A 56,613-nucleotide genomic window follows, 5' to 3' on the forward strand; every position below is an offset into this window, starting at 1 on the left:
GGCCGTTGCCTAGCAACACAGGCCAAAGCCCCAGGACGGAAACCAGGGCGGACGTTGCCATGATTACGGTGCCGGAAACGAGGAGGATCCTCAAGGCAGTCAGCAGGGACCGACGAACGTGCTCGTCGCTCCTGGGATTCTTGGCCTCGGCGATCGAATTTATGACGACGGCGGCAATGCCTAAGTCCGCAAAGGGAAGAAGGCTCGGCAGAGAGGCAAGCAGGCCGTATTGCGCATAGGCTTCCGTACCGAAGTGAGAAAGTATCATTCGGCTGGTCACGATGGCGCACAGGCCTGAAAGACCTAGGACAATCATTTTTGTGCCCGCGGTTTTCCCCAGCTTGGACCACATGCTTGACCGATACGCTTCTGTGCCTACAGCCTGGGGATTCCTGCGAAGCGTCACCGTGCCACGTCCGGTGAGGCCTCGAACAGCCACTCGTCGGCGGCCAACCGTCCGTCAGAGTCAGGAAGACTTGCCGTCACGTCGTTGCCGAAGGGACCCGAGGCTATGGCCTTGCAGATGACATCCGCAAGCTCCTGCGCTGTTGCGTGCGGCGACACCACCGCATGGCCGTTGTCGGCAAGCCAGTCGCTCAGGCCCGTTTCGGTGGTAGTGACGATGGAACAGCCGTGTGCGAGCCCTTCTACAATCGGAAGCCCGACCTGTTCCCGCCATGTAGCTGTGGACTGCGACGGCAGAACCAGCACCTGGGCCTGCCGTAAGACCCGATGGATCTCATCGCGGCTTGGATCGATGTGGACCTCAACACTGCTGTTTGAGGTCCCAGCGCTTTCTGCTTCTGCCACCATGGCGCCCTTGCCCAGGATGACAAGTGCCGCTCCCGGATCTTGCTGAACAACGCGGGACCAGGCCGCCAGTACCAACGGGAATCCCTTCCGTCGGGACAGATCACCAAGGTATACGACGCGTGCTGGGACCTTCGGATAGTTCGGATTGCACTCGCACGGGGCCGGCAAGGCGGGAACTAGACATTCTTCCTGTCCCTCCTGCAGGCGCGGGAGCACGTCGCGGTAAACCTCCTGCGCGGCCAGCGTTCCGAAGGCAACCCGGTCCACATGACGCCAGACGTAGAGGGCGAGGCGCCGTTCCACCATTTTCCGCGTCCGGGACTTCCAGCCCTGACCGCCAGGTCCTGCAAAGGGATCGGCGTTGCCGATCGCATACGTCACGATCCGGGTGCGGTGACCTCGTACCGCCCCCGCCAGGCGGACTGCAACAAGAGCCAAGAACGTCGCGGGGAGACTGGAGAGCATGAGGGGTTCATTAATCTCCAGCTGACGGACCCGGGAGCGGCCGAGGAGAAAGGCTGCTTTCAGCCGGTTGGCATGGACCAGGTGCAGTCCCTGCGTCAGCTGTTCATCAAAGTCGTACCTTTTCTGGCGGTAGAGGATAACAGCCGGCTCCAGTTGCCGGGCACGTTCGAGGTGTGCCGTCCTTAATGATTCATAGAGCCGGGCACGGGTGGAGTTCAGTTTAGGCAAAAACACTCAGTCTCTCTCCTTCGAACAGTGACACATGCCCGGCTCGCGTGCTTCTCAGATCGGTCAGGGAGGCCCCGCCAAAGGAAATCGGATCACGGCACGCGGCAGATTAACGTACCGGTTCCCGGTCCGGTCCTGCCTCGTATTTGCTGGACCTCTTCAATGCGGCAGTCTCCTTAATCTCGCGGTTAACGCGGCTTCGATAGGCAGATGGACGATGCCGCTCTTCGGCTACCACGGAGTCCTCAATTGCCCGACGGCGGTAGTCCGGCCAGTCCCGGTGTAGTAGCTCAATGGCATCCGCTATGGCGTCGGGGTCATCGGCTGGTACGAATAGGGGCACGGCATAGTTTCCTGCAGCCTCCCGAAGGCCCGACGTATCGCTGACAATCAGCAACCGTGCGGCGAGAAGCGCCTCTACCGCCGTGTTTCCAAAGGGCTCGTCAAGCCTTGACGGAACAATGGCGACATCAGCGCGCGCCAGGTTGGGCCAAACATCGGTGCAAAAACCAAGAAAACGGACGTGCCCTTCCAAGCGCAGGCTGGTCACCAGGCTTCGCAGTTCCGCCTCGTACCATTCGTAGCCTGGGTACACCGCGCCGACGAGCTCCAAGCTCACGTCAATCCCGCGCCGGCGAGCCCCGGCCACCCCGGCGACGGCAACGTCGACGCCTTTACGTGGAGACAGCCGGCCCACATAGACCATGCGCAGGGGCCCTACGACGGCTTCCCTGGGGGCGGTCACGGCATCCGGGCCGACCACTCCGTTGTACACAACCCGCACCCTCTTCGCGAGTGCCGGAAGAGTGTCAGTGAGGGTTTCTGCACTGTATCGACTGTTGGCGATAATTCGATCCGCCAGAATCAAAGGGGCAACAATCCCCAAGCGGACTGGCCACTTGGCCGACTTCTCCGCTTCATGGACGTGCGTCAGGACGGGGAGCCGGTTTAGCCGGGCCAACAAAAGCCACAGAGGAATGGTCAGAGTACTCACGTAAATCACGTCAGGGCCAGTCCTCCGGATGAGCCTCAGCCCGTGGATTGAGGCTTTTGCTGCCTCGACTGCCAGCTTGAGCAAACCGAGCGGATTGGCTGAGCTTTTGCGCAATACCGGCGACGGACACAAGCTGACGGTGGCGCCGCGCGCCTCAAGTTCTGCCACAAGCGGTCCCGTTTGAGGTACCGTCACAACGACCCTTGAGCCCTGTTCAACCAGTCCCTCTACTGTTTCGAGCATCACCCGGTCGGCGCCGTAGAGTTCAGAACTCGGGTGGGCCATTAGCACCGCTGGTGACGTGACGCATGCATGCATAGGGTCCTCTACTCCAGTCCAATCTGGGCGGCAACCTCCGCTTTTCGCTGTCAGACACCGCGCCGCCGTCTGGGTCTGACGACGGTACTTTCTGGACAGTAAGCTATATGGTGCTCACATGGCAATGAATCCGAAGCGCAAATTGGCGATTATCGTCGTGAACTACGGCTCGCATGAATTGTTGGAAACGAATATTGCGCCCGTGGCCGGCCACACACCGGATGTTTCTGTAGTAGTGGTCGACAACTACACGAATAGAACAGAACGGGACGCCGTTGCGAGCCTCGTTGCCCGGCGAGGCTGGACCTTGGTGGCGCCGGAGACCAACTTGGGATTCGGGGCCGGGATGAACCTAGGCGTCGAAGCTGCTGCCCAAGCCGGCGCACGAGCATTCCTGCTGATCAACCCCGATGCGACACTGGGCATGTCCAGCCTTCAGTTGCTGAGGGACGCCGTCGAACACAACCCGATGGCCGTCGTGGCTCCCCGTATCGTCCGGTCGGACGGAAGTATCTGGTTCACCGGGGCCACAGTTCGTATGGAGGACGGAGAAACCAGGGGGAGACGCCATGCATCCGCTGCGCTGCCGCCCGGTGAGCGCCGTTGGCTAACAGGAGCATGCCTACTGATAAGCCTCGAAATGTGGCAAGCCGCAGGCGGTTTCGATGACCGGTACTTCTTGTACTGGGAGGATGTGGACTTCTCCTTCCGCGTTGAGGCAGCCGGTGGAGCCCTAGAGGTGGTGGAGGAGGCCACTGCCACTCATGATGAAGGTGGCACCCAGGGCAGCGGACCGGGTTCCAGGGCCAAATCGCCCGTCTATTACTACTACAACATCCGCAACCGGCTGCTCTTCGCAGCGATCCACCTAAATCCGGATGACAGACGGCGATGGAAGGGCTCGGCCATTCCGGCCGCTTGGCGCATCCTGCTTCGCGGCGGACGCCGGCAGTTCCTGCGGCCCGTCAGGCCAGTATGGGCCGCCGTCCGCGGAACCTGGGACGGTCTCACCCTTCTTCGGCGTTGGTCATAAGGTTCATCAATAGCCGCCTAAGGCACTGAGGCCGAGATGTATCTTCCCCACGGCTTGGCGCACCTGATTCAGGGCCGCTTTATGGTGCAGTGGGCCCTGAAGGTGCCCATCCGCAATATCCAGGCGCCGCTGGGCGCTTGGACCGCCCCGACTGAGCAGCGCCGGCAGCGCCATCGGCGAGCCTTCCGGGATAGCGACGGTACCGCGAAGACAGTTCATCGCTTCCACGATCTGGAACAGGGAGGCATCGCCGACCGGCACCCCGCCTGCGTGCCTCCCCCGAGATGCCAGTTCACCGAGGTAGGCAGCGGCTTCCCTGAGGGTGAACGTTCGGCGTCGTGCAGCTGCGTCCAGATAAGCAATTTCAGAGCGATGCTCGAGCGATGCGACTAGAATTAGTTCCGCGCGGCGCACGAGACCAAGTTCCAGTTTCCTTGAGCGGTGCTCCTTTGAGGCACCACTTTCAACGCCACCCTTGCGCAAAAGGGCGGAGGCGCCGCGACAGAGGCTCTGACCGTTCGCCGCATGCGTCCCGGCGCTCTGGATCTTAACGCCGGACCGGCCGGCTCGCGCTGCGTAGTCGGTCAGTAACGCTTCCGCGTACGGCGACCGGCAGACGTTAGCGGTGCAGACTACCAGGATCGATGCCAAGACTGTGTCCTCATGTCCGCCATCCCATGACCGCAGTGTAGCCCGTCATCTGTAAAACGGGTGATAATTTCGGACCATATTCCGGTCAGCAGGCGGTAGGGTTGGCCGAAACGCTGTAAGGGGGATCTTGGATGGAGCTTGCCGAATACCTAGGGACGCTGCGCCGTCGGTGGCTGTTCATAACCGCACTGGCACTTTTGGGTGCGGGTATCGGCTTCGTCCTGGGGCTCAACTCACCAAAAATGTACAAGGCTTCAAGCAGCGTGTTCGTGTCGACTCAGCGCGGGAGTACAACCACGGAGCTCGTGCAGGGGTCAACGTTCACGCAGAACTTGATCCAGTCGTATGCGAAGCTTGCAAAAATGCCGTCTGTCCTCGATCCGGTCATCACGAAGCTGAATCTGCAAACCACGCCGGAGCGGTTGGCCGATGCGGTTTCCGCGGATACTCCGCTGAATACGGTCTTGATCGAGATCGCGGTGACCGATGAATCGCCCACCCAGGCTGCCCGCATTGCAAATGCGGTGTCCTCTTCGCTAGCAACCACTGCGCAGGCACTGTCTCCTAAAGCTGACAATGGAACTCCTGCTATCACGATGCAGCAGGTCGAGCAGGCCCAGGCGCCCAACAACCCGTTTGCCCCTGATAAGCGATTCATGGCTTTAACCGGTTTTGCCCTGGGCCTGGCCGTGGCATCGGCTTATGCCCTGGGCCGACAGGTTATCGACACGCGGCTACGAACAGAGCAGGACGTTCAGCGGGCTACTGAGATTCCGGTCCTGGGGACCATTCCCGGTCTGCGCAGAAAGGGCGGGGCCGAGGTGGCCGACTTCCGGACGCAAAAGACCGGTGTGACCGCCGAGTCGTTCCGGAAACTCGCCGCTAATTTAGAGTTTCTTGATCCAGATGCGCGTGTCCGGTCCGTGGTTGTCACGTCAGCAGTTGCCGGGGAGGGAAAAAGTTCTACGGCAATCAACCTGGCGTTAGCCCTGGCAGAACGATCTGACCGGGTAATCCTGGTCGATGCGGATTTGCGCCGGCCCCGGATAGCGGAGTACTGCGGCATCGATGGAACGCTCGGACTCACCACCGTTCTTACCGGCAGGGCCAAACTAGGGGACGTCATCGAACCTTGGGGTCCCATCCGGGTCCTCCCGTCCGGTGCGGTACCCCCGAATCCGAACCAGCTTGTAACTTCAGCCATGATGGCGGCCACGGTGGAAGCCCTGGTCCAGCAATTTGACATTGTCATTTTTGATTCCGCACCACTCTTGCCCGTGGCCGACTCGCTCGCCCTATCCCGGCTGACCGACGGGGCGCTTCTCGTGGCGCGGGCCAATTCCACCCGCCGGGGCCAGTTGAAGGCGGCCGCGGACGCGGTCGAAAACGTCAAGGGTCGGGTCCTCGGCGTCATCCTGAACCGGATCAAACTCGGGCGGGACATCCCGAAGAGCTACGGCGACGCTGCCCTGCCGGCGGCAAAACATGCCATGGCGCCCGAGCACGAGTGGGAGCTGGGCGGAAAAGCCGATGACCTCTCCATCGATGGCGACGCCCTGAGGAAACTTGTGTGAGCCAGAGTGCGTTGCGACGGCCGGATCGACCACTAGCTAGCATTGACGCCGCACGGTGGCAGCACGCGACTGTCGGGGTGGCGTTCATCGTCCTGGTCCTTCTGGGCGCCCGCCTGCAATTGAGCCACACAATCACCGTAGGTTATGTGGCTGCGCTGGTCATCGCGCCCCTTTGGCTGGGGGCTCTCGGAAAGTTCCGAGGAGCGGCCAGCCTTTTTGTGCTGGGAATAGCCTGTTGCCTATCCGGTTTCTGGCTGTTGGCACTCAATGCCCCTGATCACCAGGTGGATTCGAGCACTGCCATAAATAACGTGACACTGCTCGTGGGTCTTCTGCTCACCGTTGGCACGGTCCTATGGGCAAAGCAAGTAATGCCCGAATGGTTGATCGGGTTAAGTTACGGGCTCGGTATGCTCTTGGGCGTATCGCGGTCGGGAGCCGCAGCGGAGAACGCCTGGAAATTCGGATACTCCGTTCCCGTCATTGTCATCAGCTTATCCATTGCGTATGGCGTTGGCCGCTGGGGCAGGCGCCGGCAAGGATTAGTGGAGGCCCTCACACTGACGTTGTTGGCTGTCCTGTGCCAGCTAAACGACTCGCGATCTATGTTTGGAATGCTGGGAATGGTCATGATTCTCGTACTCTGGCAGCTGGTGCCTCGAGGCAAGAGCGGGCGAAGGTCAGTGATGAAGACCATGCTCGCGCTCGCGTGCATGGCGGTGGCAGTGTACGACGTCCTTACAAGTCTGCTCGTGGAGGGTTACCTCGGCGCTGCTGCACAAGACCGCTCCGTGACACAAATCAACATGACAGGATCCCTCATCCTGGGAGGCCGGCCGGAAATGGCCGCAACGCTGGGACTGTTCGCCCAAAACCCGCTGGGATTTGGCCTCGGTATCATTCCCTCGCCGACGGACGTCACCGTAGCGAAAACGGGCATGGCCTCCATCAACTATGAACCCAACAACGGTTACGTAGAAAAATACATGTTCGGGTCACAATTCGAGGTCCACTCCGTGGTGGGGGACCTGTGGGCACTGTTTGGCATTCCTGCACTCGCGCTAGCGTCGGTTATAGCCGTTTGGGCGCTTCGCGCCATAGTCGTTGGAATCACGCACGGACGGGGAAGCGCGTTGCCTCTTTTCCTGGCTGTCATCACGCTGTGGAATATCTTTTTCAGTCCCCTGCTGACTTCCGTCGCCACGATGGGACTGGGCCTGGGACTAATGCTGCCAAAGAAGAACCAACAGCGCGAGACGAGTGCTGCTGGGTCACTACAAGATGCCAATTAAAGGACGACCGAGACGGATGGCTATGAATGTAATTCACCAACTATTCCTCAACTCCCTGACGGCAAGTTCCAACTACGTTGCACGGCAGCCGTCTGACCCAGTCCGTAAGGTCCGGTCCCATGGGTAGGACTGGCAGACAATCACCAGAACATGTATCGAGGAGGACCTTCCTCATCGCATCGTCGTCCGGCCTGGTGCTCGCATCCTGTTCAGCGAATGATGCCGTGCCCGAGCGAGCGCCGATCCATACGGTGGACAGCCTTACCGGAACGACACCGTTCTATATCGCCCACAGGGGCTCCGGAGACAACTGGACCGAACACACGAAAGTCGCCTACGACTCCTCTAGGGCCGCGGGGGCGCGGGCTATAGAGGTCTCGGTCCACTCAACGTCCGACGGCGTCCTGGTCTGTCATCATGACGCTAATCTTTCGCGCCTAACAGGCGTCGACAAGGACATCGAGAACATGACGTACGCGGAACTCGCAGAGTTCCGCGTCGACGCGCGGCAATGGCTGGGGCCGTCAGCGGCCCCCCAGCCGATACCCAAATTGTCGGACGTCCTGGACGCTTGCGCCGCCACACACGTTGTCTTCCTGGAGGACAAGCAGGGCACCAACACCAAAGTGCTCCTGGACCTCATGGATACCTATCCGGACTCGACCGGCCATTTCGTCTGGAAGCAGGACGCGGGCGTCAAAACGTTCGAAGACGCACAGGCCCGCGGCTATAAAACCTGGGGCTACTTTGTGGACGGAGCGGACAAGAAATTTGAAAAGTACGCCGCCCGTCATGACTTCGTAGGCATTTATCATCTGGCGGCTGACGCGGATATACAGCGGCTCGTCGGTTTCGGACGGCCCACGATCTGTTGGGAGGTTCATACACGTTCGAGAAGGGACAGCCTTCTTGGGCTGGGAGTCCGGGGCATGATGTGTCCCAACATTCCCTACGTGATGACCGACGTTCCGGCGGCCACCGCTGACACTTTCGCCACGGGGCTCCGCGCCGCAGGGGACCTTCCGTCGACCCTCGGTTGGGCCTTCCAGCCCCTTATTTCACCCCGGGAAGCAACCGTCACACTTGCCGACGACGTGGACCAAAGCTATTCACTTGGTTCCATGTGCCCCATCGCCGGCGATGAATATTCCATCGAATTCCAGATGTGCTGGCCCACGAGGGTGCCTTCTTCGGTGCAGGCCGGACTAGCATTCGGCCTCACCAGCGACAGCCCTTATCAACCGCTCGAACCTGGTCCAGCCGGTTACCATCTCTTGTTGGATGACAAAGGCGAGCTTCGGCTTTACGCCAGGCGCGAGTCCGGCGCCTCCGAAAGTTTGGGCGTGTTGAGGACAGCTCCTCCGGTGCCCGGATCATGGATCAGTTTGAGGATCTCAGTGGAAAGCTCCCGCATAACGTTTTCCCGGCCCGACGCCGAAGAGGCGAAGGTATCGGTAACAACCGCGGAACACCGCGGCGGCTACTTCACCCTCTGTAAGGCCTATAAGGGAAAAGTCCCCATATCCTTCCGCGGGATCAAAGTCGACAGTGCATAGTTCTGGGCCCAGTCACGTCGGCTGCCAAATGGCCAACTATTTTCCAGCCTGGCTTCCTTCCCAAGGGCCGTGAGGGCAGGCTGCCACGGATGCGCACGGCGGGAGAACCTGTGGAAATTTACCGACAAAAAAATCCCGCACGCAAACCCCCACGGAGCCGGCAGATGCACTAGGGTCGGAGCAATTCCGTGTTTCCGCTCCTGGTGTTTGTTTGTGAGGACGAAGAGGTAACGAATGCGACTCATCGGATTTTCAAGTCTCGGCTCGCCGAAAGACCAACATAAATCGGCCGCCCAGCGGACGGACTTGCCGCAGGCCAAACCCGGTAAGTACCAGGGTATTCAGGCCCTTCGCTTCATCGCCGCACTACTGGTAGTGGTCACACACTCGACCTTTTATGCTCACGAAAGACTGTCGTCATCGGTCCCCGTCTGGAATGACGGCGTGGTTGGCGTCCGGGTGTTTTTCGTGATCAGCGGTTTTGTCATGGTTGCCTCGACGACTTCTCTCGCCGGTACTCGGGACGGCTGGAAGTACTTTTCAATGCGGAGAATAATCCGCATTGTTCCGATGTACTGGATGGCCACCACGGTCAAATTACTAACGATGTTGGTACTGCCTGCGGCGGTTCTTCATTCAGCGCTTGATCCCGGCAAGGTTGTCCTTTCATACTTGTTCCTGCCCTCCCGTAACGCGGACGGAGCCGTGGAACCACTCTTGGGTGTTGGCTGGACTTTGGTGTTCGAGATGTTCTTTTACGCAGTCTTTGCCCTTACGCTGCTCGTCAGGGCGAACGTCATCTACCTGACTGGGGGCGTGCTAGTCCTTGTTGCTTGCGGATCTCTGTTCCGCGGAGCCAACTGGCCTGCCTGGGCCGTCTACTTTGATCCGATCGTTCTCTATTTCCTTGTGGGCATGCTCATTGCAAAGTTGACTCTCAACCCCCGAACGCGCCGCCGCTTGGCGCCGGCGGTCCTTGCGGTACTTGTACTCGGGATTTTATACATGGTGATCCACCCCGATATAGATGGTTCGTTGAACAATCGTGTCTTCGAAATGCTCGCGGTAAGCGCAATCGTCTTGGCAGTGGCCTGGCTTGAGCCGCTCATTGGACGAGGGATCCCAAAGTTCGCGACGTTTCTGGGAGCCGCGTCCTACTCCCTGTACCTGTTTCATCCGTTAATTGCGCCAGCAATACCCGAAGTGCTGGTTCGGCTGGGAGTCACGAACGGCGTCGTTTCTGTCCTGCTGTCGATCGCGGCGGCACTGATTGCAACCACGCTAATTTATCGGTTTGTGGAACTGCCAGTGACGGCCTGGCTGCAGACTCGTGTTCCATATGTCAACCGACAGCCCAAAGCGGCTGGTTCGCTCGAAACAGCGGACTCTGGAAAGTAATAGGCAGCCGAAAAATAGTTGGCCGACTCTTCGCATTACCGTCGGTTCGATATGCCCCGAGGCAAACCCTGCGGATCTGTTGCGCCCTGATGGAGCATGCATTGCTCAAGGCAGAGGCAAGTACAAATGCGAGTAGGGCCGACGAAACGGCGAAAAAGTCGAGTACCGCATACTCGGGGACCCGAAGGGGGGTCAGCTTACCGTTCAACCCAGCACACAAGTGGTGTGCTGGGTTGAGCGGAATGTATCGCTGAAGTGCCGGCCCAGCACATCACCAGCGATGCCGTTCGAAGCAAATTCATGAGGGGGCAGCATGAGCGTTGAAAACAGCGGTTCATCAACGGAGTGTGCACCGTCGCCGCCCCAGCCGCCCGATGCCAACCATGGCCATCACAGCGGGCCTCCGCAGCCGATGACGGGTAAGAAGTGGGTCCCTGTTCGGAACCGGCGCACGGATAAGCGTGCCGCGAGCGCAACGAAGAGGCGATTAACGCTCCGTGTCGCCACGTTTTGGCATCTCGTCACGGTGTCGGTTACGAGCGCTGCCCTTGTCTTCGCCGGATCAGTGGCCTGGAGTCCCGCGATGGCCCAACTGCTGCCCGGGAGAACGGAGGCTGCCGAAGCCGCCGTCGTCCCCGCCGTTCCGGGGGAACTTCGCGTCACAGCGGCGGGCGATTATTCCACTTCAGCCGCCGCTGCCGGTGTCCTCTCCCGAGTCGGACAGCTCAAACCGGACCTGCACCTGGCCCTGGGTGACCTTTCCTACGGTGCCACCGGAGCAGAGCAGTCCTGGTGCGATTTCGTCACAGCCCGCACAGGCGCGGGCTTCCCGGTCGAGCTGGTGTCGGGCAACCACGAAAGCAACGGACAGAACGGAAACATTAATGATTTTTCTGCTTGCTTGCCCAACCAGCTTCCCGGGGCGGTGGGGACCTACGGCCGGCAATACTACGTCGATGTCCCGCAGCAGAATCCATTGGCACGTTTTGTATTTATCACTCCGGGAATACCTTTTACGGGCGGAACCCCTGACTACTCCGTCGGCAGCCCTCGTTATAACTGGACAGCAGCAGCAATCGACGGAGCCCGGTCCGCGTCCATACCCTGGGTCGTGGTGGCCATGCACACACCTTGCATCTCGATCGGCATATACGACTGCGTTGCAGGCACCGACATTACTAACCTGCTTCTCAGCAAGAAAGTGGACGTCGTCCTGAACGGCCATGAACATCACTATCAGCGCAGCAAGCAGCTTTCAGTAGCAGCCGGATGCGCGGGGCTCCAGCCTGGCGTCTACAACCCATCCTGCGTGCGTGACGGGGACAATTCCCTGGCCAAGGGAGCCGGCTCCGTCTTTACAACCGTCGGGACGGGTGGCGTGGGCCTGCGCGATGTCAATACCGCCGATCCAGAAGCACCGTACTTCGCCGCCTATTCCGGCCTCAACCTGAACCCCAGTCACGGCCTGCTGGACATGAAGTTCACCGCCACCACCTTGGACGCCCGATTTGTCGCCACCGACGGCGCGTTCACGGATGCCTTCAGCGTCGCTTCGTCGGGGAGCAATGTGCCTCCAACGGCGTCCTTCAGCTCGTCCTGCTCCAATCTCACCTGTGCATTCGACGCGTCGGCATCCACAGATCCGGACGGCACCATAGCAAGCTATGCCTGGGACTTCGGCGACGGCACCAGCGGCACCGGCCCTTCGCCGTCGCACCCCTACGCCACCCCCAGCAGCTACAACGTCACCCTGACGGTCACTGACAACGGCGGTGCCACGGGCGCGGCAACCCAGACAGTCACAACAACAGCTGGCACAGCACCGTTTGCCCAAGACGCATTCAACCGGGCGGTCACTAATGGTCTCGGCACCGCGGAAACGGGTGGCCCCTGGTCCGTGACGGGTAGCACGAGCGATTACTCCGTGGCCAGCGGGACAGGACGCCTGCGCATCGCCTCTGCGGGCGTCGCCAACTACGCCTATCTGGGTTCTGTCAGTTCCTCGGCCACCGACCTCTACCTCGAGCTTGCGACCGACAAACCCGCCTCGGGTTCCGGCCTGTATTTCTCGGCAGTCGGACGAAGGATTGCGGGATCCGGAGAATACCGGGCTAAGGCCCAAGTGACATCCACGGGCGCTGTGAACCTGTCATTGATAAGGACATCGGCCAGCGGCACCGAAACCACGATCCAGAGTGGCCTCACGATCGGTGGCCTGAACTATGCCGTCGGCGATCGATTGGCAATGCGCCTGCAGGTCACGGGCACGGGGACCACCACCATCCGCGCCAAAGTCTGGAAAGTGGGGACGGCCGAACCGGTCAGCTGGCAGCGCTCCGTGACTGACACGACGGCGGCTCTGCAGGCGGCGGGCGGCATCGGGTTATTCACGTATCTTTCCAGCAGTGCTAACAATGCGCCGATCACTGTGCTGCTGGACAATGTGACGGCGGCGGCCCCGTAGCCGGTTCACGAGCCCTGGGCGCTGTTATCCGACCGGCGCCCAGGGTGTAATACAGGCCTCCGGCCAGGCGGACCGTAGTGAGTGCGGTATTTTTGAACCTGTGCTGATCTCTGACCGCGACATTCGAACCGAAATTGACTCCCAGCGGATTGTCCTCGAACCCTTCGACCCCGACATGGTCCAGCCGTCCTCGGTGGACGTCAGGATCGACAAGTTCTTCCGGCTGTTCGATAACCACAAATACGCCCACATTGACCCGGCCGAGGAGCAGCCCGAGCTGACCCGCCTGGTGGAAGTTGAGTCCGGCGAGCCGTTCATCCTGCACCCGGGGGAGTTCGTCCTTGGCTCCACGTACGAGACCGTGACGCTGCCGGATGACATCGCGGCCCGCCTCGAGGGCAAGTCTTCGCTCGGCCGGCTCGGCCTGCTGACGCACTCGACGGCGGGTTTCATCGATCCCGGATTCTCCGGCCACGTCACGCTGGAACTGTCCAACATGGCCACGCTGCCCATCAAGCTCTGGCCCGGCATGAAGATCGGCCAGCTGTGCTTCTTCCGGCTGACCTCGGCCGCGGAGCACCCGTACGGTTCGGGGGAATACGGCAACCGCTACCAGGGCCAGCGCGGGCCCACGGCCAGCCGCAGCCACCTGAATTTCCACCTCACCAACATCTAGGCGGGACGGCTGCCATCCAGGCCGGACGGCCGCGCCAGGCAGCCAAGCCAGCCTCCCGGCCACGCAGCAAGCGCCGTGTCGCAGGGCGGCAGCGTTACGCCGGGCCCGAGGTCCGGAACGCGGGGCGCCGTGCGGGACGGCGCAGGAGCCGGACCAGCGGCTCCACAAAGCGGGCGGCCAGCGGCCCCACGATCGCCATGATCAGAACGTAGGCGGTGGCGAGGGCTGCCAGATCGGCGGGCACCACGCCGGAGGCAACGGCCAGGCCGGCGATGACAATCGAGAACTCGCCGCGTGCGATCAGGGCCGCGCCCGCGCGGTAGCGGCCGGGAATGCCAATCCCGGCCCGCTTGGCCGCCCAGTACCCGGTGACCACCTTGGTGGCTGCCGTCACCAGGGCCAGCAGCAGGGCCCAGCCCAGGACCGGGGGGATGGACCGGGGGTCGGTGTTGAGGCCAAAAACAACAAAGAAGATGGCCGCGAAGAGATCACGGAGCGGTTCCAGGACGCGGGTGGCGCTGTGGGCCGTGGCGCCGGAAATCGCGATGCCGAGCATGAAGGCGCCCACTGCCGCGGAAACCTGCATGGCGGCCGCGAGCCCCGCGACCAGAAGTGCCGCGCCCAGCAGGTTGAGCAGGAAAACCTCGGAGTTTTCGCTGTGCACGGCCTTGGACACGTGGTGTCCGTGCCGCAGGGCCACCACCAGGACCAGGCTGACGACGGCCAGGGAGATCCCCACCGTCTGCAGCCCCAGCAGGATGCTGACGCCGGCCAGCGTGGCGGTCAGGACCGGCAGGTACACGGCCATGGCGAGGTCCTCGAACACCAGGATGGACAGGACCACCGGGGTTTCCCGGTTGCCGATGCGGCCAAGATCCGTGATGACCTTGGCGGCGATCCCGGAGGATGAAATGTAGGTGACGCCGCCCATCACCATGGCCCCCACGACGCCCCATCCCAGCATCACCGCGAGCCCGGCACCGGGCAGGAAATTGAGCAGCAGGTCCAGGACGCCGGCCTGCCAGGACCGCCGCAGGCCGGTGACGAGCTCGGACGCCGTATATTCCAGCCCAAGCATAAGCAGCAGGAGAATCACGCCGATCTCGCCGGAAAGGTGCGCGAACTCGTGCATGCCTTCGAGCTTGACCAGGCCCCCGGCCCCGAAGAACAGCCCGCCCACCAGATAGAGCGGGATGGGGGACATGCCGATCCGCCCGGCCAATCTGGCCAGCAGGCCGAGGCAGAAGACGACGGCCCCCAGCTCGATCAGGGTCAGCGCGAGCGGATCCATCCGGCTTATCCGTTGCGGAGGATGCCGGCCGCCGTGTCCAGGCCTTCTTGCGTGCCCACCGCAACGAGGAGGTCACCGGGGTGAAGGACGACGTCGGGTCCCGGGGAGGGCAGGACCTCGCCTTCGCGCATGATGGCCACGATCGAGACCCCGCTGCGGGTCCGGATGCACGCCTTCCCCATCGGCTGGTTCTGGAAGGGTGACTCAGCGCTGATCGAAAACTGGCGCGTGACAATACCCGGGATTTCCCGGTGCGCTTCCGAGAGCTGCATGGCGATGCGCTGGCCGCCCAGGAGGTTGCCCAGGGCGGCGGCCTCATCCGCAGTCAGCGGGACAGAGGCCTGGCAGGTGTCAGGATCGTCCCAGGTCGAGACGATGAGTTCCGTCTGGCCCTCGCGGTATTCGACAACGCCGATCCGGCGTCCGGAGGCAGTCATGAAGTCCTTGCGCCGGCCGAGGCCGGGGAGGTCCGTCTCATCCACGTTCATACCCTCAGCCTAGTGCGCGAACCGGTGATTCGGCCGCCTCAGGACTCGGGGACCACCGCGATTTCGGTCTGGTCGGGGGCCTTGACCGGCAGGAGCACGAGCAGGCCCACGAGCAGCACCACCATGATGCCGAGGATGCCCCAGCGCTGGGCCTGGCCCTCCGCTACGAAGGGTGCGGCGACGGCGATGCACAGCGTGAAGAGGGCGGGGGCGAGGAAGCTTACGGCCCGGCCCGTGGTGGCGTAGAGGCCGAAGAGCTCGCCGGATTCGCCGTGCGGGGCGAGCCTGGCGAGGTAGGCGCGGGAGGACGACTGGGCCGGCCCCACGAAGAGGCACAGCAGCAGGCCGAAGACCCAGAACGTGGTGGTCCCGGCCCAGGCCATGCCAAAGAACGTGTAACTGCCGTTGCCGAGGACCAGGATCGCGGTACCCGCGACCAGCAGGCCGGCGAGGGACGCGATAATCACAGTCTTCGGCCCGATCCTGTCATCCAGGAAGCCGCCGAGGATGGCGCCGCCGGCCGCCACGACATTTCCGAAGATCGCGAAGAAGATGACGTCCTTGAGCTCGAAGCCAAAGGTGCCGGCCGCGATCACCCCGCCGAAGGTGAAGACAGCTGCCAGCCCGTCCCGGAAGATGGCGCTCGCGAGGAGGAAGTAGATAGTGTGCGGGCTGGTCCGGTAGATCGCCTTGATGCGCCGGACGAGCAGGCCGTAGGAGGCGAGGAACCCCAGTCCGGCGCCCCGGTCCGAGCGCGGCAGCTCCGGGACCGCGAACAGCACGGGCAGGGCAAAGACGAGGAACCACAGGGCCGAAAACACCGCCACCAGCCGGATGTTCAGGCTGTCCGCGGTGGAGGCGCCAAACCAGTTCACGCTGGGCTGGACAAAAAGCTGGAGCACAACCAGCAGCGCGACGATGCCGCCGAGATACCCCATGCCCCAGCCGAAGCCGCTCACTTTGCCGATGTTCCGCGGGGTGGAGATCTGGGTGAGCATGGCGTTGTAGTTGACCCCGGCAAACTCGAAGAAGACGTTGCCCAGCGCTATGAGCGTGACGCCCAGGATCAGGTAGTCCGGCCGCGGGAAGACAAAGAAGCAGAGCCCGGTCAGGACGACGACGGCGGCCGTGTTGACCCCCAGCCACAGCTTCCGCCGGCCGCCCGTGTCCGAGCGCTGCCCGGTGACCGGGGCCAGGAGGGCAACGGCCACGCCGGCGACGGCCAGCGCGGCGCCCAGGACTGCCGAGGCCTGGTCCTCCCCGCCGAATGCCCTGGAGGTCAGGTAGACGGTGAAAACGAATGTTGTCATGACGGCGTTGAAGGCTGACGAACCCCAGTCCCACGAGGCCCACGCGAGGATCCGGCCCCGGTGCGGGACGGGACTTCCCGATTCCAGTTCCGAGGGGCGCATGGCCTCTGGGGCGGCGGCAGTGTTCATAGCCAGAATCGTAGCCGCCCAGGGCGTCCTCCGAGGGGGAGCGGGAGGGGGTTTTGCCAGCCGGGGTTTAACCCCGGCTTCACATTTGCGTCGAATTGTTCAGCGGCCGGTGACCCGGCCAAAAGAATTTGTACACGCTTGGTAAACTGACGGCACCGAACCTAACAAATGACCCGCCTGCTCCAACTTGCTGACAATCGACTTTCTGACGTTGCGGAGATACCAGTGATCACAGTCCTTGCCGTGCACTTTGCGGTGGCTGCTGTGGCCCCGCTGCTGTTCCGAAAGTTTGGCAGGAATTCGTTCTTTGCCCTGGCCGCGGTCCCCGCGGCCTCCTTTATCTGGCTGCTGCTGCAGCACGACGAAGTCTATTCAGGCACAGTCTATTCAGGTTCTGACGGGGCGATCACCGAAGTCATCCCCTGGATTCCCGGCTTGCAGCTCGAACTCGCGTTCCGGATGGATGCCCTGGCCTGGATCATGTCCCTGCTGGTGCTGGGGGTGGGTGCGCTGGTGCTGGTCTATTGCGCCCGCTACTTCAAGGACAAGGACGACTACCTCGGCGGTTTCGGCGCCCAGCTCCTGGCCTTTGCCGGGGCGATGTTCGGCCTCGTTACCGCTGATGACCTTCTGCTGCTGTTCATCTTCTGGGAACTGACCACAGTGCTGTCCTACCTGCTGATCGGCTACGCCCGCACCCGGCTGTCCGCGCGGCGCTCGGCGTTGCAGGCACTCGTGGTGACCACCGCCGGCGGCCTGGCCATGCTCGTGGGGCTCATCATGCTCGGTTCAACGGCCGGAACCTACCGGATCCAGGCCATCATGGATCTGGCTCCCACCCTGGTCGCCGGCCCCGCAGGCGGGGTCGTGAACGCCGCCGTCGTCCTCATCCTGATCGGTGCGATCACCAAATCCGCCCTGGTGCCGTTCCACTTCTGGCTCCCCGGCGCAATGGCTGCCCCCACCCCCGTGAGCGCCTACCTGCACGCCGCGGCCATGGTGAAGGCCGGGATCTACCTTGTGGCCCGGCTGGCCCCCGGATTCGCGGACACCGCGGCGTGGCTGCCGATCGTGCTCGGCCTGGGCCTGGCCACCATGCTGGTGGGCGGCTACCGGGCCCTCCGGCAGACAGATATCAAGCTCATCCTCGCCTACGGCACCGTGAGCCAGCTGGGCTTCATGACCATGGTGGTGGGCCTCGGCACCCCCGACGCGGCACTCGCCGGAATAGCCCTGCTCCTGGCGCACGGGCTTTTCAAAGCCACGCTCTTCCTGGTGGTGGGCATCATCGACCACCAGTCCGGGACGCGGGACATCCGCGAGCTCTCCGGCGTCTACGGATCGGCCAGGGCACTGGCGGTCGTCGCGGCGATCGGCGCGGCCTCGATGGCGGGCGTGCCCCCGCTGGCCGGCTTCGTCGCCAAGGAATCGGTGTTCGAGGCCTTCCTCCAGTACAAGTCGGAGACCGGGACCGGACCCTGGCTCCTGGCCGGTGTGGTCCTGGGCTCCATCCTGACCTTCGCCTACAGCGCCCGGTTCATGTGGGGAGCCTTCGCCCTCAAACCCGGCGTGGAGCCCACGGCCTTCAAGCCGGTCAAACCGGCGTTCCTCGCCGCACCGGCGATCCTGAGCCTCCTCACAATCCTTTACGGGCTGTGGCCTGCCCCCGTTGACGCCTGGATCCAGCCCTACGCGGAGCTTTTTGTGCACGGCTCCGAGGCCCCGCCCGGGCACCTGGCGCTGTGGCACGGCATCACCCCGGCCCTCGGCCTGACCGCAGTGACGTTCGTCCTGGGCCTGGCCATGTTCTACGGCCGCAACGCCGTGGCCCGGCTGCAGGCGCTGGTGCCGGGCTGGATCGACAGCGACCGTGCCTACCAGCTGACGATCGGCGCCCTGGACGACACCGCGGTATGGATCACCGGCCGGACCCAGCGAGGTTCGCTCTTCTTCTACCTGTCCGTCATCCTGACCGTGGCGTTCGTCCTGCCGCTGACGGCGCTGCTGCTGGCCAACAAACCGCTGCCGCCCGGTCTCTATGTCATCGATCCCGGCTCGCCGCTGCAGTTGGTGGCCGGCGCCGGAATCGTGATCGGGGCGCTGGCCGCGGTGCGCGCCAACAAACGGTTCCTGGCCGTCCTGATGGTGTCCGTCACCGGCTACGGGATTGCCATGATGTTCGCCCTGCAGGGAGCCCCGGACCTCGCCCTGACCCAGATGCTGGTCGAAACCATGATCCTGGTGGCGTTCGTGCTGGCCATGCGGAGCCTTCCGCCGGGGCTGCGGGACCGCACCGGCGGCAAGTACAGGGTCATCCGCGTGGTGATCGGCCTGGCATTCGGCGTCACCATGATTTTCGTGGCCATCCACGCCCTCGGCGCCCGGGTGGCGCCGCCGGTCTCCCTGCAGTTCCCGCAACTGGCCTATGAGGGCGGCGGCGGACTCAACGTCGTCAACGTGACCCTGGTGGACATCCGGGCCTGGGACACCTTCGGCGAGATCTCGGTCCTGGCCCTGGCCGCCACCGGCGTCGCAAGCCTCATCTTCGTCCGCGGCCGCGGTGACCGCATCCGGACATCCGCGAGCGTCGCGGAAGGGACAGTGGGCCGGCGCACCGGGGCCAGGGGCAGCACCAGGGAAGACGCCGCCCTGGCGATGAACCGGCGGTTCGCTGCCGCCACTCGCGACGCCTGGCTGGTGGCCGGCCGGACCCTGGCACCCGAACGCCGCTCGATCATTTTCGAGGTGGTCACCCGCCTCATCTTCCACTCGATGATCGTGTTCTCCATCTATCTGCTCCTTGCCGGCCACAACCTGCCCGGCGGCGGCTTCGCCGGCGGCCTCACCGCCGGCCTCGCCCTCACCATCCGCTATCTGGCCGGCGGCCGCTTCGAACTGCGCGAGGCGACACCCGTCGGCGCCGGCACCCTGCTGGGGATCGGACTGGCCACGGCGGCTGCCGCCGGAATGACGCCGCTGCTGCTGGGCGGCGAAGTGTTCCAGAGCGCCATCGTGGAGCTGTGGCTGCCCGTCTTCGGCGACATCAAGTTCGTCACCTCGACCATTTTCGACATCGGTGTCTACGTCGTGGTCGTCGGACTGGCCCTGGATGTGCTGCGCAGCCTCGGCGCGGAGATCGACGAGCACTTCGAAGAGCAACCCGAGACGACCGAAGAGGGGGCCGCCGAAGACCAGGGCAGCGGAGGATTCCCGGGCGGTGTCCCCGCCGGGTCCGCCGACGAGTCCGCCGACGCGGAAACCACTGCCAAGGGGAGAACATGAGCGTCAACCTGACCCTGCTGACGGTCATGGGCGCCCTTTACGCCTGTGGCATCTACCTGCTCCTCGAACGCAGCCTCACCCGGGTCCTGCTGGGCCTCATGCTGCTGGCCAACGCCACGAACCTGCTGATCCTCGCCACCGGCGGCTACGCCGGGCTGGCGCCGCTCTTCGACAAGGACACCGCGGCGGGAGACTACAACGACCCCCTGCCGCAGGCCCTGATCCTGACCTCGATCGTGATCTCCTTCGCCGTCACGGCGTTCATGCTGGGCATCATCTACCGCACCTGGGTCCTGGCCCGCCAGGATGAAATCCAGGACGACGCCGAGGACCGCCGCGTCGCGGAAACGCCAAGCTTCGATGCCGAGGATGACTCCGTGATCCCGGTCGAGACGTCGGAGTTCCCGCTGGCCACGGTCATGTCCGGTGACCGCCCCGTGCGGGCCGACAAGGCCGCCTCTGAAGAACAGCCCGGCTCCCTCAACGTTGACCCCAGCCCGGAAGGAGGCGGAGAGTGAACATCACCAGCCTTGCCCCGCTCGCCGTCGTACTCCCCATCCTGGGCGCCGCCCTGACCTTCCTGCTCATCCATCACCCCCGGGTCCAGCGCGCGGTCAGCATCGCCGTGCTGACGCTGACACTGCTGCTGGAATGCTGGCTGCTGGCCTCCGTCTGGGATGGCGGGACGGCCGCGGTGAACATCGGCGGCTGGCTGCCGCCCTGGGGCGTCGTGCTGGTGGTGGACCAGTTCTCCTCCCTCATGCTCGTGGTGTCCTCGGCCGTGAGCCTTGCGGTGCTGATCTACGCAACGGGACAGGGCATGGCCGACGGCGACCGCGACGCGCCGGTCTCGATCTTCCACCCGACCTACCTGATCCTCGTGGCCGGGGTGTCCAACGCCTTCCTCACCGGAGACCTCTTCAACCTCTACGTCGGCTTCGAGATCCTGCTGACGGCCAGCTACGTGCTCATCACCCTCGGCGGGACAGGCCCGCGCATCCGGGCCGGCGTGACCTACGTGGTGGTCTCCGTCGTGTCCTCGGTGCTGTTCCTGATCGCGATCGCGATGATCTACGGCGCCACCGGAACCATCAACATGGCGGACCTCGCCATCAAGCTCGGCGACCTCGACCAGGGCACCCGGACGCTGCTGCACGTCATGCTGCTGGTGGCCTTCGGCATCAAGGCTGCCGTCTTCCCGCTGTCCTTTTGGCTCCCTGACTCCTACCCCACCGCCCCGGCCCCGGTCACCGCGGTGTTTGCCGGGCTGCTGACCAAGGTGGGCGTCTATGCGATGGTCCGCACGGAAACGCTGCTTTTCCCGGGGGATGCGCTCAACGCCCCGCTCATGGTCGCGGCGCTGCTGACCATGGTGGTGGGCATCCTCGGCGCCCTGGCCCAAAGTGACATCAAGAGGCTCCTGTCCTTCACCCTGGTCAGCCATATTGGCTACATGGTGTTCGGCCTGGCCATGTCCACCGTGGCCGGCCTGGGCGCCGCGGTGTTCTACGTGGCCCACCACATCACTGTCCAGACCAGCCTGTTCCTGGTGACCGGCCTGATTGAACGCCGTGGCGGCAGCTCGTCCATGGACCGTGTGGCGGGACTGGCCAAGCTCTCCCCGGTCTTGGGGGTCCTGTTCTTCATTCCCGCCATGAACCTCGCCGGAATCCCGCCGTTCTCGGGTTTCCTGGGCAAGCTGGGGCTGCTTCAGGCAGGCGTGGAACTGGGGACGCCGCTGGCCTACGCCCTGGTGATCGGCGGCGTGCTGACGAGCCTGCTGACCCTGCTGGCGATCGCGAGGGTCTGGAACCGGGCGTTCTGGCGCAAGCCCGGGGACGCCGAACACCCGGATCCGGTGCTCCTGGCAGCGCCGGCCGACTCCGCCACGGGTGACCGGGCCGGCAAGACGAATGTGACCCTGCTGCCCCGCACCATGGTGGGCTCCACCCTGGGCCTGGTGGTCTTTGGCGTGGCCCTGACGGTCTTTGCCGGGCCGCTGTTCAGGGTGGCCGACCAGTCCGCCCAGGAGATGCTGGACCGGACCTCCTATATCCAGGCCGTGCTCGGCCCGGACGCGCCCGTGCCGCCGGTGCCTCCGTCGCTCCATCCGGCGCAGGTCCGGGAGGGCGGCGGGAAATGAACCGGAAAAGAATCTCGCTGCGCCAGGAACTGCCGCTGCTGGTCTGGCTCGTCTTTGTCTGGGGCGCGCTCTGGCAGAACTTCAGCCCGGGCAATCTCCTCTTCGGCGCCCTCATCGCGGTGCTCGTGGCGCGCATTTTCTATCTGCCCCCGGTGGAACTCGGCGGCCGCTTCAACGTGCTCCGCGCCGTGCCGTTCGCCCTCATCTTCCTCGGAAAAGTCGTCGCGGCAAGCTTCCAGGTCCTGTACCTGGCCGTGGTCCGCGGCCCCAACGTGGTCAGCGCGGTCGTAGCCGTGCCGCTCCGCAGCCATTCGGACCTCCTGGTCACGGCCACCGGGCACGTGATCTCGCTGATTCCAGGGTCCCTCGTGGTGGAGGTGGACAGGTCGACGTCCACGCTCTACATCCACGGCATCAACGTCCGCAATACCGAGGACGCGGCCAAGCTGCGCAAAGAGGTCCGGGACACCGAGGCCGGGCTGATCCGGATCATGGGGACCAAAGCCGAACTTTCCGCCCTGACACTGGAGACTGCCGCATGATGCAGACCGTCCTGACGGTGACCGCCGTCGTACTGTCCCTGGCCGCCGCGGGGGCGATCGTCCGGATCGCGCGGGGGCCCTCGCTGCTGGACCGGGTTCTGGCCGCCGACGTGCTGCTGGCCATCTTCGGCGCGGCCCTGTGCATCGACATGGCCGCCAACCGGCACCTGAACAACCTGATGCTGCTCGTTGCGATTTCCCTGATCGGCTTCGTCGGCTCGGTCACCGTGGCCCGGTTCGTGGCCGACAGGCGGGAGGGCGTCCGTGAATCCTGACACAGTGATCGACGCCGTCTCCGCCGTGTTCATGGTGACCGGAGCCCTGATGTCCCTCGCGGCCGCCATCGGGCTGCTGCGCTTCCCGGACCTCATGAGCAGGATGCACGCGGCCACCAAACCGCAGGTGCTCGGCCTGTTCCTGCTGCTGGCGGCCCTCGGCCTGCAGATGCGCACCTGGTCGGTGTGGCCCGTCCTGCTGGTGGCCTGGCTCTTCCAACTGCTCACCGTCCCCGTGTCCGCCCACATGGTGGGCCGGGCCGGCTACCGGACCAAGCACCTGCACCCGGAGCTGCTGAGCTCCGACGAACTCGAGGCGGTAGTCCAGAAGGCCGCCCAGCAGGCGGCCACGCACGGAGCGGACGGCGACGACCGCTGAGCCCCCGACCGGGCCCGGCGGACCCGGCCGGCACGTCGACGGACGCGGCCGGGGCCTTCGACTGCCGCGGCGGGCGCCGCGGCAGGTCGGGTCAGACGACGTCCTGGGTCTTGGCGAAGCGGGTGATCGCGCGCTGGGTGCCGCGGTTGGCGAGCACCTGGATGATGGCGCTGACCGATGCGGAGATCAGGGCGAACGTCAGGGCCGAGCGCAGGGTGGTGGGGACGTCGTCCTCCTGGCCCTTGGGCGGTTTGTTGCCCGTGGACTTTTCCCACAAGGTGTCCACCAGCTTGGTGCCGGCAAAGCCGGCCAGGAGGCTGACGCCGGTGCCGAGCAGCTTGATGAGGATGTTCATTCTTCGGTCTCCTTGGGACGGGAACGGTTTTCCCCTAGCCTAGCGTTCCGGGGTGAGGACCATCCGCAGGGCCTCGACCACGAGTTCGTGATCCGCCTTCTGGGGCAGGCCGGAGACGGTGACGACGGCGACGGCGCCCGTGCCGCGCACGTAAATGGGGAACGCCCCGCCGTGGGCGGCGAACTCCGACTGATCCCACCAGGCGTTGTCCTCGATCCTTCCGCCGGCGGCGCGGGCCCGGAGGCCCACCAGCAGGGACGGGACCTCGTACCGCATGGCGGTGCGCTTCTTGGCGTTGATCCAGCGCTCATTGTCCGGTGTGGCGCCGTTCAGTGCGGCGTGGAAGAGCACCTGCTCGCCTTTGGTGATGTCGACGGCGATCGGCAGCGAGCGTTGCCTGCCCAGCTCGACAAGGAGGAGCCCGAGGTCCAGGGCGTCATCCTTGCTGAACGACGCGAACTGGAGCGCCTCTATCTCGGCCAGCACGCGGCCGATGAGCGCCGCCAGGGAGCCGTGCGGCTGCGGCTCACTGGAGTCGGGATCGTATTCCCCGGAGGGATCTTGGGTGACCGGTGTGTGCGACAAAATATTCCAGCTTTCCGGTGGGTGACGAGGCCGCCCGCTGGCGGGTCCGGGGGTCCGGCACGACGACTCTACCAAGAGGGTTTTCCGGGCCGCCGGGACTGCCGCCGTCCGCTCCGCGATTGTGACGGCACACCACTGAAAACCCGGCCGTTCGGGTGTAAACTAAGCCAGCCCACAAGGGCGAAAATAATTACGACAGGGGAGCGCCGCCGTCGGGCATCGCCGGAACAATCCGGGGAAACCTTTGGTGGGCGCTGAGAGTGCGGACAGCCGCAGACCCTCGAACCTGATCCGGTTAGTACCGGCGCAAGGGAGTCGAGTTCTCAGGGTGCGCGGAGGGCGGCGGAAGCCGAGACCGGCCGGCGCACCCTCCCCTCCTGTTCCTCAGGAGGACGACATGACAGATATTTCAGCACAGCATGGTTCCGCCAGCCGTTCATCCGCCCGGCGCAACTACAGCTGGCGCGTGGTGGACATTGTGGTGGCCGCGTTGATCGCCGTTGCCGGCGGCGTCATTTTCTGGGCCTGGTCCCAGGGCGCGAACCTGATCTCGACTCCGGTCAACGCGGTCTACCCGCCGTTGAGCGGACTCTACGCCGGCGGCTGGATGATCCCGGCGGTGCTGGGCATGCTCATCATCCGCAAGCCGGGCGCCGCGCTCTTCTGCGAAACCGTCGCGGCCACCGGCGAGCTCATCATGGGTTCGCAGTACGGCACCACGGTGCTGATCTCCGGCATCCTGCAGGGCCTCGGCGCCGAACTGGTCTTCGCGGCCTTCCTCTACAGGAAGTTCAACCTGCCCGTCTCCGTGCTGGCCGGCGCCGGCGCGGGCCTCTTCTGCGGCTTGAACGATTCCTTCCTGCCGTGGGGCTGGAACATCGCCTACGAAGCCGGCGACAAGCTCGCCTACATCCTCTTCACCACGATCTCCGGCGCAGTGATTGCCGGCGGACTGGCCTGGCTCGCCACCCGCGGCCTGGCGAAGACCGGAGTGCTGGGCTCCTTTGCCTCCCGCAAGGCCGCCACGGAGCCCGTCTTTTCCTGAGCCCCGTCGCTGAATCCTGCAGAGAATCATGAGATCTTCACCGGGCGTCCGGCCGGCCGCCGTCACGGCCCGCGGCTGGGGCTGGCGGCATGCCGGACGGACCAGGCCCGCGGTCAGCGGCCTTGACCTGGACATCCGGCCGGGGGAGCGCGTGCTCCTGCTGGGGCCCTCCGGCGCCGGCAAGTCGACGCTGCTCCACGCCCTGGCCGGCGTGCTGGGCGACGGCGCCTCCGGCGACCCCGGCGGCTCCGGCGCCTCCGGCGACCCCGGCGACGCCGAGAACACAGACGAGACCGGCAGCCTCCTGATCGACGGCGCCGCGCCACGGGCGCAGCGCGGCCGCGCCGGGCTGGTGCAGCAGGACCCGGAAACGCAGGTGGTGCTCTCCCGCCTCGGCGACGACGTCGCCTTCGGGGCGGAGAACCTCGCCGTCCCGGCGGCGGAGATCTGGCCGCGCGTGCGCGAGGCCCTCGACGACGTCGGGCTGGGACGGCTGCCGCTGGACCACCCGACGGCGGCCCTCTCCGGCGGACAAAAGCAACGGCTCGCGCTCGCCGGGATCCTCGCGATGCGGCCAGGGCTGCTGCTGCTCGACGAGCCGACCGCCAACCTCGACCCCGCGGGCGTCCTGGAGGTCCGCGACGCCGTGGGCCGCTGCCTGGACAAGACGGGCGCCACTCTGGTGGTTGTGGAGCACCGGGTGGGGGTCTGGAAAGACCTGGTGGATAGGATCGTGGTGCTGCAGCCAGGGTCCGCCACGGACTCGGCGGTCTTGATTGACGGACCGCCGGACCGGGTCCTGGCCGAGGCGCGGGATATGCTCATCGGTGCCGGCGTCTGGGTGCCGGGCTACGTCCCGGCGACGCGGATGCGGACACCGGCGCGGGGCGCGGGACAGACTCTGCTCACGGCCGACGCGCTCGCGGTGTCCCGCGAACGGCCGCGGCGGGCCGGGCTGCGCGACGGCTTCCGCACCATCGCGCCGCGTCCGGTCCAGTCCGGGCTCTCCGTCCGGGTCCGCGCCGGCGAGGCGCTGACCATCACCGGCCAGAACGGCACGGGAAAGTCCACCCTGGCGCTGACACTGGCCGGTCTCCTGCGGCCCGTCGCGGGAACAGTCTCGGCCACGGCGGAGCTGAGCAGTCCCGCCACCGGTCACTCCAGTGGTCGCTCCAGTGGCCGCGTACGCGACAGCGCCGGACCCGATCCCTACCGGTGGAAGGCCCAGCAGCTGATCGCCAGGATCGGAACCGTCTTCCAGGAACCCGAGCACCAGTTCGTCACCGGCAAGGTCCTCGACGAGCTCATGTTCGGGCCGCGCCACCTCGGCTACGGCGAAGACCGCGTGGACGAACTGCTGGAGCGGCTGCGGCTGACGGAGCTTGTGGACGCCAACCCCTACACGCTCTCCGGCGGCGAGAAGCGGCGCCTTTCGGTAGCCACTGTGCTGGCGGCGCACCCCCAGGTGCTGGTCCTGGACGAGCCCACCTTCGGCCAGGATGCCAATACCTGGGCCGAACTCGCCTCGTTCCTCTCCGAGCTCCTCGACGCCGGCACCGCCGTCGTGTCCGTGACGCACGACGCCGAATTCAGCGCCGTCCTCGGTGGCGCCGAACTCCGCCTCCGGCCACGGGAAACCGGAGCCGCGGACGCTCCCGGCCCGGATCTTCAGCTGCCGGAGGGGGCCTCGCCATGAGGGACGCACTGAGCCTGCGCGGCAACCATGCGCTGCTGACCCGAGCCAACCCGCTCGCCAAGTTCACGGCGGTCACCCTGATCACCCTGGTCCTGGCGCTCTCCATTGACTGGGTGTCGGCGTCGGTGGCGCTGGCGTTCGAACTGCTGCTCCTGCCGCTGGCGGGCCTGACTGTGGCCTTGCTGTGGCAGCGCGGCTGGCCGCTGATCCTCGCCGCGGCGCTGGGCGGCTGGAGCACGGCCATCCTGGCGCCCGATTCCGGACCCGTCCTGCTCGATGCGGGGATCTGGTCCATCAGCGCCGGTTCCCTGCAGCTGGGGATCGGCTTCATGCTCCGCGGGCTCGCGATCGCCTTGCCCGCGGTGCTGCTGATGAGCTGCACCGACCCCACGGACCTGGCCGACGCCCTGGCCCAGAACGCGAAACTGCCGCACCGGTTCGTCCTGGGCACCCTGGCCGCGATGCGGCTCGTCGGAATCATGGCCGAGCAATGGCAGACCATCGGCATGGCCCGGCGGGCCCGCGGCGTGGGCTCGAGCGGCAACCCCTATCAGCGGTTCCGAGCCACGCTGGGCCAGAGTTTCGGCCTGCTGGTGCAGGCGATCCGGAGCGCCTCGCGGCTCGCGGTGACCATGGAGGCCCGCGGGTTCGGCGGTGCCGCCCGGACCTGGGCCCGGCCCTCCACGTTCAGCGGACTCGATGCCTGGGTGCTGCTGGGCGGGCTCGGCATCGCGGCCGCCGCCGTCGCCGCGGCCCTCGGCGCGGGCACCTGGAACCTCGTCTTCCTCACCCGCCAGTAGACCGGCGCCGCCGGTTATCGCATGGCGTGGGTATCCGTGTGAGATTGACGCCATTCCGGCCGGAATTGCCGTGGTTTATAAATCATGCGTGATATTTTCGGGAGCATGACTCAACCGACTGCTGAACACGTAGGCATCCTGCTCCGCGAGGCGCGCGGCGCCAAGGGCTGGACCCAGGGGCAACTCGCCGCCGAGCTGGGCACCAGCCAGAGCGCCATCGCCCGGATGGAACAGGGCAAGCAGAACCTGAGCCTGAAGATGATCCAGCGTCTGGAGGCGATCGTCGGGCACAGCATCGTCAAGGTGGGCCGGCCCCAGATGACCCACCTGCGCGTCGAGGGCGGCCGCACCCTCGCCGGCGCGGTGGACGTCAACAGCAGCAAGAATGCCGGCGTCGCGCTGTTGTGCGCCAGCCTCATCAACCGCGGCACCACCACGCTGCGCAGGCTTGCCCGGATCGAGGAAGTCAACCGGATCGTGGAGGTGCTGACCAGCATCGGCGTCGAATGCACCTGGCTCAACGCGAACGACCTCCAGATCCGCCGCCCCGCCGTCCTGGACCTGGCCTCCATGGATGTGGAGGCGGCCCGCCGGACCCGCAGCGTCATCATGCTCCTGGGCCCGCTGCTGGACGAGGCCGACACCTACCGGCTGCCCTACGCCGGCGGCTGCGACCTCGGCACCCGCACCGTGCAGCCGCACATGCAGGCACTGCACCAGTTCGGCCTTAGCGTGGAGGCGAAGTCCGGGTTCTACGCGGTGCAGGCGCCGCCGTCGGACGGTCACGACCGCTCCTTCGTGCTCAGCGAACGCGGCGACACCGTCACCGAGAACGCCATCATGGCCGCAGCCCACCGCCGTGGCACCACCATCATCCGCAATGCCAGCCCGAACTACATGGTGCAGGACCTGTGCTTCTACTTGCAGATGCTCGGCGTGGACATCGCCGGGGTTGGCACCACCACGCTGAAGATCACCGGCCGGCCGTCGATCGACGCCGACATCGAATACTTCCCGTCCGAGGACCCCATCGAGGCGATGAGCCTCATCACCGCCGGCATCGTGACGAACTCGGAAGTCACCATCCGCCGCGTCCCGATCGAATTCATGGAAATCGAACTCGCCACGCTCGAGCAGATGGGCCAGCGGCTCGAGGTTTCCGGGGAGTACTTTGCCCGCAACGGCCGAACCCGCCTGGTGGACGTCACCACCAAGCCTTCGGAGCTGCGGGCGCCGGAGGACAAGATCCACCCCATGCCCTTCCCCGGGCTGAACATCGACAACCTGCCCTTCTTCGCGGTGATCGCCGCCAACGCCCACGGCCAGACCATGATCCATGACTGGGTCTACGAGAACCGGGCCATCTACCTGACCGAGCTCAACAAGCTCGGCGCCCAGGTCCAGCTGCTCGATCCGCACCGCATTTACGTCAACGGGCCCAGCAAGTGGCGGGCGGCCGAGGTGGGCTGCCCGCCTGCCCTCCGCCCCGCCGCCTGCCTGCTGCTGGCCATGCTGGCGGCCCGTGGCGTCTCGGAGCTGCGGAACATCTATGTCATTGAACGCGGCTATGAGGACCTGGCCGAACGGCTGAACACCATCGGGGCGAAGATCGAGTATTTCCAAGACTGAGCCCCGCGTTGGTGTGGGGCGTTTCGGCGGATCCTGACGCACAATAGATTCATGCGCACCTTCGGCGTGGAGGAAGAACTGCTGATAGTGGACCCCGAATCGGGGATGCTGCTTGCCCTCGCTGACCTCATGCTGCCGAGTCTGGTGCCGCCGCAGCAGGAAGCCGCCAGGGTTCTCCCGGCACAGAAACCGGTCCACGAAGGCGCCGACTTCAGCTACGAGCTCAAGCTCGAACAGATCGAGACCCAGACGCATCCGTGCCTGGAATACACGGAACTGCTCCGGCAGCTCAGGCGTGGCCGGTCCCTTGCGGACCAGGCCGCCCGGGCGCACGGCGGGCGCGTCGCGGCCATCGCCACGTCGCCCCAAGGCTCAGCCACCCACCTGACCCCGAATCCGCGCTATATGACCATGCAGCAGCGCTTCGGGCTCACCGTCCGGAACCAGCTGACCTGCGGCCTCCACGTCCACACCTTTGTGGAGTCCCCGGAGGAGGGCGTGGCGGTAATGGACCGGATCCGCGACAAGCTGGCCGTGCTGATAGCACTCAGCGCGAATTCCCCGTACTGGAACGGGGCCGAGACCGGATTCGAAAGCTACCGCACCCAGGCCTGGAACCGCTGGCCGGGCTCGGGTCCCACGATGATCTTCGGCAGCCTGCCCGTCTACCGCCGCGTGGTCACCCGGCTGGTCGAAAGCGGCGTCCTGATGGATGAGGGGATGGTCTATTTCGACGCACGGCTGGCCCGGCAGCATCCCACCGTGGAGATCCGGGTCGCGGATGTCTGCCTGCGGGCCGAGGATGCTGCCCTGATTGCCGTGCTGGTGCGCGCCCTCGTGGAGTCGGCCGCGCGGGAATGGAACGACGGCGTCGATCCCGCCCCGGTGCCCACGCTGCTGCTGCGGATGGCCGCCTGGCAGGCCAGCAATTGCGGACTGCGCGGGGAGCTCCTGGACTTCGGAACCTTCACCCCGGCCCCGGCCGCGGACGTGGTCAGGGCGCTCGTGGACTTCGTGGCCCCGGTGCTTGAGGAGCAGGGCGAGCTGGAACTGGCGCGCGAGGGCGTCGAACGGATTCTTGCAGAGGGCACCGGTTCCCAGCTGCAGCGCGGCCCGTTCCGGGCCGGCGGCCTGCCCGCCGTCGTCGAGCGGGCCATCGAACTGACCACCCAGGGGCCCGTCACCGAGGGGCCGGCAGACAATCGTTCGGTCCTGGGCCGGTTGCGGCCGGCCTGACCGGGAGCCCGCAACAGCTGCGGGTGCGGGACGCCAAAAGAAAATACGGCCGAAGAGGCGCCGCATTTATTGCCGAATGCTGATAGGGAATCACGGTTGTTTAATGATTGCCGCCCAGCCCTTTTCAGTTAACCGTTCCCGGCAGGGCGGCACGCCCCCGTTCGCCTTGCGAAAGCCTGATCCGGGTAGTCGAAACAAGAAATATGAGTACTACCTGTGACCGCCATTAATTCCATTCACTGAGGTTCGGGTATTGCCTACTCGGGCGCCCTGATAGGCCACTCGCCTTTACTGGAAGAGCAAGTTCAAGGTTTTCCGAAGGTTTCCAGAAGGTCTCACAATGTCACGTAACACGCCGGGGGGCGGTTGTGCTGTGCCACATATGCGCTGGTCAACGTCCCGCAATGCTCGCACAGCCCGCAGTGGCTGCACCTTTCGCCGACGCGGCACCCTGCCAAGGGTGCCGCGAACCGATTCAGAAAATTGCCCCTCCCACTTCCCAAAGCCAGGTTCGCTTATGCGCCCGGCCCTGAAGATCAAATCCGGCCCGGCACTGGGGTGCCGAACAACATAGGAATTGAATTCATATGGTCTCGATTTATGTCTTGCTCATCGTTTTCCTGATTACTTTTGTGGCCGCCGCCGCCCTTGGCCGGTCCTGGTTCCACCGCCGCCTGCGCCGTCCCGAACTGCTTCGCAGGATTTGCCTTCTTGCCGGCTCAACGCTGCTGGTGGCAAATCTGGCCAGCGTTTTCCTCGATGCGCCCGAGTTGTGGCGGACTGCCGACCTCACGTTTACCCTTGGCGGGCTCGCGTCCCTGGGCGTTGCTTTGACGGCCCTTCGCACCGGGGGGGCCCCGGCCCCCCAGCCGCGCAGAGTTCTGGCCATCGGCGCCCACCCCGACGACCTTGAACTTGCTTGCGGCGGTACCCTGGCGAAGTTCGTAGACTCCGGACACGAGGTGCAGGGGCTCGTCATGAGCGATGGCACCCGTGGAGGGGATCCCCTGGAACGCTCCCTCGACGCGCGGCGCGGCGCGGCGTTCATGGGCCTGACCGGAATGACCCACTACAACTTCACAGACACGGACCTGTTCCGGCACAGCCAGGAAATGGTGGGTGTCATTGAAGCCGCCATCGCCCGCTACAACCCGGACATCATCCTCACGCATTCCAACCACGACCAGCACCAGGACCATCAGGCCGTCCACATGGCGACGCTGCGGGCCGCCCGCCAGCACCACTCAATCCTCTGCTATGAAAGCCCGTCGGCAACGCGGGACTTCAGCCCGAGCGTCTTCATTGACATCGACGACTACCTTGACGCCAAGGTCCAGGCCGTGAGGATGCACAGCGACCAGCTCGCCAAGCCGTATATGACGCCCGAGCGGGTCCGCGGCATCGCCTCGTTCCGCGGCGGGCAGGCGAGGCGCCGGGTCGCCGAAGCCTACGAACCCGTCCGTCTCCTGAGCACGGAAATGGAAAAGCTGTGATGCCCCGCGTGCTGGTCACCGGCGCCGGAGGCCCCGCGGGCCGCGCCGTAGCGGCCCAGCTGAAGTCCCGTGGCGTTCCCGTCCTGGGCACGGACATCCGCGAACTGCCCGCCGGGGCGGGCCTTACCGTCGTCCCGGTGCCTCCAGCCTCGGACCCGGACATGGTCTCGGCTCTGCGCCGGCTTGTCGTCCAGGAGGGCATCAACCTGGTCATCCCCACGGTGAGTGAGGAACTCCCGCAGCTTGCGGGGTACCGTGCCGCCTTCGGGACCGACGTCCGGGTCATCATCGGCGATCCCGGTCCGGTGGCTCTCGCCAACGACAAGCTCTTCACGGCCTGGCAGCTGCAGACCGCCGGGGTCCGCGTGCCGAGATTCGGCGTGCCCAGGGACTTCGCCAATGCCGGTGCCGCCATGGCCGCGCTCGGCGGCCCCATAGTTCTCAAGCCGCGGGTCTCCCGCGGCGGACGCGGCGTGATGGTCATCGACGGCAGCAAACAGGTGGACTGGCACGGCCTGCCGGAAGGCCTGATTGTCCAGGAGTTCATCCCGGGCACCGAATACGGCCCGATGGTCTTCGGCACCCCGGCGCGCAACGGGGCCGCGCCGTTCGTCGTCGTCGTGGAGAAGACCGAACTGGCGCAGGGCAGCGTGGGCAACGCCGTGAGCACCCGCCGCGCCGAAGCAGGCGAGGCCACGGACGTCGGAAATCTGGCGATGGCCGCCGTCCGCTCGCTGGGCCTCACGGGCCCGGTCGACGTCGACGTCCGCCGGCGTGCCGACGGGACCCCGGTGGTCCTTGAAGTGAACGCCCGGTTCGGCGCGAACAGCAGGCAGGCCCCGGAACTGCTCGACGCCGTGCTGGCGTCGTTTGCCCTTCCCTCCTTCAACCCGGCCTCCTTCCGGCAAAGCACAGGAGCGTACGCCCATGTCCTGGTTTAGTTCCGCCTCCGCATCAGCCGTCCCCGGGGCCGAGTACCTCCTGCTCCTCATCGGCCTGCCGATTCTGGTGTTCGGGCTCGTGAAGCTGCTCGTGCTGCCGCTGTCCGTCTGGTTTGAACTCCGTGCGGGGCGCCGCCGCCGCCGCGCAACGCCCACCCTGCTGGATGAGCGGCCCAGCGTGTCGATCATTGTCCCGGCTTTCAACGAGGCGACCGTCATCGAAAACTGCGTCCGCTCCATTCAGCTCACCCTGTACGACCGGTACGAGGTGGTGCTCGTGGATGACGGCTCCACTGACAACACGCCCGGGCTGATGCGCGCGCTCGCCGCGACGGATCCCCGGATCACGGTCCTGACCCAGGCCAATGCCGGCAAGGGGGCCGCCCTGAACCTGGGCATCCGCCACGCCACGGGCGAGGTCCTCATGTTTGTCGACGCTGACGGGATCTTCTCCCAGAACACCGTCAAGCGGATGCTCCAGGGTTTCACTGACCAGCGCACCGGAGCCGTGTGCGGCGACGACAGGCCGGTAAACCTGGACCGGGTCCAGACCCGGATGCTGGCCTTCATCAGCCATGTCGGCACCGGGATGGTCAGGCGCGCCCTGACCATGATCGGCTGCCTCCCGATCGTCTCCGGCAACATTGGGGCGTTCCCCCGCCGGATCCTGGAGGAGATCGGGCCGTTCCGCGAAGACACGGTAGGCGAGGACCTGGAACTCACCTGGCGGGTGCACAAGGCAGGCTACCGGGTGGTCTTCGCCCCGCGGGCGCTGGTCTATGCCGAGTCGCCGTCAACGGTCCGGGCGCTCTGGCGCCAGCGCGTCCGCTGGGCCCGCGGGCTGCTGCAGACCATGGGTGTGCACAAGCGCATGATCGGCAACCTCCGGCACGGACAGTTCGGCGCGTACCTGTTGTTCAACACCATCACCATGGTGGTGCTCCCGGTGCTCCAGATCCTGGTACTCGTGGATCTGGTCTTCCTCACGGCGTTGGGCCGCAGTCCGTTCGGCGCGGATGTCTGGGCAATCCTTGGCTGGGTGGGGCTGTTCATCACGTTGCTGCTCACGGCGTTTGCCCTGGCCATGAACAGGGCGTGGAAGGACCTGCGGCACGCCTGGGCGCTCCCGCTCATCCCCCTCTATTCCGTGTTTACGAGCCTGACCATGGTGGCCGCGCTGGTGCAGGAACTCCGCGGCAAGGAGGCGCACTGGAACAAGCTGACGCGGACCGGGGTGGTCAGCGTCACCGCCCCGGCGGTGCGCCCGGACGTCAGCGTTTGAAACGCGGACCGGCTGCCTTCCCTGCCCTTGCGCTCCTGTCGGTGCTGGCGCTTGCCGCCACTGGGTGCGGCGGGCCGCAGGGACCCACGGCGCCCGCCGCGGAGCGCACTGTCGGCGTCGGCTACGAAACTGTGGTCGACGCCGCCTCGACGCTGCCGGGACTGGCCAGACGGCTCGATGAGGTCAACGCCAACAGCGTCACCATCAGCGTGGGGCGGCTGGACTGGACGGCGTTCCCTTGGGACGCCCACCCCGAGGTGGAGGCCGTCCCGGGCCGTGACCACGTCGCCGAAGCGGTCAAGGCGCTGGGGACCGGCGGTGATGGCAGGAAACGCAGGATCACGCTGACCATCGACCTGCTGATCCCCGGCTGGATCCGCACCAACCCGGGCCTGGCCGGCATCAACTTCGACGGCACCCGCTCCACGGAGTTCGCCAGCGTCAGCGCACTCACGACGGGACCCGTCGGGGAGCGGCTGGTCGCCTTCGTGGCCGAGGTGACCAGGCGGTACCAGCCTGACGCCGTGGCCTTGACGGAACTGATGTTCGATAACAACACCTACGGCGGCGACGACCGCGACTCCTACCGGCTGGCCAGCGGCGGGATGGACTGGCCGCGGCTCGCGAACGGGGACATCGACGTCGAACACCCCGGCCTCGGGGCCTGGCGGTCGAAGGCGGTGGCAGCCATCGTGGCCAAGGCGGCGGCGGCCGCGCACGCGAACGGCGCCACGCTCGACATGGACGTCCGGGCGCCGTGGCACGATCCCGCCGCCGACCGGCCGGAGAGCGGCCATGACTACGGGCTGCTGGCCGCAGCCGCTGACCGGCTGGTCTTGTGGGACTACTTCGGGCTCAACGACGCCGCTCCGGCCTACTCCGCCGAGCTGGCCGCGGCCATGGCGAAGCGGTCCGGGAAGTTCGCCATCTCGGTCGGGATGTGGGCCAAGGACGGGCGCATCTCCGCCGCGGACCTGGCGGCCGGGCTGGAGGCGTCTGTCTACGGCGGGGCGGCCGCCGTCGCCGTCACACCATCCAGCATGCTCGACGACGACGCCTGGCGGGCGCTCAAGGCGGCCTGGGCCTGAGCGGCCATGGCCCCGGACCTGCTTAAGGGCCTGGACCTGCTTGAGGGCCTGGACCTGCTTGAGGGCCTGGACCTGCTTGAGTGCCTAGACCTGCTTGAGCGCCTGGCCGAGGTCGCGGATCAGGTCCTCGACGTCCTCCAGCCCCACCGAAAGCCGGACCACGCCGTCGCTGAGCCCGATCGCCGCGCGGCCTTCCGGGCCCATCGCGCGGTGCGTGGTGGTGGCCGGGTGCGTGATAAGCGTCTTGGCATCGCCCAGGTTGTTGGAGATGTCGATGATCCGCAGCGCGTCCAGGAGTGCGAACGCGGCCTGCTTCGCCGTGCGCCCGGGGGAGGGCTGCAGTTCCAGGGTGAGCACGGTCCCGCCGGCCTTCATCTGCTGCACTGCGAGCGGGTACTGCGGGTGGGACGGCAGCAGCGGGTACTTTACCCAGCCGACCGCAGGCTGTCCCTCGAGCCATTCGGCCAGCCGCAGCGCGGAGGCCGAGGAATGGTTGACGCGCAGGGCCATGGTCTCCAGGCCCTTGGTGAGCACCCAGGCGTTGAACGCCGAAAGCGCCGGACCGGTGTGCCGCATGAGCTGCTTGACGGGCCCGTCGATGAATTCCTTGGTGCCCAGGATGGCTCCGCCCAGGACGCGGCCCTGGCCGTCGATGTGCTTGGTGCCGGAGTAGACCACCACGTCCGCGCCGAGGTCGCCGCAGCGCTGGAGCAGCGGGGTGGCGAAGACGTTGTCAACCACCACCGTGGCGCCGGCCGCGTGCGCCAGTTTGCTCACGGCGGCGATGTCCACGATTTCCTGCATCGGGTTCGACGGCGACTCGAAGAACACCGCGGTGGTCGGCACGGACAGCGCGGACTGCCACTGCTCCAGGTCCGGACCGTCTACGAAGACCGTCTCGACACCCCAGCGCGGCAGGATTTCGTTGAGGATCACGAAGCACGAGCCAAACAGCGAGCGGGCCGCGACCACCCGGTCGCCGGCCGCCAGCAGCGCGCCCAGGGCGGTGAAGACGGCGGACATGCCGGACGCCGTCGCGAAACACGCCTCCGTTCCCTCGAGCAGCCGCAGCCGCTCCTGGAAGGTGGCGACGGAGGGGTTGCCGTAGCGGGAGTAGACGAAGCGCTCGTCCTCCCCGGTGAAGGCGCGCTCGGCGGCGGCCGCGGACTCGTAGACGAATCCTGAGTTGAGGAAGATCGGCTCGGTGGTCTCCTGGAAGCCGGTGCGGTCAAGGCCGCCACGGACAGCCTGGGTGTCGGCCGCCCAGCCGGCGGCGTCGGGATTGAAAGTCACTTAGATCTTTCCGAGGTTGGTGGGCAGGCCGCGGTTCTTCCAGCCATTGACGGTGCGTTCGCCAAAGCGGTCGGTCTCGCCTTCGAAGCCCTCAAGGACGTTGTACGAGGTGTAGCCGGCGGCCGTCGCGGCCGTCGCGGCGCCGATCGACCGGGCACCGGAACGGCAAAGGAACACCAGTTCGACGGCGGTGTCCGCCGGCGCCTGCTGCCTTAGCTGTTCCACGAAGTGCGGGTTCGGCGTGCCGCCGGCAAGGTTCCACTGGATGAAGAGCGGATCGTTGCGGCTCTCGCCCGCGGCCGCGGTGTCCGGGATGCCGATGTGGGCCCATTCGCCTTCGGTCCGGACATCCACCAGGATGGCTCCGGCCTCCAGCTTGGCCCACGCCTCCTGCGGGCTGAGGTCTCCGGCGTAGCTCATGCGTGGCCCGCGAAGGCTCCGTCGGCGCCAAATTCGTCGGCGTCGAGCTCATCAACCGCATTGGCCACGGCGGCGTCCGCACTGGCAATCGCGGCCGGCAGGACCAGCGCCTGCGCCACGATCACGGTGCTTCCGTTGAAGCTGGCGGCGGGGCTTCCATGCAGCACGTAGCCCTCGGCCAGGGCGGCTGACACCCGCTCGCAAAAGGCGCGGTCATCCGCGCCGGTGAACAGGCGGTAAGCCAGCCTCTCCGCGCCGGGTGCTGAACCGGGTGTGGCTGTTGTGGGTATTGACGTCTCGGGCACGACGGATCTCCTCTTTCACGCTTGCAGCTCGAATTCTCGAATGCCGAGTATTCACCTGAGGCACCCCGCCGCGAAAGGGAGGGTTGCCGACCGGCCAGTCAGGGCTTGGCACCGGTTCTCATTACTCCCCAAAAACGTAACACCTGCGACGCCGGCCCGCACCGCCGCCGTCGTCATGTTCCGTAACCGGACCGCGGCCCGGGCGAGTAGTGGCGGGCTCCAGTTTCGGGTACAGCCCACTCGTGTCTGCCGGGACGTTTCGCCGTCTACTGGGGGGATTAGGTCCGACGAGTCGGCCGGAGCTGCAGGTGATTCGAGCAATGTGTGAATCGAGCAGTCCCGGAATCGACTCGCCTGTCCATCAACAAGCTGTCTGGGAATCGGTGGCTGGAACGGTCGGAGCCGCAGCCGCGGTCCGGCCGGTGACGGCGGAATGGAGCAATCGTGGGCCCGCGCATACTCGTTACCGGGATTACAAGCGCCGCCGGACGGGCCGTCGCGGCCCAGCTCGAAGCCCGGGGCCTCCCGTACCTCGGCTCCGACGCCCGCGCCGACACCCGCCAGGCCGGGGAGGCTCCCGCCGCCGCGGTCAGGCTCCTGCCGGCGACGAACCCGGACATGGTCCTGGACCTGCGCCGGGTGGTGGACCGCGAAGCCATCAACGTCATCATTCCGACCCTCACCGTGGAGCTCCCGGTCCTGGCCGCGGCCCGCGCCGGATTCGCCCAGGACGTGCGGATCATCGTGGCCGACCCCGCCGCGGTGGCCCTCGCCAACGACCACCTGTTCACCACCTGGGCGCTGCAAGCCGCCGGCATCCCGGTGCCCCGGTTCGCGGTTCCGGGCGACCTCGCCGCCGCGCCGGCATCCCTCGCCGGCCTCAGCGGCCCCGTGGTGGTCAAGCCTCGGGTCTTCAAAGGCTCCCATGGTGTCCACCTGCTGGCCGGAACCGGCTCCGTTAGCTGGAAGAACATGCCGGCGGGGCAACTGGTCCAGGAATTTATCCCGGGTGCCGACTATGTGTGCCTGGTGTTCGGCACCCCGGCACGCAACGCGATGGCGCCGGTGGCGGTGGTCCTCGAGAAGACCAGGACTCCGTATGGACGCGCCGGCAGCGACGAGGTCAGCCGCAGGGTGCCGGCGAACCAGGCCGGGGATGTGCGCAAGCTGGGCCTGGCCGCCGTCCGCACGCTCGGGCTGGCCGGGCCGGTCCAGGTCCAAATCCGCCGCCGCACCGACGGAACGCCCATGGTGCTGGGTGTCTGCGCGACCCTGGGGGAGAACAGCACCTGGGCCCCGGAAATGCTCGACGCCGTGCTCGCAACGTTCATGCTCCCGGCGTTCAACCCGGCCTCGTTCCGCCGGTGCCCGGCAGTGCCCGCGGACGCCCTGGGGTGAGCGTTCCTATTCGATGGTCGCGAAGAGGGCGTTGAGTTCGGCAGTGAGCTGGCGCCGGAGTTCCGGGGTGCCGATTTCCTGCCCGTCGATGTGGTTCACCGGGGCCAGGAGCCGGATGCTGGAGATCAGCCAGACCGCGTCGGCGTCCAGCAGGTCCTTCGGCTCCAGCGGGCCGTAGCCCAGCTCCCAGCCGGCGGCCTTGGCGGCGGTGAACAGGGCGCCCTGTGACGTGCCGGGCAGGATGCCGCTGTCCAGCTGGGGCGTGATGAGCCGCCGGACGGTGCGGACTCCGCCGGCGCCGTCGTCCGAGGTTTCCAGGTGGGCCAGCAGAACGGTCGACGTCGGACCCTCCAGCACCCTGCCGTCCGCGGACGTGAAGATGACGTCGTCGGCGCCCTGCCGGTGGGCGTAGCGCAGCGCCGCCATGTTCACGGCGTAGGAAAGGGTCTTGGCGCCGAGCAGGAGCCACGGGGCGCGCTCGCCGACTTCACTGTCGTAGCCGCGGTCGAGCAGGATGACGTCGATCCCGGTCTCGCGCTGCCGCCGTCCCGCGGCGGCCGGGGCGGAGGCCTGGACCCAGCACGTGGGGGCAGCCGCGCCCTCCGGCCCGCGGGTGACAATCAGCTTCACCACCACCTCGTCCTGCGCCGCGCCGCCCGGTGCAGCCGCGGCGGGTTCCTGCCCGCGGAACTCGCGGATGGCGGTTTCCACCGCCCGTCGCCATGCATCCTCGGCGGGGATGTCCAGCTCCAGAAGCCGGGCCGAGCCAGCCAGCCGGGTCAGGTGCGCCTGGATCTTGCGGGGCCGGCCGCCGACGGCCAGGAGGGATTCGAAAACGCCGTCGCCCCGGGTGGCGCCCAGGTCCGTGGCCATCAGCTGGGGCTGCGACGCGTCGGCAACGCGGCCGCCGTCGAACGCCGGGTCGAGGAAGACCAGAACGGTCGCGGGCGCAGGAACAGGGGCAGGAGTGGTCATGGCTAAAGCTTAGTCTCGGTGGTCCCGGGATAGGATTTGGGCACTGCCCGTTCGGAACTGTTCCGCGTGGCTTGTACGTTGAGGGGTTCGCCTGTGCTGTGGCCATTTCCGCTGGCGGAGACTTTACCGTCCTGGGCGATTCTGATTTTGACGGTGATCGACTTCGCCATCCGAGTGCTGGCACTGGGCATCATCCCCGGAAACCGGCGGCCCACCACCGCGATGGCGTGGCTGCTGGGCATCTTCATCGTGCCGACCATCGGCCTGCTCCTGTTCCTGCTGTTCGGCAACTTCCGGCTCTCCCGCAAGCGCCGCGCGCAGCAGGACGCGGTCAATACCCGAGTGCGCGCCGGGACCTCGGAACTGGCGATGCTGGAAAGCCGCTACGCCGGACCCGAATGGGTGGCTTCCGCCGCGGAACTGAACAAGACGCTGGGCTCGCTGCCGATGGTGGACGGTAACCAAGTGGAGCTGCTGCCCGGCTACCCCGACTCCATCAAGGCGATGGCCGCGGCGGTCCGCGGCGCAAAGTCCTTCGTCAACGCCGAGTTCTACATCATGAGCTCGGACCACGTCACGGACGATCTGCTGACCGCGCTGGAAGAGGCCGCCGAGCGCGGCGTCGAGGTCCGTGTCCTGTTCGATCACCTTGGCACGCTTCGCATCAAGGGCTATCGCAAGCTGATCGCCCGGCTCAAGGCCAGCAAGATCCGCTGGCGGCCCATGCTGCCGCTCAGCCCGCTGCAGGGGCAGTGGCGCCGACCGGACCTGCGCAACCACCGCAAGATCATGGTGATCGACGGCGAGATCGCCTTCACCGGATCGCAGAACCTGATCGAGCCCTCCTACAACAACCCCAAGCACCGAAAGATCGGCCGCGAATGGGTCGAGCTGATGGCCTGCCTGCGTGGACCGATCGTCACCACGCTCAACGTCGTCTTCGCCACGGACTGGCTCAGCGAGACCGACGAATCCATTGAGGAACAGCTCGCGCACCGGCCCGAACTGCACGCCGGCAACATCACCGCCCAGGTGGTGCCCAGCGGCCCCGGCTTCATCACCGAAAACAATCTGCGGCTCTTCAACACGCTGATTTACTCGGCTCAGCGCAAGATCTCGATCTGCAGCCCGTACTTCGTCCCGGATGACTCGCTGCTGTATGCGGTGACGACGGCGGCGCAGCGCGGCGTCGACGTCGAACTCTTCGTCTCGGAAAAGGGCGACCAGTTCCTGGTCCACCACGCCCAGCAGTCCTACTATGAGGCGCTGCTTGAAGCCGGGGTGCGGATCTACCTCTACAAGGCCCCCTTCGTGCTGCACGCCAAGCATTTCACGATCGACGACGACGTTGCCGTGCTGGGTTCCAGCAACATGGACATGCGCTCCTTCTCGCTGAACCTGGAGGTCTCGGTGATGCTCCTGGGGGAGGACATCGTGCGGCGGATCAGCGCCGTGGAGGACACCTACCGGGGCATTTCGCGCGAACTTACGCTCGAGGACTGGATGAAACGTCCGATGGGCGTCAAATACGTGGACAACGTCGCGCGGCTGACGGCCACCCTGCAGTAGCCGGGGGCGGCGGGACAGCCGACTCAGCCCGTGGGAAACCCGGCGCCGAGCGCCGAGAGGACACCGAACGCTTTGGTCCGGATTTCGTCGTACTCCTCCTGCGGGGTCGAGTCGGCGGTGACAGCGCCGCCGACGCCGAGACTCAGTTCCGCGGCACCCTCGCCGAGGGCGCTGACGACGAGGGTCCGGATTGCCACGGCGAGGTCGGCGGCCCCGTTCAGGGAGAAGTAGCCGATCGCCCCGGAGTACACGCCGCGCGGCGCGGCCTCCAGCCGGTCCAGGATGGCCATGGTGCTGACCTTCGGGGCGCCGGTCATCGAACCCGCGGGGAAACAGGCCGCGACTGCCTCGGCCCGCGGCATCCCGGGCCGCAGCCGGGCATCGATGGTGCTCACCATTTGGTGCACGGTGGCGTAGCTCTCGATCGCGCACAGCCGGCTGACGGCCACCGAACCCGGGACGGCGAAATGGCTCAAGTCGTTGCGCAACAGGTCCACGATCATGATGTTTTCCGCCCGGTCCTTGGCCGAAGATTCCAGCTCCTCGCGCAGCGCGGTATCCGTCCCCGGTTCCGGATCACGGCGGCGCGTGCCCTTGATCGGCTCGGCCCGCATCCTGCCGTCCGCGGCCATCTGCAGAAACCGCTCCGGCGACGTGCTCGCCACGGCGAGCCCGCCGAACCGCAGGAAGCTGGCGAACGGGGCCGGGTTCCGGCGCCGCAGGTCCAGGTACGCCGGCAACGGATCCACGCCCTGAGGCCCCGCGGGCGAGGCAGCCGTGAGCACCGTGGTCAGGCAGACCTCGTAGGTGTTTCCTTCCGCGATCTCACGCTGGGCCTCGGTGACCTTCGCCTTGTAGCCGGCTTCCGTGTCCCGGGCGGCGAAGCGCGGGGCGGTGGTTTTCGGGGCGGTGGTTTGCGGGGCACTGACGCGCTGGGCCGGGGAGGCATGCGCGGCCACGTGCGCCGACGCGGCCGCGGTGACGGCCGTGCGCGCCGTCTCAAGCCAGTCCCCGGCGTCGGGTGCGTCCAGGGTCAGCAGCCAGGCTGTGCCCTCGGCATGGTCAAGGACCACGGCACGGCCGGCGAAGATCAGGCAGGCGTCCGGGGTGGCGGCGGTGACGTCGCTCCCGCCGGTTTCGCGCTTGAGCTCGTAGCCGAGGTACCCGAGCCAGCCCAGGGTGAACTCGCACGGGTAGGCCTCGGGTGCGCGGAGCGCGCGGCGGCCCCACACGCCGTCGAGCCAGCGGAAGAACGGGCCATCGGTGGTCACGGTGGCCTGGCCCGTGCTGACGCGGGTCCGTCCGGAACTGTGCCGGACGGCCTGGCCGAAGCGGCCGCCGTCGTCGGCCAGAATGCTGAAGCGGCTCCGCTCCGCGGCCTCCGGGGCCAGTCCTGCCGGGTCCAGGGAGGAGTCGAGCCACACGGCGTTGGGTGAACCGCCAAAGAGCGACGCAAACAGCTGCCCGGCCTCGGGCCGGGCCTCGACCCGTTCTGCCAGCAACTGCAGCCCGCGCCGGGCGGCGAGTTCGGGCAGCAGGGCGGGGGCGACGGCGGGAAGGTACTGAAGGGCCTGCAGGACGTCGTCCGGGGCGGTGCCGTCCGCCAGGTTGAGCACGTGCACATCCGCGCGGGCCGGGACGTCATCGGCCGCCAGCCACTCCGCTTCCTGCGCAGCCCACTGGTCCCAAAACGGTTCGTAGGTGTCGCCGTCCCGGGCCAGCGCCCGGGCCCGGCGGTCCGCGTCGGAGGAGTCCGCCCAGATCACGGCGTCCAGCAGGGGCACTGCGGCCGCCGCGGCGGCACCGACGCCCTCCACCAGGACGATTTCGGCCGGGCGTGTGGTGCGGGTCTCGCCGTCGTAGTGCCGTGCCCAGTCCCAGCTGACCCATTCCGCGTTCTCCCCGCGCCGCAAGGGCGAAAGCACGGTGGTGACGTAGCGTTCGATCCCCGCCGCCAGCCCGTTCCAGCCGGGATAGATGTCCTCGAGGTGGAAGAGCGAGACCTTGTGGTGCTCCCTCAACCGCGCCGCCAGTTCGATGGCCAGGGTGGTCTTGCCGGAGCCGGAGCGCCCGTCGATTGCGATGATGACGGGTGCGGGGCTCATGAAATAGAGCGTACCGGCTGCTGTGCATTGGATTGATCACTGCCGTGATGTTGCCCGTCCTGCCGCTCAAGTTCGATGCGTACGTGCTGCACAATCCCCGGAAGGGAGGCCCGGATGAGGTTCCAGGTGGTGTCGAAGTCGGTGTGGCCGCCGTACCACGGGTCCTCGATGCCCTGCTCCAGCGGGTCCTCGTCCGCCACGGCGGGGTCGAAGCTGCGGAGCATGCGGATCTTGGCCAGAGAGTCCCGGTCCGGTGCTGCCTGCCGGAGCCAGCCGTAGTGGTCGACGTCGAGGGCCAGGATCAGATCCCGGCTCGCGAACCATTCGGGCCGCCATTCGCGCGCCACGTGGCGGTCCGAAGCGATGTTCTGCGCCGTGAGTTTGCGCGCTGCCCGGGGATCGATCGGCCGGCCCGCCTCATACGCGGTGGTGCCGGCGGAATCGACCACGGCCCCCGTGAGGCGCTCGGCCCGGAATGCCTCCGCCAGCATAAGTTCCGCCATCGGGGACCGGCAGATGTTTCCGGTGCAGACCGCGATGATCCGGTACTGGCTCGACATTGAGGTCATAGCTAAGCATGAACGATCCCGGGCCTCTTGGCTAGCTGGTCCCCGCGAAGTATTACAAAAGATGTCAACTGACTTTTACTTATTGTCATGCCCGGGCGCGGGTTCGGCCGGGTCAAGTCCAAGGTGCCGGACCAGCGCGTCGAGGACCGGCAGCTGGCCCTTGACCAGCCTGGACCGGGCTGCGGGCTCGGCGGTCCATTCCGCGCGGTCGATCTCGGGGAAGCTTCCGATTGTGCCCGATCCCCTCGGCCACTCCAGCTCGAAGGTGTTGCTCACGATGCGTTCGGGCTGGAAGTCCGCTTCCGCCGTGAAGACCGTGATGATCTTGCCGGAGGGCTGGCGGAAGTCGCCGAGCCGATGGTACTCGGCGGCGGGTGCCGGTGTGCCGATTTCCTCCGCGAACTCGCGGTGCGCGGCCGCCAGGGGGTCCTCGTCGGCGAGGTATTCTCCCTTGGGGATGGACCAGCCGCGGGCGTCCTTGCGGGCCCAGAACGGGCCGCCCATGTGGGCTATCCAGAGCTCGAGCTGCGGTGCGCTGCCGGATGGCGGCGCCCCGCCGGGCGGGGACGCACTCCTTAGCCGGTACAGCAGAAGGCCTGCGCTGCGAACGGTCATGGCTCCCTCCTGCCCCAAGGGTATTCCCTCAGTGCTTGAGCGGCCGCGATCAGGCCGCCGGCCCCCACAGTGCCTTGCGGAGCAACCCCTTGAGTGTCGCGATCTCCGGGGCGCTGAGGCCGGCCAGGGCGGCGGATTCCGCGTCCCGCGCCGCGGCCTCGGCCCGCCGGAAGAGGGCTTCCCCCTCCGGGGTCGAGGAAACAATCTTGGCGCGCCGGTCCAGCTTCCCGGGCGCCCGGATCACCAGCCCGCGCTTCTCCAGCTCGTCGATCAGGGCGACAATCTGGCTCGGGTCCAGGCTGAGGAACTCGGCCATCTCCCGCTGGGTTGGTTCCAGCCCGCTGTTGGCCAGGGCGAGCACCGAGTAGGAGCGCTCCTTGAGGTCGAACGCGGCCAGGGCGCGGTTGTTCAGGACCGACCCGCCGGCATGCAGCTTGGCCAGCAGGAAGCCCGCGTCCAGGCTGATGGTTGCCGCCGTGAGCTTCTCCGCAGGCTCGGTGCCCGGCCCGTCGTCAACTTCGGTCGCCATGCCCAACTCCAATAGTCCAAAAAATAAATCGTTGACTTTTTCAACTATCCATATTTTCATGGATACAGAACAGCATCCCACGCCGCGGGGCCGGATGCACAAGGAAGCTAGCAAAGGAGCGGCAATGAGCCTGTCAGGAAAAGTAGCAATCGTCACCGGAAGCGGACGGGGCCTCGGCCTGGCCTACGCCCGGGAACTGGCCCGCCAGGGCGCCGCGGTCGTCGTCAACGATGTGGACGCCGAGGTCGCCGCCGACGCTGTCCGGACGATTCAGTCCGACGGCGGCCGCGCAGCCGCCGTCGTCGCCCCGGTGGGCAGCTCCGACGTCGCCAAGAGGCTCGTGCAGGCAGCCGTCACCGAGTTCGGCCGGCTGGACATCCTGGTCACCAACGCCGGCATCCTGCGGGACAAGAGCCTGCTGAAGATGACGGACGAGGACTTCGACGCCGTGATCAACGTCCACCTGCGCGGCACCTTCACCTGCGCCCGGGAGGCCTTCGGCTACTTCAAGGAGCACGGCATTCCCGGCCGCATCATCACCATCGGCTCCCCGACGGGCCAGCGCGGCAACTTCGGCCAGACCAACTATGCCGCCGCGAAGGCCGGAATCGTGGGCATGGTCCGCACCTGGGCGCTGGAAATGAAGAAGGCCGGCGTCACCGCCAACGCCGTCATTCCCGTGGCCGCCACCGCCATGACCAAGACCGTCCCGTACTTCCAGAAGGCCGTCGAGGCCGACGAACGCGGCGAGGCGATGCCGGCCTTCTTCCGCCACGACCTCGGGTTTGGCACGGCCGGCGACGTCGCCGGGCTGGTGGCCTTCCTGGCCTCCGACGCTGCCGCCGGCGTCACCGGCCAGGCAATCGGAGCGGGCGGTGACCGGCTGCAACTCTGGACCCACCCCGACGCCGCCGCCACCGAATACCGCGAGGGCGGCTGGGGCTACCAGGATCTCGTGGAAAACTTCGGCGCGCTCTTCGGGGACAAGCTGCAAAGCGTGGGCGAGGACTTCCTGCCGCTGCCGGCGGAACTGCAGCCCGAACCGGCCGAGGTCCGCTGAGATGGCTGCCCGGCGCTACGAACCCGGCATCGACGCCGCCTCACTCGATGCGATCGACATGCACGTCCACCTCGAAGTGGACGGCCACGGCCACGAGTCCCTTCCGGCGGCCCTGACTGAGGCCTCCGCCAAGTACTTCAAGGCCGAGGACCGCAGCCCTTCGCTGGACCGGATCGCCGAGGTCTACCGCGAACTAAACATGGCCGCCGTCGTCTTCACCGTCGACGCGCGGACCCAGCTCAAGCACGAGCCCAACAGCATCCCGGACCTCATTGCCGGGGCGGCGCGGAACAACGACGTCCTGATCCCCTTCGGGAGCGTGGACCCCCGCACCGGCGCCGAGGCGATCCAGGGCGCCAAGCACCAGGCAATCGACCTCGGCGCGCGCGGGTTCAAGTTCCACCCGAGCCTGCAGGGCTTCGACCCCTCCAACGAGCAGTTCTACCCGCTCTGGGAAACCCTGCAGGAACTGGGCCTGCCGGCCATCTTCCACACGGGACAGAACGGCATGGGGGCCGGGCTCCCGGGCGGGTACGGCATCAAACTGGCCTACTCCAACCCGCTCCTGCTCGATGCCGTGGCCGCGGACTTCCCGGAGCTGCAAATCATCATGGCCCACCCCTCGGTGCCGTGGCAGGACGAGGCCAACTCGATCGCCACGCACAAGGCCAACGTGTTCATCGACCTCTCCGGCTGGTCCCCGAAGTACTTCCCGGAGTCCCTGGTCCGGATGGCCAACTCGGTCCTGCAGGACAAGGTCCTGTTCGGCACCGACTTCCCGCTCATCACCCCGCAGAAATGGCTGGGCGCCTTCGCGGACCTGCCGCTGAAGGACGAGGTCCGGCCCAAGATCCTCAAGCACAACGCCGTCCGCCTGCTCGGGCTCGGTGGCTGAGGTGCCCGTGGAAACCGCGCCCCAGACAACAGCCCAGGAGCGCCTCTACAGCGTCTGCGACTACTACGACGCCGAATCCCTCCTCACCGACGGGGAGCGGAGCGTGCTGGGGCGGCTGCGGGAGTTCCTGGACACCCAGGCCCGCCCGCTCCTGGCCGACTACTGGGAGCGCGGCGAGTTCCCGGACCAGCTCGCGCGGCCGCTGATCGATCTGGACCTCATGGAACCGGCGGAACTGACCGGCGTCCCGGGTACGGGTCAGACGCCTGCCCGGGGCATCTACCAGGGCTTCCGGATCTTCGAACTCGCCCGCACGGACGCCTCGCTGGCCACCTGGTACACGGCCCAAGCCGGGCTGTTCCGGACCGCCATCCGGGTCGGCGCCTCCGCGGAACAGCAGGCCGACTGGATGCCCAGGGTCATCGACTTCTCGCTCAAGGGCGTCTTCTCGCTGACCGAGCCGGAATCCGGCTCCGACATCGCCGGCGGACTCGCGACGACGGCCCGCAGGGAAAAGGGGTGTGAGGCTGGCCCGGACGGCGACACCTGGGTCCTGGACGGCGCCAAGCGCTGGATCGGCGGCGCGGCAACGGCCGACGTCCTGGCCGTCTTCGCCCGCGACGTCGCCGACGGCCAGGTCAAGGCTTTCCTCGTGGACCGTGAGGCGGCCGGAGTGACCCTGGAGAAGATCCACGGCAAGACTGCGCTGCGGATGATGCAGAACGCCCACATCACCCTCGACGGCGTCCGCGTCCCCGAGGCCACGCGGCTCCACAACGTGAACTCGTTCCGGGACGTGGCGGCGATGCTGCGGGCCATGCGCTCGGACGTCGCCTGGATCGCAGCCGGCATCGCGGCAGGAGCTTTCGAAGCCGCGCTGCGCTACGTCTCCGGGCGCCGGCAGTTCGGCCGCCCGCTCGCGTCCTTCCAGCTCGTCCAGGAAAAGCTCGCCCGGATGCTCGGCAACGTCACCTCGGCGCTGTCCCTGGTGGTCCGGCTGACTGAACAGCAGGAGAAGGGCATCTACCGGGACCAGGACTCGGCCCTGGCCAAGATGCAGACCTCCCTGCTGATGCGCGAGACCGTGGCGCTGGCCCGCGAAGTGGTGGGCGGCAACGGCATCACGCTCGCGGCCGACGTCGCACGGTTCCATGCCGATGCCGAAGCCGTCTACTCCTACGAGGGGACCCACGAGATCAACGCCCTGATCGTCGGCCGGGCCCTCACCGGCCACAGCGCCTTCACCCACTGACGCTCTTCACCCGCTGACGGCGTTCCGCCGTCGTCGGACACCCAAACCCAACCGCTCCAGGAGCCAAGATGCCCAACCTCGTCGTCGACTTCGACAAACTCCTCACCCTCGCCGGCACCGACCTCGGCGCCACCGACTACCGCGAAATCACCCAGGAACAAATCAACAAATTCGCCGACGCCACGGGCGACGACCAGTGGATCCACGTGGACCCGGAACGCGCCAAGGACGGCCCCTTCGGAGCCCCGATCGCCCACGGCTTCCTCACCCTCTCGCTCATCATCCCGTTCTGGGGCGAGCTGTTCGACGTCGACGGCGTCACCACCAAGGTCAACTACGGCCTCGACAAGGTCCGCTTCACCTCCCCCGTCAAGGTGGGTTCACGCATCCGCATGCGGGCCACCATCGCGGAAGTCACCGAGGTCAAGGGCGGCGCCCAGATCAAGGTCGCCAACACGATCGAGATCGAAGGTCAGGAACGCCCGGCCGTCGTGGCCGAGTTCCTCGCCCGCTTCTACAAGTAAACCGCCACACCCCTTCAGCATCCCCCTCTGCCATAAGGAACAACGATGTCCCAAATTTCGCAGTTGCAGGCCATGGACGCGGGTACGCGTCGCCGTGAAGCACGGACCGTCATCGCCTCCAGCTATCTCGGCAGCACCATCGAGTATTACGACTTCCTGCTCTATGCCACGGCCGCCGCGGTGGTCTTTCCCAAGGTGTTCTTCTCCGGCGCGGATGAATGGGTGGGGGTGGTGGCCGCGTACGGGACGTTCGCCGCCGGCTACGTGGCGCGGCCCCTCGGCGGCATCATCTTCGGCCACTTCGGCGACCGGCTGGGACGCAAGAACATGCTGATTGTCTCGATGCTGGTCATGGGCATCGCCTCCACCCTGATCGGACTGGTGCCCGGGGCCGCGGTAGCCGGAGCCTGGGGTGCCGTGATGCTCGTCATCCTTCGGGTCTGCCAGGGCATCGCCGTCGGAGGGGAGTGGGGCGGCGCCGCCCTCATGGCGCTGGAGCATTCGGAATCGGGCAAGCGCGGCTTCGCGGCCTCGTTCGTCAACGCCGGCGCCCCCACCGGCGCGGTGCTGGGCACCCTGGTCATGGGCGCGTTCGCGGCCCTGCCCAACGAACAGTTCCTGGCCTGGGGCTGGCGCGTGCCGTTCCTGCTGTCCTTCGTCCTGCTGGGCATCGGCATGTTCGTCCGGCTCAAGGTCTCCGAAAGCCCCATCTTCAAGGCGGCACTGGAACAAGAGAAAGCCGAACGGGAACATGCCGAACGGGACAACACCCAGCCGACGGTGCCGGGCAGCGCGTCGGCGCGCCGGGAGATTCCGCTCCTGCAGGTCCTGCGCCGGCCCAAGACTCTGATCTTCACCATGCTGGCCGGCGCGGCCGGGTTTGCCCTCCAGGTGGTGCTGGCCACGTTCTCCGTGACCTACGCCGTGTCCAAGGGCGCGGACCGGCAGGGCGTGCTCTACGCCTTCGCGGCCGCCTCCTTCGTGTCCATCGCCTTCGTGATCATGGGCGGCCGGCTCTCCGACAAGCTGGGCCGGCGGCCCGTCATGGTCGGCGGCCTGGTGCTCTTCATCCTTTACCTCACCCCGATGTTCCAGCTCCTGTCCTCTAACAACATCGGGCTGATCTTCGTGGCCTTCGCCGTGGGCCTCATGATCCATTCCACGCTGTTCGGCCCGCTCGCAGCGTTCGTGTCCGAGCAGTTCGGCACCACCTCGCGCTACACCGGCGCCTCGCTGGGCTACCAGCTCGCCACGCTCCTCGGCGCGGGATTCACGCCGGGCATCGTGGCGCAGATCTTCAAGGACTCCGGACAGGACACCGCCGCCGTGGTCTGGTACCTGGCCATCATGTCCGTCGTGTCGATCGTCTTCATCCTGCTGACGCGAGAGCCCAAGAACAACGATCTGCAGGCTGTCCGGTCCTAACCCGGCCCGCTGGCGCTACCGTCTAACTAGAAAGGATTTTCCGTGGAGAATTTTGGCATCGGCTCGTGGCTGCAACGGCGCCGCCCGAAGTCGGGCACCAAGACCGCAATCATCGCCGGGGAACGCAGTCTCAGCTACATCGAGCTCGCGGACCGTTCCGCCCGGCTCGCGAACGCCTTCCGGGACCGCGGCGTAGTCAAGGGCGACAGGGTGGCCTACCTGGGCGAAAACGATCCCTCCTTCCTGGAGACCCTCTTCGCCGCCGGCCTGGCCGGGGCGGTCTTCGTCCCGCTGAACACCCGGCTTGCCCCGCCCGAGATCCAGTTCCAACTCCGGGACAGCGGCGCTGTCCTGCTGGTCCACTCGGCGGCGCTCGCGGTGCTTGCGGAACGCGGCTCGGCGGAGACCGCTGTGGGTTCGCGGATCGTCGTCGACGAGTCGACAGTGCCAGCCAAAACAGTTCCCGATTCAACGCTGCCCGATTCAACGGTTCCCGACGGCGGGGCCGACGGCGGTGCTGGCCGGGGAACCGCCGTGGAGGCGTATGAGGCCGTCATGGCGTCCGGTGCGGCGCTGGCGCCGGACGAGCCCGTGGGCCTGGACGACGCCGCCATGATCCTCTACACCTCCGGAACCACCGGAAACCCCAAAGGCGCGCTCCTGACCCACGGCAACATCACGTGGAACTGCGTCAACGTTCTGGTCGATTTCGACTTTGCCTCCACCGACGTGGCCCTCATGATCTCCCCGATGTTCCACGTCGCCTCCCTGGACATGGGCGTCCTGCCCACGCTCCTCAAAGGCGGCACCGTGATATTGGAGGCCAAGTTCGATCCCCGCCGGACGCTCGAGCTGATCCAGCAGCACCACGCAACCACCATCAGCGGGGTGCCCACGACGTACCAGATGCTGTGCGAGCACCCGGACTGGGACGCCACGGACCTCAGTTCGCTGAACAAACTGACCTGCGGCGGGTCCGCGGTGCCGATGCGGGTCCTGGAAGCCTACGAACGGCGGGGGCTGCGCTTCTCCAACGGCTACGGCATGACCGAGACGGCCCCGGGCGCCACCACGCTGCCGGCGGCGAGGTCCCGGGACAAGGCCGGGTCCTCCGGACTGCCGCATTTCTTCACCGATGTCCGGGTGGCCGATCCCCTCGACCCGGCGTCCGGGCCCGCTGCGCCCGCAACGGTGGGGGAGATCCAGATCAAGGGTCCCAACGTCATCCACCAGTACTGGAACCGGCCCGGGGCCTCCGCGGACTCCTACACAGCGGACGGCTGGTTCAAGTCCGGCGACATGGGCTACAAGGACCCGGACGGATTCGTGTTCATCTCGGACCGGCTCAAGGACATGATCATCTCCGGCGGGGAGAACATCTACCCGGCCGAGGTGGAGCAGGCGATCGCCGAGCTCGACGCCGTCGGAAGCGTCGCGGTGATCGGCGTGCCGGACGAGAAATGGGGCGAGGTGCCGCGGGCCGTGGTGCTGCTGCGGGAGGGCGCCCGGCTCACGGAAGAACAGCTGCGCTCCCACCTGGAGGGCCGGCTGGCGAGGTACAAGATCCCCAAGTCCGTCGTCTTCGTGGACGAGATGCCCCGGACAGCGAGCGGCAAGATCCGGAAGGCGGACCTTCGGAAGCTGGCGCCCGGCCCCGTCTGACAGGGGAGCGGGGACGCTTTTGGCACGAGCGTAGGAAGCACACGGAAAGGCCGGGGCTGCGGTGAAGCAGCCCCGGTCCTGCCTGTGCCCGGCCTGCCGGGCGGCCGCTAATCGACCGTGAAGATCCTGATGACCACCCGGCCGGGCCGCCGTTCGCCCGTCCCGAGCATGAGGCGGGTGTTCAGCCAGTCCAGGGCGGGGGAGGCAGTGGTGAGCCGTGGCCAGCAGCGGAAGTAGATCTTTGAAGGGTCGACGGCGGAGCCGGAGTTCAACAGCTCGATGTCCCGGGCCGAGCCGTGCCGGAGAGCGGTGTTGTGCACGAAGATCCGCCCGCCGTCGTCGGTTTCCAGGACGTACCGGGCGTCCAGCTCCGTCAGCGTGGCGCTCCGGAGGAGCTGGTAGTCCGCGCCGCCCGGGAGGACCCGCCCGTTCAGGACCGGCCCGCTGACCGTTCCGCCGGTGATCGGGATGACGCGCCGGTGGCCTTCCGGTGTTGGCCCGACGTCGATCGGCTCGGCGACGGTGACGGAGAGTTCCGCAAGGAAGGTCAGCCCGGGTGCTTCCGGGGCTGCAGGCGAGGGCGCGCTCACAGGATTCCAGCCGTCAGCCGGCTGGGGTGGCCCTCGCCGAACAGGATGGACTGCCGGGCAACGAGTGTCTCGGCGGAGTCATAGGCCAGCTTGCCCGTGTTGAGGTTCCGGTCCCAGCGCGGGTGGCAGCTGGAGGTGACCTGGACGCGGAGCCGCTCGCCGGGGGCAAAGGTGCAGGCCGTCTGCCAGAGACTGACCGTGTATTCGTACGGCCGGCCGGGTTCGATCGGGGAGGGCTCGTGGCCGGCCTCCCACAGCCCTGTGCCCGCATGGCTGTCCCGCCAGGACGCGCGGACTATGCCGTCGGCAATGCCCAGGGATGTTCCATCTGGGGTGACCCGGCAGAGCCGCACCACGAAGTCTGTGTCCACAGCGGTGGAGGCCGCGAAGAACGTAGCGCTGACCTCGCCGAACAGGGTGACCGGCTCCTCGAACGCCTCTGCCGTAAAGGTCAGGACGTCGGCGCGGGCTTCCACGGCATGCTGCGCGGCCGGGCCCGCGGGGTACGCCCCGTGGATCATGGTGGCGCCTCCCGCGGCGGGAACCGGGTCCAGGGGGTCGTAGTCGTAGCCGACGGAACCGCCGGATCCCGGCGTGTCCCGCAGCGTCCCGTCCACGCCGAGGAACCAGGCGCGGTGGCTGCCCGGCGAAGGCAGCTCCTCAAAACCGCGCCACTGGTTTTCGCCCATGAAGTACAGCAGGACCGGCGGCACCTGCCCCAACCGCTCCGGCTCGCCCTTGAGGACGGAATCGAACCAGGCCGTCTGGAGCCCGGAAAGATCCCCCAGGCCGTTCATCATGCCCCCGGCAGCGTTCACCCCGAAGTGCACGTCGGGGTAGCCGGCGGAGAAGTTCGTGTGGGTCCAGGGGCCGACGATAAGCCGGGGCGCGGGCGCGGCCCCCGTTTTGCTGTGTTCGAGCTGCATCGCGTACTGGGAGAGGGTGCTGGGGCAGAAGATATCGAACCAGCCGCCGATGTGCAGCGTCGGCAACGGCACCGGCTTGCTGGATGCTTCGTCCCACAGGCGCGTGAAGCTGTTGCCCGGCGACTCCCCGGCCGAGGGGAGGACATGGCGGTTCATGAATGTGCCAAGCTGTGCCGAGAGATCCCGCAGCGGCAAGGTGTCGAAGGCGCTGCCGTCGGAAAATGAGCGGTCCAGATCCAGCCACGCCTGGAATTCCTTGCCCTGCCGTTCCGGGTCGTCGGCAAATTCGCGGAGGAGCTCGCTGGCAGAGACAGAGGCATGGCCCCAGCTCAGCCGGCTGCCGAGCTCGTAGGCCCCGCCGCGGTAGAGGGAACCGTTGTTTGCGTTGGCTCCGGCGGAAATGCCGGGGGAGAGGGCAGCGAGCCCCTTCGGGGCAAGGGACGCCGCCCGCCACTGGCTCTCCGCGAAGTACGACCGGCCCCACATCCCCACGGCACCATTGGAGTACGGCAGCAGTGCGGCCCACTCGACGGTCGCGGCGCCGTCGGACGCTTCATTGGCGGACGGGTCGAAAACCCCGTCGGAGCCGAAGCGCCCGCGGCAGTCCTGCATGATGACCACGTAGCCCGCCGCCGCGACGGTTACGGGGTTGAAGTAGGCGGAGTTGACGGAGAGGTCACGGCCGTAGGGCGTCCTGGTCAGCAGCACCGGGCACGGTTCCCCGTCCGCCGGGCGGTACACCGTGGATCGCAGGATGGTGCCATCCGGCATCCGGGTTTCGATGTCTTGTTCAATCAGCACAGGCTTTAGCGCGGGGCTCGGTGTCACGGAAGGTTTCCTCACTGGCGTGTTCAGGGCGTGTGGTTCGTTCGAGGGCTGCGGGTTGTTCACGACGGGAGGGGAACGGCCGAGAATCACCCGGCCGCCCCCCTCCGCTTTTGTCCTGGGATCAGGATTTAAGCGTTCGCGGGTTCCCTGGTCCCCAGCGCCTCGGTGGGGACGTTGTAGGTTTCCTTGACCCAGATTGCGGTGACGGCTGCCGAGGCAAGGCAGCAGGCCGCGGTGAAGACGGCCACGGGAATCCACCCGGTGGGGCCGGGCTGGACGATGGCCGCGGCGATGGCCGGCGCGAAGCCGGTGACGACGAGGCCCAGCTGCGAGGCCGTGGCGGCGCCGGAGTAGCGGATCTTCGTGGGGAACATCTCGGCCGTCATGGCCGGGCCCAGCGGGTTGACCATCCCGTAGCCCACGGTCATGAACAGGATGCCGCTGGCGAAGATCAGCGGTATGGACGCGGTGCTGATGGACCAGAAGTAGGCGAAGGCGGCCGCGGCGCAAATGATGTTGCCGGTGATGAAGACCGGCTTGCGGCCGATCCGGTCCGCGAGGATGCCGGCGTAGGGCTGGGCGATGATGCCCAGGGCGGCCGTGGCGATGGTGACCCCGAGCATGGCGGCGGACGGGATCCCGAATTTTCCGGTTGCGTAGGCCAGCCCGAAGGCCGCGAAGACCGACGACACCACGCTCCAGAGCCCAAAGAAGATGACTTTGACGATAGTGCGCCAGTGGTCGCGGAGAACCACCTTGATGGGCAGTTCCATCTCGCTTTCCGCTTCCTTCGCGGCTTCGAACACCTCGGATTCGGGCAACCGGAGACGGATCCAGAGCCCGACGGCGACCACCAGGATGCTGGCGAGGAACGGCAGCCGCCATCCCCAGCTGAGCAGGTCCTCCTGCGGCAGGAGAGACACAGCCAGGAAGGCCAGGGAGGCGAGCATGATCCCGGCCACGGCGCCGGTGTTGACCCAGCTGCTGTAGAAGGCCCGCCTATTGCTGGGCGCATGTTCCATGGTCATGGTGACGGCGCCGACGGATTCGCCGGCCGCGGAGGCGCCCTGAAGTGCGCGCAGGACGACCAGGAGGACCGGGGCGGCCGCGCCGATGGCGGAGGCCGGCGGCAGGCAGCCGATGAGGAAGGTGGCCACGCCCATCACCACGAGCGTCAGGACCAGCATCTGGCGCCGTCCCATGCGGTCGCCAAAATGGCCGATCACGCTGGCCGCGAGGGGGCGGATGACGTAGCCGATGCCGATGGTGGCCATGGACAGGATGGTGCCGAGAGCGGGATCGATGCCGGGGAAAAAGATCTTGTTGAAAATCAGGGCGGATGCCGAACCGTAGATGAAGAAGTCGTAGTACTCCAGGGTGCTGCCGATGAAGCTGGCGGTGGCGGCGCGGCGGGCATGTTTGGTTCCCTCGGCGGAAACGGGGCGGGCCTGGTCCGCGGGCGGCGTCAACGGCGTCGGCGGAACGATGGGACCAGCGGTCATTGCGGATCTCCTAGGTGGGCAGGGATATGGCGCGGGAAAGGTGGGGCTGGGGAAGATCTTGGGCTCGCATGCTGAGCAGGGCGGGCGGGGTCGGCTGTGGCCTCCATCACTCTGGTGCAATAGTATGCACTTGAATTGGCGTCCGTCAATCTAAGTGCAAAATAAAATGGCGGCGGATGTGACTGGCATGATGGAGGCGTGATGAGCGAGCGGCCGGCCTCCCTGCCCGGCATGGACCCGGACCTGGCCATCGACTTTCCGCGGCCTTTGAAGGGGCCGTCCACCCAGCACCAGCTGCTCACCCTGCTGGTTGACTACTGGTTCAAGAGCGAGGCATGGCTGCCGTCCCGGCTCATCGCCGCCCTGGCCGCGGGCCTGGGAATCACGGCCTCCGCGTCGGCGACGGCGTTGAGCCGCCTGGCGTCCCGGGGCGTACTCGAACAGTCCAGTGCAGGGCGAACGTCGCGCTACCGGATCACCCCGGGCGCGCGCAACCGGCTCCGCCACGGCCTCGAGCAGGTCTCCGACTTCGGCGAACAGTCCCGCCAATGGGACGGCCACTGGACCGTCATCGCGTTTTCGATTCCGGAGACGTCGCGGGATGTCCGCGAAATGTTCCGCTCACGCCTGCGTTGGCGCGGATTCGCGCCGCTGTTCGGGGCGCTGTGGGTCTCTCCGCGCGACCACGCCGAGGAACTCGAAGAAACCTGCAAGGGCTAC

Annotated in this window: 51 protein-coding genes and 2 riboswitches (2 of these 53 running past the window's edge); of the genes, 31 read left to right on the forward strand and 20 right to left on the reverse strand. The window is 66.5% G+C overall.

Annotated features, from left to right (window positions below):
- The 3 genes from AC1D0A_RS12175 to AC1D0A_RS12185 all read right to left on the reverse strand — a co-directional run.
- Positions 1-352 carry the beginning of a lipopolysaccharide biosynthesis protein gene (locus AC1D0A_RS12175; protein ID WP_243180555.1) on the reverse strand. It extends 995 nt beyond the left edge of the window, so 352 of the gene's 1,347 nt are visible here — the first part of the coding sequence; its start codon is at positions 350-352; its stop codon lies beyond the left edge, outside the window.
- 50 nt (positions 353-402) lie between these two features.
- Positions 403-1,512: a glycosyltransferase family 4 protein gene (locus AC1D0A_RS12180; RefSeq protein ID WP_476945925.1), complete on the reverse strand. Its 1,110-nt coding sequence runs from the start codon at positions 1,510-1,512 to the stop codon at positions 403-405.
- 103 nt (positions 1,513-1,615) lie between these two features.
- On the reverse strand, positions 1,616-2,785 hold the full coding sequence (locus tag AC1D0A_RS12185; RefSeq protein ID WP_476945926.1) for a glycosyltransferase: 1,170 nt from the start codon (positions 2,783-2,785) through the stop codon (positions 1,616-1,618).
- 151 nt (positions 2,786-2,936) lie between these two features.
- On the opposite strand from AC1D0A_RS12185, the gene AC1D0A_RS12190 reads away from it, so the two are divergent.
- On the forward strand, positions 2,937-3,851 hold the full coding sequence (locus AC1D0A_RS12190) for a glycosyltransferase (RefSeq protein WP_243180558.1): 915 nt from the start codon (positions 2,937-2,939) through the stop codon (positions 3,849-3,851).
- Positions 3,852-3,857: 6 nt separating this feature from the next.
- Here AC1D0A_RS12190 and AC1D0A_RS12195 read toward each other — a convergent pair whose 3' ends face one another.
- Entirely contained in the window at positions 3,858-4,502 is a 645-nt protein-coding gene (locus AC1D0A_RS12195; protein WP_243180559.1) for an arsenate reductase/protein-tyrosine-phosphatase family protein, read from the reverse strand.
- 131 nt (positions 4,503-4,633) lie between these two features.
- Between AC1D0A_RS12195 and AC1D0A_RS12200 the strand changes: the two genes are divergently transcribed.
- The 6 genes from AC1D0A_RS12200 (at position 4,634) to dcd (ending at position 13,462) form a co-directional block, all read left to right on the forward strand.
- Positions 4,634-6,076, forward strand: coding sequence for a tyrosine-protein kinase domain-containing protein (locus AC1D0A_RS12200; protein WP_243180560.1), 1,443 nt, complete (start codon positions 4,634-4,636; stop codon positions 6,074-6,076).
- Between the two features lie 77 nt (positions 6,077-6,153).
- Complete coding sequence (locus tag AC1D0A_RS12205; protein ID WP_243180561.1) at positions 6,154-7,368, forward strand: hypothetical protein; 1,215 nt, start codon at positions 6,154-6,156, stop codon at positions 7,366-7,368.
- Between the two features lie 224 nt (positions 7,369-7,592).
- Positions 7,593-8,924 carry a glycerophosphodiester phosphodiesterase gene (locus AC1D0A_RS12210; RefSeq protein ID WP_243180562.1) on the forward strand — a complete coding sequence of 444 codons (1,332 nt, stop codon included), beginning with the start codon at positions 7,593-7,595 and terminating at the stop codon, positions 8,922-8,924.
- A 234-nt stretch (positions 8,925-9,158) separates the two neighbouring features.
- Positions 9,159-10,322 carry an acyltransferase family protein gene (locus tag AC1D0A_RS12215; RefSeq protein WP_243180563.1) on the forward strand — a complete coding sequence of 388 codons (1,164 nt, stop codon included), beginning with the start codon at positions 9,159-9,161 and terminating at the stop codon, positions 10,320-10,322.
- A 583-nt stretch (positions 10,323-10,905) separates the two neighbouring features.
- Complete coding sequence (locus AC1D0A_RS12220) at positions 10,906-12,786, forward strand: PKD domain-containing protein (RefSeq protein WP_279294219.1); 1,881 nt, start codon at positions 10,906-10,908, stop codon at positions 12,784-12,786.
- A 100-nt stretch (positions 12,787-12,886) separates the two neighbouring features.
- Complete coding sequence (gene dcd / locus AC1D0A_RS12225; protein WP_476943263.1) at positions 12,887-13,462, forward strand: dCTP deaminase; 576 nt, start codon at positions 12,887-12,889, stop codon at positions 13,460-13,462.
- A 94-nt stretch (positions 13,463-13,556) separates the two neighbouring features.
- Here dcd and AC1D0A_RS12230 read toward each other — a convergent pair whose 3' ends face one another.
- The 3 genes from AC1D0A_RS12230 to AC1D0A_RS12240 are packed head-to-tail and all read right to left on the reverse strand — an operon-like array spanning position 13,557 to position 16,680.
- Positions 13,557-14,753: a cation:proton antiporter gene (locus AC1D0A_RS12230; RefSeq protein WP_028275381.1), complete on the reverse strand. Its 1,197-nt coding sequence runs from the start codon at positions 14,751-14,753 to the stop codon at positions 13,557-13,559.
- A gap of 5 nt (positions 14,754-14,758) precedes the next feature.
- A complete protein-coding gene (locus AC1D0A_RS12235; RefSeq protein ID WP_018774037.1) occupies positions 14,759-15,241 on the reverse strand; it encodes a cation:proton antiporter regulatory subunit in 483 nt (160 codons plus the stop codon).
- Positions 15,242-15,279: 38 nt separating this feature from the next.
- Positions 15,280-16,680 (reverse strand): MFS transporter, encoded by a 1,401-nt coding sequence (locus AC1D0A_RS12240; protein ID WP_476945927.1) that lies wholly within the window; start codon positions 16,678-16,680, stop codon positions 15,280-15,282.
- A gap of 225 nt (positions 16,681-16,905) precedes the next feature.
- Here AC1D0A_RS12240 and AC1D0A_RS12245 point away from each other — a divergent pair, with 225 nt between their 5' ends.
- Genes AC1D0A_RS12245 through mnhG form a run of 6 tightly spaced genes read left to right on the forward strand, consistent with a single transcriptional unit; the run spans position 16,906 to position 23,301 of the window.
- On the forward strand, positions 16,906-19,962 hold the full coding sequence (locus AC1D0A_RS12245; protein WP_476945928.1) for a Na+/H+ antiporter subunit A: 3,057 nt from the start codon (positions 16,906-16,908) through the stop codon (positions 19,960-19,962).
- Positions 19,959-20,480 carry a Na(+)/H(+) antiporter subunit C gene (locus tag AC1D0A_RS12250; RefSeq protein WP_476943260.1) on the forward strand — a complete coding sequence of 174 codons (522 nt, stop codon included), beginning with the start codon at positions 19,959-19,961 and terminating at the stop codon, positions 20,478-20,480. Before AC1D0A_RS12245 ends, AC1D0A_RS12250 begins: the two co-directional genes overlap by 4 nt.
- Complete coding sequence (locus AC1D0A_RS12255; protein WP_028275386.1) at positions 20,477-22,105, forward strand: Na+/H+ antiporter subunit D; 1,629 nt, start codon at positions 20,477-20,479, stop codon at positions 22,103-22,105. The genes AC1D0A_RS12250 and AC1D0A_RS12255 overlap by 4 nt, the downstream gene beginning before the upstream one ends.
- The gene (locus tag AC1D0A_RS12260; RefSeq protein ID WP_476945929.1) at positions 22,102-22,647 is read left to right on the forward strand and encodes a Na+/H+ antiporter subunit E; all 546 of its coding nucleotides are present in this window, start codon (positions 22,102-22,104) and stop codon (positions 22,645-22,647) included. Before AC1D0A_RS12255 ends, AC1D0A_RS12260 begins: the two co-directional genes overlap by 4 nt.
- Entirely contained in the window at positions 22,644-22,922 is a 279-nt protein-coding gene (locus tag AC1D0A_RS12265; RefSeq protein ID WP_018774043.1) for an MrpF/PhaF family protein, read from the forward strand. The genes AC1D0A_RS12260 and AC1D0A_RS12265 overlap by 4 nt, the downstream gene beginning before the upstream one ends.
- 31 nt (positions 22,923-22,953) lie before the next feature.
- Positions 22,954-23,301 carry a monovalent cation/H(+) antiporter subunit G gene (mnhG, locus tag AC1D0A_RS12270; protein ID WP_476943266.1) on the forward strand — a complete coding sequence of 116 codons (348 nt, stop codon included), beginning with the start codon at positions 22,954-22,956 and terminating at the stop codon, positions 23,299-23,301.
- 91 nt (positions 23,302-23,392) lie between these two features.
- Here the strand turns inward: mnhG and AC1D0A_RS12275 are convergent, their stop codons facing one another.
- Both AC1D0A_RS12275 and AC1D0A_RS12280 read right to left on the reverse strand, forming a co-directional pair.
- A complete protein-coding gene (locus AC1D0A_RS12275) occupies positions 23,393-23,656 on the reverse strand; it encodes a DUF4235 domain-containing protein (RefSeq protein WP_028275389.1) in 264 nt (87 codons plus the stop codon).
- A 39-nt stretch (positions 23,657-23,695) separates the two neighbouring features.
- A complete protein-coding gene (locus AC1D0A_RS12280; protein ID WP_476943258.1) occupies positions 23,696-24,241 on the reverse strand; it encodes a heme-degrading domain-containing protein in 546 nt (181 codons plus the stop codon).
- A gap of 187 nt (positions 24,242-24,428) precedes the next feature.
- Positions 24,429-24,572: riboswitch (TPP riboswitch) on the forward strand.
- A gap of 66 nt (positions 24,573-24,638) precedes the next feature.
- Here AC1D0A_RS12280 and AC1D0A_RS12285 point away from each other — a divergent pair.
- The 9 genes from AC1D0A_RS12285 to AC1D0A_RS12325 all read left to right on the forward strand — a co-directional run bounded on the left by AC1D0A_RS12285 (position 24,639) and on the right by AC1D0A_RS12325 (position 35,451).
- Positions 24,639-25,286, forward strand: a complete 648-nt coding sequence (locus AC1D0A_RS12285) for an ECF transporter S component (protein WP_476943257.1) — start codon at positions 24,639-24,641, stop codon at positions 25,284-25,286.
- A 28-nt stretch (positions 25,287-25,314) separates the two neighbouring features.
- Entirely contained in the window at positions 25,315-26,982 is a 1,668-nt protein-coding gene (locus AC1D0A_RS12290) for an ABC transporter ATP-binding protein (RefSeq protein ID WP_476945930.1), read from the forward strand.
- Complete coding sequence (locus tag AC1D0A_RS12295) at positions 26,979-27,782, forward strand: energy-coupling factor transporter transmembrane component T family protein (protein ID WP_476943255.1); 804 nt, start codon at positions 26,979-26,981, stop codon at positions 27,780-27,782. Before AC1D0A_RS12290 ends, AC1D0A_RS12295 begins: the two co-directional genes overlap by 4 nt.
- Positions 27,783-27,887: 105 nt before the next feature.
- On the forward strand, positions 27,888-29,411 hold the full coding sequence (locus tag AC1D0A_RS12300) for a UDP-N-acetylglucosamine 1-carboxyvinyltransferase (RefSeq protein ID WP_476943254.1): 1,524 nt from the start codon (positions 27,888-27,890) through the stop codon (positions 29,409-29,411).
- Between the two features lie 51 nt (positions 29,412-29,462).
- Positions 29,463-30,647 carry a glutamate--cysteine ligase 2 gene (locus AC1D0A_RS12305; RefSeq protein WP_243180571.1) on the forward strand — a complete coding sequence of 395 codons (1,185 nt, stop codon included), beginning with the start codon at positions 29,463-29,465 and terminating at the stop codon, positions 30,645-30,647.
- A 587-nt stretch (positions 30,648-31,234) separates the two neighbouring features.
- Positions 31,235-32,140, forward strand: a complete 906-nt coding sequence (locus AC1D0A_RS12310; protein WP_476945931.1) for a PIG-L deacetylase family protein — start codon at positions 31,235-31,237, stop codon at positions 32,138-32,140.
- Positions 32,140-33,081, forward strand: coding sequence for an ATP-grasp domain-containing protein (locus AC1D0A_RS12315; RefSeq protein ID WP_476945984.1), 942 nt, complete (start codon positions 32,140-32,142; stop codon positions 33,079-33,081). Before AC1D0A_RS12310 ends, AC1D0A_RS12315 begins: the two co-directional genes overlap by 1 nt.
- Positions 33,068-34,363, forward strand: coding sequence for a glycosyltransferase family 2 protein (locus AC1D0A_RS12320; RefSeq protein ID WP_476945932.1), 1,296 nt, complete (start codon positions 33,068-33,070; stop codon positions 34,361-34,363). The genes AC1D0A_RS12315 and AC1D0A_RS12320 overlap by 14 nt, the downstream gene beginning before the upstream one ends.
- Positions 34,360-35,451 (forward strand): hypothetical protein, encoded by a 1,092-nt coding sequence (locus AC1D0A_RS12325; RefSeq protein WP_476945933.1) that lies wholly within the window; start codon positions 34,360-34,362, stop codon positions 35,449-35,451. Before AC1D0A_RS12320 ends, AC1D0A_RS12325 begins: the two co-directional genes overlap by 4 nt.
- An 84-nt stretch (positions 35,452-35,535) precedes the next feature.
- On the opposite strand, the gene AC1D0A_RS12330 is transcribed toward AC1D0A_RS12325, so the two are convergent.
- Genes AC1D0A_RS12330 through AC1D0A_RS12340 form a run of 3 tightly spaced genes read right to left on the reverse strand, consistent with a single transcriptional unit; the run spans position 35,536 to position 37,469 of the window.
- Positions 35,536-36,744, reverse strand: coding sequence for an O-succinylhomoserine sulfhydrylase (locus tag AC1D0A_RS12330; RefSeq protein WP_028275399.1), 1,209 nt, complete (start codon positions 36,742-36,744; stop codon positions 35,536-35,538).
- On the reverse strand, positions 36,745-37,164 hold the full coding sequence (locus AC1D0A_RS12335; RefSeq protein ID WP_243180575.1) for a rhodanese-like domain-containing protein: 420 nt from the start codon (positions 37,162-37,164) through the stop codon (positions 36,745-36,747).
- Complete coding sequence (locus AC1D0A_RS12340; RefSeq protein ID WP_243180576.1) at positions 37,161-37,469, reverse strand: DUF1737 domain-containing protein; 309 nt, start codon at positions 37,467-37,469, stop codon at positions 37,161-37,163. Before AC1D0A_RS12340 ends, AC1D0A_RS12335 begins: the two co-directional genes overlap by 4 nt.
- Positions 37,470-37,481: 12 nt before the next feature.
- A riboswitch (SAM riboswitch) is annotated at positions 37,482-37,595 on the reverse strand.
- A gap of 318 nt (positions 37,596-37,913) precedes the next feature.
- On the opposite strand from AC1D0A_RS12340, the gene AC1D0A_RS12345 reads away from it, so the two are divergent.
- Positions 37,914-38,867: an ATP-grasp domain-containing protein gene (locus tag AC1D0A_RS12345; protein ID WP_476943249.1), complete on the forward strand. Its 954-nt coding sequence runs from the start codon at positions 37,914-37,916 to the stop codon at positions 38,865-38,867.
- Positions 38,868-38,873: 6 nt separating this feature from the next.
- Here AC1D0A_RS12345 and AC1D0A_RS12350 read toward each other — a convergent pair whose 3' ends face one another.
- A complete protein-coding gene (locus AC1D0A_RS12350; protein ID WP_243180578.1) occupies positions 38,874-39,842 on the reverse strand; it encodes an aminodeoxychorismate lyase in 969 nt (322 codons plus the stop codon).
- 93 nt (positions 39,843-39,935) lie between these two features.
- Here AC1D0A_RS12350 and cls point away from each other — a divergent pair, with 93 nt between their 5' ends.
- A complete protein-coding gene (gene cls / locus AC1D0A_RS12355; protein WP_028275402.1) occupies positions 39,936-41,411 on the forward strand; it encodes a cardiolipin synthase in 1,476 nt (491 codons plus the stop codon).
- A 23-nt stretch (positions 41,412-41,434) separates the two neighbouring features.
- Here cls and pabB read toward each other — a convergent pair whose 3' ends face one another.
- The 4 genes from pabB to AC1D0A_RS12375 form a co-directional block, all read right to left on the reverse strand.
- Positions 41,435-43,516 (reverse strand): aminodeoxychorismate synthase component I, encoded by a 2,082-nt coding sequence (pabB, locus tag AC1D0A_RS12360; protein WP_476945934.1) that lies wholly within the window; start codon positions 43,514-43,516, stop codon positions 41,435-41,437.
- Positions 43,513-44,085 carry a low molecular weight protein-tyrosine-phosphatase gene (locus AC1D0A_RS12365; RefSeq protein ID WP_476945935.1) on the reverse strand — a complete coding sequence of 191 codons (573 nt, stop codon included), beginning with the start codon at positions 44,083-44,085 and terminating at the stop codon, positions 43,513-43,515. The genes pabB and AC1D0A_RS12365 overlap by 4 nt, the downstream gene beginning before the upstream one ends.
- 75 nt (positions 44,086-44,160) lie before the next feature.
- Positions 44,161-44,700: an NUDIX hydrolase gene (locus AC1D0A_RS12370; protein ID WP_243180581.1), complete on the reverse strand. Its 540-nt coding sequence runs from the start codon at positions 44,698-44,700 to the stop codon at positions 44,161-44,163.
- Between the two features lie 49 nt (positions 44,701-44,749).
- Complete coding sequence (locus AC1D0A_RS12375) at positions 44,750-45,229, reverse strand: MarR family winged helix-turn-helix transcriptional regulator (protein ID WP_028275406.1); 480 nt, start codon at positions 45,227-45,229, stop codon at positions 44,750-44,752.
- 124 nt (positions 45,230-45,353) lie between these two features.
- On the opposite strand from AC1D0A_RS12375, the gene AC1D0A_RS12380 reads away from it, so the two are divergent.
- The 6 genes from AC1D0A_RS12380 to AC1D0A_RS12405 all read left to right on the forward strand — a co-directional run bounded on the left by AC1D0A_RS12380 (position 45,354) and on the right by AC1D0A_RS12405 (position 52,047).
- Positions 45,354-46,289, forward strand: coding sequence for an SDR family NAD(P)-dependent oxidoreductase (locus AC1D0A_RS12380; RefSeq protein WP_243180582.1), 936 nt, complete (start codon positions 45,354-45,356; stop codon positions 46,287-46,289).
- Between the two features lies 1 nt (position 46,290).
- Positions 46,291-47,184, forward strand: coding sequence for an amidohydrolase family protein (locus tag AC1D0A_RS12385; protein WP_476945936.1), 894 nt, complete (start codon positions 46,291-46,293; stop codon positions 47,182-47,184).
- A gap of 7 nt (positions 47,185-47,191) precedes the next feature.
- Complete coding sequence (locus AC1D0A_RS12390) at positions 47,192-48,436, forward strand: acyl-CoA dehydrogenase family protein (protein WP_476943244.1); 1,245 nt, start codon at positions 47,192-47,194, stop codon at positions 48,434-48,436.
- A gap of 68 nt (positions 48,437-48,504) precedes the next feature.
- Positions 48,505-48,960: a MaoC family dehydratase gene (locus tag AC1D0A_RS12395; RefSeq protein WP_090952699.1), complete on the forward strand. Its 456-nt coding sequence runs from the start codon at positions 48,505-48,507 to the stop codon at positions 48,958-48,960.
- A 45-nt stretch (positions 48,961-49,005) separates the two neighbouring features.
- Complete coding sequence (locus AC1D0A_RS12400; RefSeq protein ID WP_243180585.1) at positions 49,006-50,385, forward strand: MFS transporter; 1,380 nt, start codon at positions 49,006-49,008, stop codon at positions 50,383-50,385.
- 42 nt (positions 50,386-50,427) lie between these two features.
- Positions 50,428-52,047 (forward strand): acyl-CoA synthetase, encoded by a 1,620-nt coding sequence (locus AC1D0A_RS12405; protein ID WP_476945937.1) that lies wholly within the window; start codon positions 50,428-50,430, stop codon positions 52,045-52,047.
- A gap of 107 nt (positions 52,048-52,154) precedes the next feature.
- On the opposite strand, the gene AC1D0A_RS12410 is transcribed toward AC1D0A_RS12405, so the two are convergent.
- From AC1D0A_RS12410 to AC1D0A_RS12420, 3 genes are all read right to left on the reverse strand, one after another.
- A complete protein-coding gene (locus AC1D0A_RS12410) occupies positions 52,155-52,637 on the reverse strand; it encodes a DUF3237 domain-containing protein (protein WP_476945938.1) in 483 nt (160 codons plus the stop codon).
- The gene (locus tag AC1D0A_RS12415; protein ID WP_476945939.1) at positions 52,634-54,391 is read right to left on the reverse strand and encodes a CocE/NonD family hydrolase; all 1,758 of its coding nucleotides are present in this window, start codon (positions 54,389-54,391) and stop codon (positions 52,634-52,636) included. The genes AC1D0A_RS12410 and AC1D0A_RS12415 overlap by 4 nt, the downstream gene beginning before the upstream one ends.
- A gap of 128 nt (positions 54,392-54,519) precedes the next feature.
- Positions 54,520-55,893 carry an MFS transporter gene (locus tag AC1D0A_RS12420; protein ID WP_476945940.1) on the reverse strand — a complete coding sequence of 458 codons (1,374 nt, stop codon included), beginning with the start codon at positions 55,891-55,893 and terminating at the stop codon, positions 54,520-54,522.
- 201 nt (positions 55,894-56,094) lie between these two features.
- On the opposite strand from AC1D0A_RS12420, the gene AC1D0A_RS12425 reads away from it, so the two are divergent.
- Positions 56,095-56,613: the 5' portion of a PaaX family transcriptional regulator gene (locus AC1D0A_RS12425; protein ID WP_476945941.1), read on the forward strand. The gene runs 408 nt beyond the window's last position; the window shows 519 of its 927 coding nt (coding positions 1-519); it begins with the start codon at positions 56,095-56,097; the stop codon falls past the right edge of the window.

It is taken from the genome of Arthrobacter sp. P1_D4 (assembly GCF_056406115.1).

What these genes read in the sequence shown, in the direction of transcription:
- AC1D0A_RS12395 (WP_090952699.1), top strand. Translation starts at nt 48,505, where the DNA reads ATGCCCAACCTCGTCGTCGACTTCGACAAACTCCTCACCCTCGCCGGC.
- AC1D0A_RS12380 (WP_243180582.1), top strand. Translation starts at nt 45,354, where the DNA reads ATGAGCCTGTCAGGAAAAGTAGCAATCGTCACCGGAAGCGGACGGGGC.
- AC1D0A_RS12385 (WP_476945936.1), top strand. Translation starts at nt 46,291, where the DNA reads ATGGCTGCCCGGCGCTACGAACCCGGCATCGACGCCGCCTCACTCGAT.
- AC1D0A_RS12185 (WP_476945926.1), bottom strand. Translation starts at nt 2,785, where the DNA reads ATGGCCCACCCGAGTTCTGAACTCTACGGCGCCGACCGGGTGATGCTC.
- AC1D0A_RS12220 (WP_279294219.1), top strand. Translation starts at nt 10,906, where the DNA reads ATGGCCCAACTGCTGCCCGGGAGAACGGAGGCTGCCGAAGCCGCCGTC.
- AC1D0A_RS12400 (WP_243180585.1), top strand. Translation starts at nt 49,006, where the DNA reads ATGTCCCAAATTTCGCAGTTGCAGGCCATGGACGCGGGTACGCGTCGC.
- AC1D0A_RS12295 (WP_476943255.1), top strand. Translation starts at nt 26,979, where the DNA reads ATGAGGGACGCACTGAGCCTGCGCGGCAACCATGCGCTGCTGACCCGA.
- AC1D0A_RS12315 (WP_476945984.1), top strand. Translation starts at nt 32,140, where the DNA reads ATGCCCCGCGTGCTGGTCACCGGCGCCGGAGGCCCCGCGGGCCGCGCC.
- AC1D0A_RS12190 (WP_243180558.1), top strand. Translation starts at nt 2,937, where the DNA reads ATGGCAATGAATCCGAAGCGCAAATTGGCGATTATCGTCGTGAACTAC.
- AC1D0A_RS12365 (WP_476945935.1), bottom strand. Translation starts at nt 44,085, where the DNA reads ATGACCTCAATGTCGAGCCAGTACCGGATCATCGCGGTCTGCACCGGA.
- AC1D0A_RS12215 (WP_243180563.1), top strand. Translation starts at nt 9,159, where the DNA reads ATGCGACTCATCGGATTTTCAAGTCTCGGCTCGCCGAAAGACCAACAT.
- mnhG (WP_476943266.1), top strand. Translation starts at nt 22,954, where the DNA reads ATGGTGACCGGAGCCCTGATGTCCCTCGCGGCCGCCATCGGGCTGCTG.
- AC1D0A_RS12265 (WP_018774043.1), top strand. Translation starts at nt 22,644, where the DNA reads ATGATGCAGACCGTCCTGACGGTGACCGCCGTCGTACTGTCCCTGGCC.
- AC1D0A_RS12290 (WP_476945930.1), top strand. Translation starts at nt 25,315, where the DNA reads ATGAGATCTTCACCGGGCGTCCGGCCGGCCGCCGTCACGGCCCGCGGC.
- pabB (WP_476945934.1), bottom strand. Translation starts at nt 43,516, where the DNA reads ATGAGCCCCGCACCCGTCATCATCGCAATCGACGGGCGCTCCGGCTCC.
- AC1D0A_RS12260 (WP_476945929.1), top strand. Translation starts at nt 22,102, where the DNA reads ATGAACCGGAAAAGAATCTCGCTGCGCCAGGAACTGCCGCTGCTGGTC.
- AC1D0A_RS12350 (WP_243180578.1), bottom strand. Translation starts at nt 39,842, where the DNA reads ATGACCACTCCTGCCCCTGTTCCTGCGCCCGCGACCGTTCTGGTCTTC.
- AC1D0A_RS12235 (WP_018774037.1), bottom strand. Translation starts at nt 15,241, where the DNA reads ATGAACGTGGATGAGACGGACCTCCCCGGCCTCGGCCGGCGCAAGGAC.
- AC1D0A_RS12310 (WP_476945931.1), top strand. Translation starts at nt 31,235, where the DNA reads ATGGTCTCGATTTATGTCTTGCTCATCGTTTTCCTGATTACTTTTGTG.
- AC1D0A_RS12420 (WP_476945940.1), bottom strand. Translation starts at nt 55,893, where the DNA reads ATGACCGCTGGTCCCATCGTTCCGCCGACGCCGTTGACGCCGCCCGCG.
- AC1D0A_RS12240 (WP_476945927.1), bottom strand. Translation starts at nt 16,680, where the DNA reads ATGAACACTGCCGCCGCCCCAGAGGCCATGCGCCCCTCGGAACTGGAA.
- AC1D0A_RS12230 (WP_028275381.1), bottom strand. Translation starts at nt 14,753, where the DNA reads ATGGATCCGCTCGCGCTGACCCTGATCGAGCTGGGGGCCGTCGTCTTC.
- AC1D0A_RS12375 (WP_028275406.1), bottom strand. Translation starts at nt 45,229, where the DNA reads ATGGCGACCGAAGTTGACGACGGGCCGGGCACCGAGCCTGCGGAGAAG.
- AC1D0A_RS12300 (WP_476943254.1), top strand. Translation starts at nt 27,888, where the DNA reads ATGACTCAACCGACTGCTGAACACGTAGGCATCCTGCTCCGCGAGGCG.
- AC1D0A_RS12250 (WP_476943260.1), top strand. Translation starts at nt 19,959, where the DNA reads ATGAGCGTCAACCTGACCCTGCTGACGGTCATGGGCGCCCTTTACGCC.
- AC1D0A_RS12285 (WP_476943257.1), top strand. Translation starts at nt 24,639, where the DNA reads ATGACAGATATTTCAGCACAGCATGGTTCCGCCAGCCGTTCATCCGCC.
- AC1D0A_RS12370 (WP_243180581.1), bottom strand. Translation starts at nt 44,700, where the DNA reads ATGACCGTTCGCAGCGCAGGCCTTCTGCTGTACCGGCTAAGGAGTGCG.
- AC1D0A_RS12200 (WP_243180560.1), top strand. Translation starts at nt 4,634, where the DNA reads ATGGAGCTTGCCGAATACCTAGGGACGCTGCGCCGTCGGTGGCTGTTC.
- AC1D0A_RS12305 (WP_243180571.1), top strand. Translation starts at nt 29,463, where the DNA reads ATGCGCACCTTCGGCGTGGAGGAAGAACTGCTGATAGTGGACCCCGAA.
- AC1D0A_RS12335 (WP_243180575.1), bottom strand. Translation starts at nt 37,164, where the DNA reads ATGAGCTACGCCGGAGACCTCAGCCCGCAGGAGGCGTGGGCCAAGCTG.
- AC1D0A_RS12275 (WP_028275389.1), bottom strand. Translation starts at nt 23,656, where the DNA reads ATGAACATCCTCATCAAGCTGCTCGGCACCGGCGTCAGCCTCCTGGCC.
- AC1D0A_RS12320 (WP_476945932.1), top strand. Translation starts at nt 33,068, where the DNA reads ATGTCCTGGTTTAGTTCCGCCTCCGCATCAGCCGTCCCCGGGGCCGAG.